Below are 56,882 nucleotides of genomic sequence, written 5' to 3' on the forward strand. Positions count from 1 at the left end.
AACAACGGGTGTACAGCGGACAGCCCCGGGACGCGGATCCCGGGGCTGTCACGGTGGGTGCGGAACTCAGAACTCTTCGCCGACGAGCACCGCTTCCCGCGGCACGGTGTGCGGGTCGGCCTTCTTCTCCCGCAGCGAGAGCAGCGCACCGGCGACGACGCACAGGATGGCCGAGACGACGAACGGCGCCTGCGGCGAGCCGAACCACTCGGCGACGTGCCCGACGAGCGTCGCGGCCACGGCGCCACCGAGCCACCGGCAGAAGTTGTAGCCCGCGCTGGCGACCGGGCGCGGCGCGTCGCTGATCGACATCGCGGTGCCGGTGAACAGCGTGTTCAGCAGGCCGGACACCAGCCCGGAGACGATGATCCCGGCGACCAGCACCGGCTTGCTCGGCACCGCGAGCACCAGCATCAGCACGGCGTAGCCGAAGACGGCGGCCGCGGCCGCGTGCCGCTCGCCGAGCTTGGCGGCCAGCCGCGGCGCGAGGGCGACGCCGGCGACCGCGACGCACAGGCCCCAGCCGCAGAAGATCAGCCCGACGGCGATGGCGCTCCAACCGAGGACGAACGGCGACCAGGCCAGCACCGCGAAGAACGCGGCGGTGTAGAGCGCCGAGGCGACGGAGGTGCGCAGCAGACCGGTGTGCTTGAGCGCGCGGAGCGGGTCGAGCAGCTTGATCGGCTCGCGCTTCTCGTGCTTGTCGCTCTTGAGGAACACCGCGCACAGCACGAGCGCGCCCGCCATCAGGATCGCGGTGCCGAGGAACGGGCCGCGCCACGAGATGCTGCCGAGCAGCGCGCCCAGCAGCGGGCCGACCGACAGGCCGACGCCGAGCGCGGCTTCGTAGAGCAGGATCGCGCCGGACTGGCCGCCGGTCGCGGCGCCGACGATCACCGAAAGCGCCGTCGCGATGAAGAACGCGTTGCCGAGGCCCCAGACCGCGCGCAGCCCGACGAGCTGCTCGATCGACCCGGCGGCCGCGCACAGGGCGGTGGCCGCGACGATCAGCGTCAGCCCGACCAGCACCGTGCGCTTGGCGCCGAACTTGGCGCTCGCCGTGCCGGTGACCAGCATCGCGATGACCTGGACGCCGAGGTAGGACGAGAAGAGCAGGGTGACCTGGGACGGCGTCGCGTCCAGGCCCTTGGCGATGGACAGCAGGATCGGGTCGACCAGCCCGATCCCCATGAAGGCGATGACCGCGGCGAACGCGGTGATCCACACCTGCTTGGGCTGGCCCTTGACGGCGTCCAGCAGGCTCGAGTGGTGTTCAGCGCTCATCGCTGATCAGTTCCTCCTTCTTGGTGTCGACAAGCAACTTCGCGAGGGCCGGGAGGGCGGCTTCGATCGCGGCGCGGTCGGTGTCGTCCATGGCGATGAGCCGCTCGCGGAGGAACTCCTCCCGGGCGGCCACCGTCTCGGCGTAGAAGCGGCGGCCCTCGTCGGTGACGTCCACGAGCACGGCCCGGCCGTCGGCGGGGTCCGGCATGCGGGTGGCGAGGCCGAGCCGTTCGAGGCGGCCGACGACGTCGGTCATCGACGGCAGCTTGACCTGCTCGAACTCGGCGAGCGCGCTCATCCGCCGCGGGCCGCCGTTGACCAGCTCGCTCAGCACCGACCCCTGGGTGAGGGTCAGCGACAGCTGCGGGGTCTGGCGGCGCACCTGGTGGTACAGCCGGAAGACCAGCGGCCGCAGCCGGTGGGCGAGGTCGGCGATCGGGGAAGTCACTTAGCCAGGCTAACAAAAATTAGTAAGGGTGGCTAAGTAACTCCTCTCACAAGCTACGCTCGGAGGTATGGACGCGGTGATCTTCGACCTCGACGGCGTACTGGTGGACTCCGAGCGGATCTGGGACGAGGTGCGCCGCGCGGTCGTCGCCGAGCACGGCGGCACCTGGCGCGAGGAGGCGACGCGCGCCCAGCAGGGGATGAGCACCCCGGAATGGGCCCGCTACCTGGTGGAGGAGCTCGGCGCGCGGACGACGCCGGCCGAGATCGCGACGATCGTCGTCAAGCGGATGGCCGCCCGGTACGCCGCGGAGCCGCCGCTGATCCCCGGCGCGGTGGACGTCGTGCGGCAGGTGTCGGCCCGGTGGCCGGTGGCGATCGCCAGCTCGTCGCCGGTGCTGCTGATCAAGGGCTTCCTCGACGTGACCGGCCTGCCGGTCGGCGCGGCGGTGTCGTCCGAGCAGGTCGGCGCCGGCAAACCGGCACCGGACGTCTACCTGCGGGCGGCCGAGCTGCTCGGCGTCGCGCCGGAGGACTGCGCCGCCGTGGAGGACACGACGAACGGCCTGCGGTCCGCGCTGGCGGCGAAGATGGCGGTGTACGCGGTGCCGAACCCGCACTTCCCGCCGGATCCCGAGGTGCTCGCGGAGGCGACGGCGGTGGTGCCGGAGATCACCGGCTTGCCGGGTGCGCTTGGACTGAGTTGACCTCGTACCGCACGGGCGGCGAGCCGGGCGGCACGTCGGCGAGGAACACCGGGCCGCGCTGGAGCGTGCCCACCATCTTGGCCAGGCTCAGGTTGCCCGCCTCGTCGTAGAGACGCAGCACCTGTGTCGTCCGGTCGGCGAGGAAGACCGCCTTGCCCGCCGGCAGCGGGCCCCCGTTCTTGCCGATGTACCCGGCGCTCACGGGGGAATCCGACACGGGGACGCAGGACGGCGACTCGATGCCGAAGTTCGACTCCGGCCCGCCGTGGGTCGCGCCCTTGGGCAGCGCTTCGAGGCAGAACATGCGCTGCCCGGCGGCGTCGGTGGCGTCGGAGGCGTACGAGGTCCAGGCGTCCGTTTGCCCCGCGAAGTCGACCAGCGCCTTCGGCTCACCGACGAAGTTCACGCCCGGCGGCGAGATCACCGGCTTCGGGAGCACCAGGTCCTGGCCCGGCCGCGACGCCGGGGCCGGCGGCGGCTGGACCGTGTTCACCTGGGTGGCGATCGCCACACTGGTCAGCACCACGAGCACCGCGGCGAGCGGGGCGACCCACACCGCGGCCCGGCGGCGGCGGGGCCGGTGCTGCCGCCGCAGCTGCTCGGCCCACGCCGCGTCGAGGTTGGGCGTGACCTTCTCCGCCTCCGCACGCAGTGCGTCGGCCAGCTTGCGTTCGAGGTCGGTCATCGCTCACCTCCCAGGTCGTCCCCCCAGTGCTTGCGCAGGTTCTCCATCGCGTGGTGGGTGGTCGCCTTGACGGTGCCGGGCGAGATGCCGAGCGTCTCCGCGATGGCCGCCGTGCTCAGGTCCAGCCAATACCTCAGCACGAGGACCTCGCGCTGTCGCCTCGACAGCTTCCCGACCACCTCGCGCAGCTGCTGGTGCTCCCAGTTGGCCACCGCCCTGACCTCGGCCGACAGCTCGTCCGGCGGCCGGTCCTGCGGGGCGCGCCGGACCACGCGCAGGTGCCGCGTCCGCGAACGCGACAGGTTCACCACGGTCGTGCGCAGGTAGCCGGCCACCCGGGCGTGGTCGGTCAGGGTGTCCCAGCGCTGGTGGAGCTTGACGAAGGCCTCCTGGGCGACGTTCTCCGCGTCGTCCGCGCCGAGCAGGTGCGCCAGCCGGGTCATCTGCCCGAAGTACTCGCGGAACAGGTCGTGGAAGGTCGGCGCGCCCAGATCCCCCGGCGCGCTTTCGCCCACGCTCGCACTCACACCCCGCCAACGCGCACCCCGCCCCACCGGTTTAGTGCACCACACGAAAAGCCGTGAAGGCCTCCTTACCGGCGCTTATGACCGGCAAGGAGGCCTTCACGGCTTTTGCGAGCGGAGTGAGTCAGCGCTCGACCTCGCCGCGGATGAACTTCTCCACGGCGTCGCGCGCGGTCGCGTCGTCGTACTGCTCCGGCGGCGACTTCATGAAGTAGGAGGAGGCCGACAGGATCGGGCCGCCGATGCCGCGGTCCTTGGCGATCTTCGCCGCGCGCACCGCGTCGATGATGATGCCCGCCGAGTTCGGCGAGTCCCACACCTCGAGCTTGTACTCCAGGTTCAGCGGCACGTCGCCGAAGGCGCGGCCCTCGAGCCGGACGTAGGCCCACTTGCGGTCGTCGAGCCACTGCACGTAGTCGGACGGGCCGATGTGGACGTTGCCCTTGCCGAGGTCGCGGTCGACCTGCGAGGTGACCGACTGCGTCTTCGAGATCTTCTTCGACTCGAGCCGCTCGAGCTCCTTCATGTTCAGGAAGTCCATGTTCCCGCCCACGTTGAGCTGCATCGTCCGGTCGAGCTGGACGCCGCGGTCCTCGAACAGCTTCGCCAGCACGCGGTGCGTGATGGTGGCGCCGACCTGGGACTTGATGTCGTCGCCGACGATCGGGACGCCGGCGTCTTCGAACTTCTTCGCCCACTCGGGGTCGGAGGCGATGAACACGGGCAGCGCGTTGACGAACGCCACACCGGCGTCGATCGCGGCCTGGGCGTAGAACTTGTCCGCCACCTCGGAGCCCACCGGCAGGTACGACACGAGCACGTCGACCTCGGCCTCGCGCAGCGCCGCGACGACGTCGACCGGGGCCTCGTCGGACTCCTCGATCGTCTCGCGGTAGAAGCGGCCGAGCCCGTCGTGGGTGTGGCCGCGCTGGACGGTGACGCCGAGCGGCGGCACGTCGGCGATCTTGATCGTGTTGTTCTCCGAGGCGAAGATCGCCTCGGACAGGTCGCGGCTGACCTTCTTGGCGTCCACGTCGAACGCGGCGGCGAACTCGATGTCGCGGACGTGGTAGCCGCCGAAGTCGACGTGCATCAGACCGGGGACGCGGGTGGCCGGGTCCGCGTCGCGGTAGTACTGGACACCCTGGACCAGCGACGCCGCGCAGTTGCCGACGCCCACGATGGCCACCCGTACGCGGCGGTTCTCGCCCATGGGGGTTTCTCCTTCAATCCGTGTCTGTTCAGTAGGTCTGGTGCCGCGACGCTGCGGCCCGCGCCGAACGGCTCAGGTCTCCGGACCCTGCCGTTCGGCTTGTTCGTGCGCGATCAGCTCGTTGAGCCAGCGCACCTCCCGCTCGCTGGTCTCCAGCCCGAGCCGGTGCAGCTCGCGGGTGTAGCGATCGATCTTCTCCTCGGCCCGCGACAGCGCCGCCCGCAAACCCTCGCGGCGCTCCTCGACCCGGCGGCGGCGGCCCTCGAGGATCCGCATCCGCACGTCGGCCGGGGTACGCGAGAAGAAGGCCAGGTGAACACCGAAGCCTTCGTCGTCCCAGGTCTGCGGCCCGGCGTCGCCGAGCAGCTCACCGAAGCGCTCCTTGCCCTCCGCGGTGAGCTTGTAGACCCGCCGTCCGCGCCGCGACCACGCCCGGTCGTCGGCCTCGTCCAGCTCCTCGACCAGGTACCCGGCCCGCAGCAGCTTCCGCAGGGTCGGGTACAGCGAGCCGTACGAGAACGTCCGGAGCGTGCCGAGCGTCTCGTGCAGCCGCTTGCGCAGCACGTACCCGTGCATGGGCGCTTCGTGCAGGAGACCCAGGATCGCGAACTCCAGCACACCGCACCCCCTTCCGGGAACAAACCGTGACGACGCGCGTTGCTCCGAACGGGTCGCCTCGATCCAACCTACTCAGCCACTATATCGCGCCGATACATCGAAGTGGCGAAGCTAACGAGCGCCCTCACTCTGGAGTGGGCGAAATTCACCGGAGAGTTATCGAACGTCCGGCGTGTCCGCCCCGGTCCGGCAGGCGCTCGCGCTAGGGGGCGTGGACGACACAGCAAGAGCCCGTACTCTGTCCTGGTGATTAACCAGCGGCAGGTCGTGGACTACGCGCTGCAGCGCCGTGCGCTGCTGGCCGAAGTCCGCTCCGGGCGCGTCGGCAGCTACGAAGCCTGCGACGCGAGCCCGTACCTGCTGCGGGCGGCGAAGTTCCACGGCCGGGCCGGTGACCAGCCCTGCCCGATCTGCCGCCAGGAACCGCTGACCCTGGTGTCCTGGGTCTACGGTGACGAACTCAAGCACGTCGCGGGTTCGGCGAGGACGCCCGAAGAGCTGGCCCGGATGGCCGGCATGTTCGCCGAGTTCACCGTGTACGACGTCGAAGTGTGCCGCGCGTGCCACTGGAACCACCTGGTCCGGTCGTACGTCCTCGGCACAGGGGAGCCGGCCGGCCCACGAAGGACCGCAGGCCGGTGAGCTGGAACACAACCGCTGAAGAGCGCAGAACGGCGCACCACCGGGCGCCGGTCTGGGAGGCCCATTCGTGAACGACGACCGCAACCGCTCCTGGCCCGGCCAGGAGCCAGATGCACCTCGCCGTGCCCAGTCAGGCCCGTGGCCGGGGGAAGACCCCGGACCGGCGTGGCCCGGCGAAGAAGCCCCCCGCCGACCTCAGCGCAACACCCCGCCCCGCGGCAACCCGCGCGGCGGCGGTGGCGCGCCCGAGTGGCCGTCCGGCGACGAAGGCGGCCCGCAGTGGCCGGGTGAGGAGCCGCCCCGGCGGCCGCAGCGGCCCCGCGGCCAGCAGGGCATGCCGCCCCGGCGGGCCGTCCCGCCGCCCGGCCAGCGTCCCCAGCAGGCCCCGCCCGCTTCGCCCCCGGAGGGCTTCCGCCAGCCGCGCGGCGGCCGGCCGGTGCCGCCCCCCGGCCGTGAACCGGACCTCATCACCCACCACGCCCACAACGGCACCGACGACTTCCTCCGCGACCCGTACGACGACGGCTACGACGACGCCGCCTTCAACGAGTTCGCCGACGACGTCGAGCCCCAGGCGGAGCTCGACGAAAACGGCAAGCGGGTCCTGACGCCGGCGCAGCGGAAGAAGCGCCGCTGGAAGATCGTCCGCCGGGTGGCCTACGCCTGCGTCGGCCTGTTCTTCGTGGTCCCCGCGATCGCGTTCGTCATCACGTACTTCCTGGTCGACGTGCCGACGCCGGAGAGCATCAAGTCGCTGCAGAACCAGCCGATCACCTACTACGACGCCGGTGGCCAGGTGATGGGCCGCGAGCTCCCGCCGGGCGGCGACCGCCAGCTGCTCAAGCCGGGCGAGGTCCCCGAGGTCGTCAAGCACGCCGTGTACTCGGCCGAGGACGCGACGTTCGAGACCAACTCGGGCTTCGACGTCACCGGCATCCTGCGCGCGGTCTGGAACCAGGTTTCCGGTGGCCAGGGCGGTGGTTCGACCATCTCCCAGCAGTACATCAAGCAGGCCACGCAGAACGACGCCCCGACACTGACCCGCAAGTGGACCGAGCTGGCGAAGTCGTTCAAGATGAACAACCAGCAGTCCAAGGAAGAGATCATCACTTCCTACCTGAACATCGTCTACTTCGGCCGCGGCGCGAACGGCATCCAGGCGGCCGCGAAGGCGTACTTCAACAAGGACGCCAAGGACCTCAACGCGTCCGAAGCCGCGCTGCTGGCCGGCCTGATCCAGGGTCCGGGCCGCTCGGAAAACCAGCCGTACGCCCAGAAACGCTGGACGTACGTGATGGACCAGATGGTCGCGAACAAGTGGCTGCGCGCGGACGAGCGCGCCGCCGCCCAGTTCCCGACACCGATCGCGAAGAACGCGAACAAGGAGGAAAACTCCGGGAAGATGACCTACCAGCTCCAGCAGCGGGTCAAGGACGAGCTGGCGGCGAAGGGGTACGACGAGAACAAGCTGTTCTCCACCGGAGCGAAGATCTACACCACGATCGACCCGGCGGCGCAGGCCGCGGCGGAGCAGGCCGCCCAGGAGGGCATGAAGGGCCAGACCGACGAAAACCTGCTCAACGCCCTGGTCGCGGTCAACCCGAAGACGGGCGGCGTGATCGCCTACTACGGCGGTCCGGAGCTGGTGAAGGACGCGAACGGCAAGGACCAGATCGGCCAGGACCGGGCGAACCAGGCGCGGAACCCGGGTTCGTCGGTGAAGGCGTTCGACCTCACGGCGTTCCTCAAGATGGGCAAGGGCCTCGGCGAGACCTTCGACGGCTCCAACAACCGGGTGCTCGGCGGCCGCACGGTCCGGAACGCGGGTGACAGCGCCAGCTGCGGCAAGGACTGCACCGTCGCCAAGGCGATGGAGATCTCGGCGAACACCGTGTTCTACGACATGGTCCTGAACGTGACGAAGCCGTCGCGGGTCGCGGAAGCGGCCAAGGAAGCCGGGGTCAAGGTGGCGCCGGACGGCAAGAGCGTCCTCTACACCGACGACAACAACATCTCGCTCGGCGGTGGTGGCACGGCCGTGACGCCGGAGGACATGGCGGCCGCGTACGCGTCGTTCGCCAGCGGCGGCACCTACCACGAACAGCACTTCGTCGCGAAGCTGACGAACAAGCAGGACGAAGTCGAGTTCGACGAGAACAACATCAAGACCAACCCGGCGTTCGACGACGACGCGGCCAAGAGCCAGCAGATCGCCGGCAACGTCACCGAGGCGCTGATCCCGGTCATCGACCACTCGAAGCTGAAGTGCCCGACCGGCCACGAGTGCGCCGGCAAGACCGGTACGCAGCAGTACACCGCCAAGGACGACGACCCCGCGTCGTACAAGGACCGCAACGCGCAGACCTGGATGGTCGGCTACACGCCGTCGGTGTCGGCCGCGGTCTGGGTCGGCGGCGACGGCAACAAGCCGCTGCACGACCCGAAGAACAAGCCGATCTTCGGTGCCACGATCGCCGGTCCGACGTGGCAGAACTTCATGAACCTCTACCTCAAGGGCAAGCCGGCGGAGAAGTTCGACAAGGTCGCGCCGATCGGCAAGGACGTCAACGACGTGACCACGACGCCGACGAAGACGTCGGAGGCACCGAGCACGACCACGACACCGCCGAGCACCACCGAAACCCCGCCCAGCACCGAGTCGTCGGAGTCCGAAACGACCACGCCCCGGACCCGGCCGACCCGGCCCGGACCGGGCGAAACCCCGACGTTCCCGCTGGGCAACACCTCGGGTGGTGGTGGCGGGGTCGCTGCGCCACCGGGCGCCGGCCCGGGCTAGCCCGCAGGGCCCTCCGCGATCGCGCGGAGGGCCCTGAGTCGTTTTCGGGGTGATCATCCGGCAACCCGCCGGGGTCACAAGCGTCCTTTCCTAGAGGGCGTGGCGATCGTCGCTGCCCGCGAACCTGGAGGACTGCCCCGTGCCCGACGATCGATCCCGCTCCTGGCCGCCGGGCCAGGGTCCTGATCCGCGCCGTCGTGGGCCGTCCGCACCGCAGGGCCCGTACGGCCAGGGACCGCGGCGCCCGGTGCCCCCGCCGCCCGGCCGCCCGCAGCAGCCGCCACGCGGGTACCGGCCCGAGCCGCCGCCGATGAGCGGCGGGCCCGAGCTGATGACGCACCACGCGTACGACGAGCCGTCCGGCTACGACGACGTCGAGCCCGAAGGCGACGGCAAGCCGGTCCTCACCCCGGCGCAGAAGAAGAAGCGCCGCTGGAAGATCATCCGGCGGGTCGCGTACGGGTTCTTCGGGTTGTTCTTCGTGGTGCCCGCGATCGCGTTCGTCATCACGTACTTCCTGGTCGACGTGCCCTCGCCGACCGAGGTCGCGCAGAACCAGAGCCAGGCGGTGACCTACCTCTACGCCGACGGCTCGCCGATGGGCAAGGACGTCCCGCGCGGCGGCAACCGGGTGCTGCTGACCCCCGACCAGATCCCGGACGTCATGAAGCACGCGGCGATCGCGACCGAAGACGACTCGTTCGAGACCAACTCCGGCTTCGACGTCGGCGGCCTGCTGCGCGCGGTCTACAACCAGGCCACCGGCGGCACCGGCGGTGGTTCGACGATTTCGCAGCAGTACATCAAGAAGGCCACCGACAACGACGCCCCGACGTTGACGCGCAAGTGGACCGAGCTGGCCAAGTCCTTCAAGATGAACCAGACGTACGAGAAGAAGGACATCATCACCGCGTACCTGAACATCATCTACTTCGGGCGCGGGGCGTACGGCGTGGGCGCGGCGTCGCAGGCCTTCTTCCACAAGGAAGCCAAGGACCTGACCTTCTCGGAAGCCGCGTTGCTCGCGGGCCTGATCCAGCAGCCGGGCCGCTCGGAGAACCCCAAGGTCGCGAACGACCGCTGGAACACCGCGCTCGACCGGATGGTGAAGAACAACTACATCAGCGCGGCCGACCGCGCGGCGGCGCAGTTCCCGACGCCGATCCCGCTGGAGGACAGCAAGCAGCAGGCCGGCGCGCCGCCCGCGTTCGTCGTGCAGCAGGTGAAGGAAGAGCTGGCCGCGCACGACATCCCGGAAGACCGGTACTACGCCGGCGGTTTCGTGGTCCAGACGACGATCGACCCGAAGGCGCAGCAGGCCGCCGAGCAGGCCGCGACCGACGCGCTGAAGAACCAGGTCGACGACAACCTGCTCAACGCGCTCGTCGCCGTCGACCCGAAGACCGGCGGCGTGCTCGCCTACTACGGCGGCAAGCCGATCGTGCAGGTCAACGGCCAGGACCAGGCCGGGCGCGACTGGGCGGACACCCCGCAGAACCCGGGTTCGTCGATGAAGCCGTTCGACCTCACGGCGCTGCTCAAGATGGGCAAGGGCCTCGACACCACCTACGACGGCTCCAACAACCGCGTCTTCGACGGCCGCGTCGTCCGCAACGCCGGCCCGGGCAGCACCTGCTCCCAGCAGTGCACGGTGGCGGAAGCGATGATGCGGTCGGCGAACACCGTGTTCTACGACATGGTCCTGCACGACACCAAGCAGGGCCCGGTCAAGGAAGCCGCGAAGGAAGCCGGCGTCAAGGTCAAGGAGGACGGCGGCCAGTCGATCATCTCCACCAAGGACAACAACATCTCCCTCGGCGGCGGCGAAACCCAGATCACCCCGCTGGACATGGCCGCGGCGTACGCGACCTTCGCGGCCAACGGCCAGCAGCGCGACCGCCACTTCGTGCAGAAGGTGACCAACGCGCAGAACGAAGTCGCGTGGGAAGCCCCGACCGACGCCAAGGCCGTGTTCGACAGCGACGCGGACAAGAGCCGGCAGATCGCCGGCAACGTCACCGAAGCGCTGAAGCCGGTCATCGGGTTCTCGAAGCTGAAGTGCCCCAACGGCCACGAGTGCGCCGGCAAGACCGGGACGCAGCAGCACACGAAGACCGCGGGCGAGCCGGCGTGGGCGGCGAACGCGAACTCGCAGACGTGGATGGTCGGGTACACGCCGTCGGTCTCGGTGGCGGCCTGGGTCGGCGGCGACGGCAACAAGCCGCTGCACGGCAAGAACAACTCGCCGATCTACGGCTCCACGATCGCCGGCCCGATGTGGCAGAAGTTCCTGTCGCTGTACCTGACGGGCAAGCCGGGCGAGCGCTTCGACAAGGTCGAGCGCATCGGCGGCGAGGTCGCGCCCCCGCCGTCGTCCGAGGTGGCGACGACGACGGACGCGACCCCGACCGACGAGAACACCGACGGCGACCAGGGCGACAACGGCAACGGCCACGGGCACGACGGCGACCCGTCGTCGTCGAAGGAGAGCACGCCGAAGCACCCGAAGCCGTCGACGACCCCGAAGGAGACGCCGACCGGCACGCCGGACCCGGAGGAGTAGCCGGCTGAACCACGGTGGGCGGCGGTACGTGTGCCTCCCGAGAGGACTGCGTCCGCAGCCCACCGTGGAGGACGGCCCGTGAACCACGACCGGCAGCCCGAACCCCGACGTCGTCGCGCCCGGCGGCCCGTGCCGCGTGCCGGGCTGCTGGGCAGCGAGCCCGAGCTGATCACCCACCACGCGCACAACGGGACCGAGCCGGACGACCCGCCCACCGTGCCGATCATCCGGCCGCGCCCGGGTCGGCCGCCGCGCCGGCCGCGCCCGCTCACCGCGCAGGACCTGCGGCGACGGCGGTGGAAGCGGGTCCGGCGGATCGCCTACGTGGCGGCCGGGCTGTTCTTCTTCGTCCCCGGGATCGCGTTCGCGATCACCTACTTCGCCGTCGACGTCCCTTCGCCGGAGACGATCGCGCAGGCGCAGGGCCAGGCCGTCACCTACCTGTTCAGCGACGGCACCGAAATGGGCAAGGACGTCCCCACCGGCGGCAACCGGCAGATCCTCGCGCCGAACCAGATCCCGGACGTCGTCAAGAAGGCCGTGATCGCCACCGAGGACGCGTCGTTCGAGACGAACTCCGGCTTCGACGTCGGCGGCATCCTGCGCGCGGCCTACAACCAGGTCACCGGTGGTTCCGGCGGCGGCTCGACGATTTCGCAGCAGTACATCAAGAACGCGTCCGGCGACGACGACCCGACGTTGACGCGCAAGTGGGTCGAGCTCGCGAAGTCGTTCAAGATGAACCAGACCTACGAGAAGGCGGACATCATAACCGCCTACCTCAACATCATCTACTTCGGCCGCGGCGCGTACGGGATCCAGGCCGCCGCGCAGGCGTACTTCGGCAAGGACGCCGGCCAGCTCGACTACTCGCAGGCCGCGCTGCTCGCCGGGCTGATCCAGCAGCCGGGCCGCTCGGAGAACACGGCCGTCGCGACGAGCCGGTGGACCACGGCGCTGGACCGGATGCTCAAGAACGGCTACCTGACGCCGGCCCAGCGCGCCGCCGCGAAGTTCCCGACGCCGATCCCGCTGCGCGAGAGCAAGCAGGCCGGCGCGCTCAACCCGTTCCTCAAGAAGCAGGTCAAGGCCGAGCTGGCGGCGCAGGGGATCGACGAGAAGCAGTACTACTCGGGCGGTTTCCAGGTCTTCACCACGATCGACCCGCAGGCGCAGCAGTCCGCCGAGCAGGCCGTGGCCGAAGGGATGGCGGACCAGACCGACGACCGGATCCTGAACGCGCTGGTGGCCGTCGACCCGAAGACCGGCGGCGTGCTCGCGTACTACGGCGGCGACGCGATCGTGAAGGGCCCGAACGGCGAAGACCTCGCCGGGCGCGACTGGGCCGACGAGGCGCACAACCCCGGGTCGTCGATGAAGCCGTTCGACCTGGCGGCGTTCCTCAAGCTCGGCCGCGGCCTCGACGCGCGGTTCGACGGCACGTCCCCGCGCACGTTCCCCGGCGTCGACCTGCCGATCCGCAACGCCGGCGACAGCAGCAGCTGCTCGACGGAGTGCACCGTCTCCGAGGCGATGCAGCGGTCCACGAACACGGTGTTCTACGACATGGTCCTCAACGTCACGAAGCCGTCCGGCGTGGCGGAAGCCGCGCGCGAAGCGGGTATCCGGACGAAGGACAACGGCGGCCGCAGCGAGCTGTTCACCGGCGACAACAACATCTCCATCGGCGGAGGCGGCACGCAGGTCACGCCGGCCGACATGGCCTCGGCGTACGCGACCTTCGCCGCGGGCGGCGTCCAGCGCGACCGGCACTTCGTGCAGAAGGTGACGAACGCGAACGGCGAAACCGCGTACGAGGCGAAGCTCCGTTCGGTCGACGCGTTCGCCGACAACGACACGCAGAAGAGCGCGCAGATCGCCGGGAACGTCACGGCCGCGCTCGCGCCGGTGATCCCGTTCTCCCGGCTGAGCTGCCCGAACGGCCACGAGTGCGCGGGCAAGACGGGGACCCAGCAGCACACGCCGCAGAACGACGAACCCGCGTCGGCGGCGAACGCGAACTCCCAGACGTGGATGGTCGGCTACACGCCTTCGGTGTCGGCCGCGGTCTGGGTGGGCAGCGACGGCGACAAGGCCCTGCGCGGCCCGGGTGGCGCCCCGCTGTTCGGCTCGACGCTCGCCGGGCCGATCTGGGACCGGTTCATGCAGCTCTACCTGACCGGTCGGCCGGGGGAGCGCTTCGACCGCGTCGCGGCGATCAGCTCGCCGCAGGACCGGGTGCAGGTCCAGCAGCCACCGCCGCAGCAACAGCAGCGGGACCAGCGGGATTCGGTCCGGTTCGGCGACGGCAACCGGCAGCAGGACGACCAGCTCGACCGGATCCGTGAATTCCAGCAGCGGCTGCAGGAGCTGCAGGACCAGCAGCGCGGCCGGAGGAGGCCGTGACCTCGGAGCTGGGGGTCACCGAGGTCACGGCCGGTCAGAGGGCGATCGTCACGCCTTCGACGCCGGAGCGGCGCGCGGCTTCGATCACGCGCAGGGCCGCGACCGACGACTCGGGGTCGACCGGGAACTCGCCTTCACCGCGCAGCGCGTCGCGCACCTGCGCGTAGAACTGCTCGTAGCGGCCGGTTTCGGTGGGGACGGTCTTGACGTCGTTGCCGACGCCGATCTTGCCCGCGTCCGAGGCCGGCTCGACGCCCCACGCGTCGTCGCCCGGGCGCATGCCCGCCTTGATCTGCGGTTCCTGCACGTCGAGGCCGTACTTGGTGAAGGTCGCCTGGTCGCCGAGCACCCGGAACCGCGGGTTCTGCGTGCCGGCGAGCGCGGACGCCCACAGGTGCGAACGGACGCCGTTGGCGTGCTTCAACGCGACGAAGACGTCGTCGTCGACCTGGACACCGGCGCGGCGGCGGTCGGTCTCCGCGTAGACCTGCGCGACCGGGCCGAACAGCTGCAGCGCCTGGTCGACGATGTGCGCGCCGAGGTCGTAGAGCAGGCCGCCGGCCTCGGCCGGGTCGCCGAACTCGCGCCAGTTGTCCTTGGGCTTGGGCACCCAGCGGTCGTAGCGGGACTCGAAGCGGAAGACCTCGCCGAGCTTCCCGGACTCGAGGACCTTCCGGACGGTCAGGAAGTCGGAGTCGAGCCGCCGGTTCTGGAACACGGTCAGGCCGACGCCCGCCGCCTTCGCCGCGGCCACGACCCGCTCGGCCTCGGCCGCGGTCGGCGCGAACGGCTTGTCGACGACCACCGGCAGGCCGGCATCGATCGCCCGCAGCGCGAGCGGCACGTGCGTGCGGTTCGGCGTGCTGACCACGACGAGGTCCAGCTCGTCGGCGTGCTCGAAGAACGCATCGGCGTCCGGCACGACCTCCGCGCCGGGGTGGTCGGTGCGCGCCTGGGCGGCGTTGGACGAGGTCGTGATCACCGCGGGGGTGAGCCCGGGTGTCGCCGCCACCAGCGGGGCGTGGAAGACGCGGCCGCCGATGCCGTACCCGAGAACACCCACGCGCAAGTCACTCATGCCGCCATTAAACAACACTGTTGCGTAATTGGCCAGACGTGCGAAGATCCTGACCATGGCGGACACCGGCGTCAACCTGCGCAGCGTGCGGGAGCACAACCGCGCCCTGCTGCTCACGCACATCCTGCGCGCCGGCGGCCTCAGCCGCGTCGAACTCGCCGAACGCACCGGGCTGACCCAGCAGGCCGTCTCCAAGATCGTGCCCGAACTCCTCGACGCCGGCTTGCTGGACGAACAGCGCCAGCCGTCCGCCGGCGTCGGCAAGCCGCGGACGTTGCTGACCATCCGCCCCGGCGCCAGGCACGCGCTCGGCGCGCGCCTCGACCGCGACGAGTTCCGCGTGCTGCGCACCAACCTCATCGGCGAGGTCGAGGAGACCGCGGGTGGGCCGCTTCCGCCCGGGTTCACGCCCGAGCAGGCGGTCGAGGCCATCGGGGCGGCCGCGCTCGAGCTCGCCGACGGCTTCGACGTGCTCGGCCTCGGCCTGGGCGCGGTCGGCCCGCTCGACCACCTCGCCGGCCTGGTCCGCGACGCGACGAACATGCCCGGCTGGCACGACGTCCCCCTGCGCGACCTGCTGGAGAAGCGCACCGGGCTGCCGGTGACGCTCGACAAGAACACCAACGCCGCCGCGTTCGCCCGGCTGTGGCCGCACGGCGAGCCGACGGCGACCGCGGTGGTGCTCGTCGGCACCGGCATCGGCGTCGGCCTGCTGATCGACGGGCGGCTCTACCGCGGCCCGCGGACCAACGCGGGTGAGTTCGGGCACACCACGATCGCCTACGACGGGCCCCGCTGCGCCTGCGGGCGGCGCGGCTGCGTCGAGATCATGGCCAAGGGCGCGCCGGACACCCGGGCCGCTGCCGGCTTCCTCGGCATCGGGCTCGCCGACCTGGTCCAGGTGCTCGACCTGGAGCGGATCGTGCTGGCCGGGCGGGCCGTGCGGGACGAACCGGACGTGCACCGCGACGCCGTTTCGGCCCGGCTCGAGGAACTGCTGCCGCTGCCGCACTGGCAGCGGATCGAGGTCGTCGAAGACACCTCCGGCGAGGAGCTCGTCACCCGCGGCGCCGCCGCCGAGGTCCTGGCCTCGTACTACGCGAATCCGGCATGATCACCGGCTTCACCGCCGCACCCGGCGATCACCGATACGATCCGCCTCGTGCCAGAGGAGACCACGCGCGAGCCGGACCCCGGCCCCGTGACGCTGACCCGGGCGGACCGGGTCGTCCCGAGCTGGAACGAGCCACTCGCGGCGGCGGTCACCAGACCCGTCGGCGGCCCGCTCGGTGAGCACGCGGCGATCGGCAGGCACTGGTTCTGGTCACCCCAGCGCGTCGGGCTGCTGCTCGCCACGCTCGCGCTGATGCTCTGCTGGTTCGGCAAGGGCTCCTGCATCCAGCAGTACCAGGACTCCAGCGGCGCCACCCAGCTCGACTGGCGCGCGGGCCGCCCGTTCGTCGCGATGTGCTACTCCGACATCGTGCCGCTCTACAGCTCCGAGCGGCTCGACCGGCCGGGCACCTTCCCGTACTACACGTCGTGGAAGGAGAACTCCCAGACGGCGGAGAACGGCACCCGGTACATGGAGTACCCGGTGTTCACCGGCCTCTTCCAGTGGGCGAACGCCAAGCTCGCGGCGGGCTGGTACCACGTCGCCGAAGCCGGCTGGCTGCCCGGCGGCCTGCCGGTGGCCATCTACTTCGACATCACGGCGTTCTTCCTGGCGCTCGCCTGGCTCGTCACCGTCTGGGCCACCGGGCGGACCGTGAAACGCCGGCCGTGGGACATGGTGCTGGTGGCGATCTCGCCGCTGGTGCTGGTGCACGCGTTCACCAACTTCGACGCGATCGCGACCGCGTTCACCGCGACCGGCCTGCTGGCCTGGGCGCGCAAGCGGCCGCTGCTCGCCGGGCTCCTGCTCGGCCTGGGCGCGACGGCGAAGCTCTACCCGCTGTTCCTGCTCGGCGTGCTGTTCTTCCTGTGCCTGCGCGCCGGGAAGCTGACGCCGTTCTGGAAGACCGCGGCCGCCACCGTCGTGACGTGGCTGGCGGTGAACGCGCCGTTCATCCTCACCGCCACCCGCGGCTGGTGGGAGTTCTTCCGGATGAACACCCTGCGGCCGATGGACCCGGACTCGCTGTACAACGTCCTGTCGTACACGACGGGCTGGGCCGGCTTCGACGGCGTGCTGCAGAAGAACCAGACGCCGACGTACCTGAACCTGACGGTGGCCGTGCTGTTCCTCGCCTGCTGCGCGGGGATCGCGTACCTCGCGCTCGCCGCGCCGCGACGGCCGCGTGTCGGCCAGCTGGCGTTCCTGGTCGTGGCCGCGTTCCTGCTGACGAACAAGGTGTGGAGCCCGCAGTACTCGCTGTGGCTGGTGCCGCTGGCGGTGCTGGCGATCCCGCGCTGGCGGCTGCTGCTCGGCTGGATGCTCATCGACGCGCTGGTCTGGGTGCCGCGGATGTTCTACTACCTCGGCGTCGACCACAAGGGCCTGCCCGAAGGCTGGTTCCTCGGCACGGTCGTGGTGCGCGACCTGGCCGTGGTGGCGTTGTGCGTGCTGGTGGTGCGGGAGATCTACCGCCCGTCGACCGACCTGGTCCGGCTCGACGGCGACGACGACCCGGCCGGCGGCTTCCTCGACGGCGCCCGCGACGTGATCATCCCGAACGCCACGAGGCGCCGCCGGAAGGCCGTGGCCGTCTAACCGAGCTTTTCCCGCAGGTAGGCGATGTCGGTGGCCTGGCCTTCGGCCGGGGTCTCGACGACGACCGGGGCACCCGCCGCGCGGGCCACCTCGACCAGCACCTCGGGGTCGATCGTGCCTTCGCCCTCGACGACGTTGGCGTGCCGGTCGCGGGTGGAGCCGAACTCGTCGCGCGAGTTGTTGAGGTGCACCAGGTCGATCCGGCCGGTGATGGCCTTGACCTTTTCGACGGCGGTTTCGAGGTCCCAGCCCGCGGCGAACGCGTGGCAGGTGTCCAGGCAGAAGCCGGCGCCGAACTCGCCGACCTTGTCCCAGAGCCGGGCGATGACGTCGAGGTCGCGGGTCATCGCGTTCTCGCCGCCCGCCGTGTTCTCGATGAGGATCGGGACCTTGAAGCCGCCCTTCTCCTGCTCGCGCTCGAAGAGCTTGCGCCAGTTGTCGAGGCCGGTCTCGGCGTCGTCGTTCGCGCCGACGTGCCCGCCGTGCACGATCAGGCCCTTCGCGCCAATCGCTGCCGCACCGTCCGCGTGCTGCGTGACGTTCTTACGGGATGGGATCCGGATCCGGTTGTTCAGCGAAGCCACGTTGATGAGGTAAGGAGAGTGGATGAACACCTCGACGGGGTCGGCCGCGATGGCCTCGCCGTGGGGGTGCGGCTTCGGGGCCTTCCAGCCCTGCGGATCCGAGAGGAAGAACTGGACGACGTCGGCTTTGCGCTCGGCGACCGCGGTCAACGGGTCGTCGTCACGGACATGGGCGCCAATCAGCATGCCGAGCACGCTACTCCGGCTTCTCCTTTCCCCTGCGGGACCGGTTGGTGACGCTTGTGGAGTACCGTGAGCGCGTTCCGTGATCCAGATTGGTCCGACTGCCGGAGGGCATCGATGGGGAAGCAGTTCGCACGGATCACCGCACTGGGGTTCACTTTCGCCGCTTCGGCCGCCTTGGCACTGCCGGGCACGGCGAGCGCCGATCCGAGCCCGACCCTCGGTGGCGACTGCGCGTCAACGCTGCAGAAGGACGGCGGGTCGACCGGTCTCGTCCTCGACGCCGGTGCCCCGCTGAACGCCCCGAACCAGCTGAGCGTCGGGCTGGACTCGACCTCGCGGAACACGAACGGCACGGCGCCGCTGCTCACGCTGCCGGTCGGCGACACCGTCCGCGCGCTCGGCGTCGGCGACGTGCCGGTGGTCGGCGACGCGGCGGCGAAGGGCGTCTGCCCGGCCGCGCAGGGCACGGTCAACACGGTCGGGAACATCACCCAGGGCGTCGCGGGCGAGCTGCCCCCGCTGCCGCTCCCGCCGGCCCCGAACCCGCCCCAGCCCGCGCCGCCGTCCCCGGTGCCGCCGGGGCCGAACCCGCCGCCGGGCGACAGCACCGGCCCGGTGACCACCGGCCCGGGCAACGCGGGCCTGCCGGGCGACGCGATCTCCGGCATCTTCACCAACGCCGCGCTGCTGCCGGGCACCCTGGTGCAGGCACCGGTGGTCGCCCAGGTCATCCCGGGCCAGCAGGTTCCGACCGTCGACGCCCAGAAGTCCGGCACCGCGGAGGCCCTGCCGGGCGTCACCCCGCCGGCGAAACTGCCGATGCTGCTGGCGGTGCTGGCGCTCGCGATCGTGGCCGCGGCCCTCGTCCGGGCCTGGATCCGCCGCAAGCCGGCCTGATCTTGACGCAGGGTGACGCCCGCTTCCACTCGAATGCCGGACATTTCTGAGCGAGCGGGCGTTACTCGGCTGCCCTAACGTCGTTGTCCTGGGAAAGAGGCCACGACACCAGGGGCGGCGCGCATGCAGGAGCGGACACGGAGGGCAACGGCGGTCGGTGCGACGGCGTTCGTGCTCGCGGGTTCGGCCGTCCTCGGCCTGCCCGGCACGGCGTCGGCCGAGACCAAGACGGTGCCCTGCGGCAGCACGGTGACCGCCAAGCCCGGTGACCACATCCAAGGCACGCTGCTCGGCATTCCCACCATCGACCTGGGCATCGTCGGCCAGGCGACCACCGTGCTCACGAGCGCCGTCGGCGGCCTGCTCAACACGGTCTGCAAGGTCACCGTCAACGTGGTGAACACCGTGGTCTCGCCGGTGCCGGTGGTCGGCGCACCGGCCGCGAGCGCGCTCAACCAGACCGCCGACGGGCTCAACTCCGCCGGAACGAGCGGCCTCAACTCGATCAACGGTGGCGGCAAGCAGTCGTCCCCGCAGCCCGGCACCGGCGGCAACCAGCAGCAACCGCCGTCCGGCGGGACCGGCGGCAACCAGCAGGGCGGCACGCAGCAGGGCGGCGGCATCCCGGAAGCCAACAGCCCGCTGCTCCCCGGCTTCTCCGGCGGCGGCGCCAGCCCGGCGTTCGGCGGCTTCCCGTTCAGCATCGGCACCGGCTACGCCCCGATGCGCGACTACAGCGGCATCCCGTTCGCGACGGCCGGCCTGTTCACGCCGTCGCCCGCGATCCGGTACGGCAGCCAGATCCCGGGTTACGCCCCGCAGTACGGCCTCACCGGCCCGGACGGCACCGCGGCGGACGGCAGTTCCGGCGTCCAGACGGCGGGCCGCGCCGAAGCGCTACCGTCCGCATCGGACGGTTTCACGAACGGGTCGAATCTGCCGCTGCTCATTGCGGTACTGGCACTCTCCGGAGTCAGCGCGGGCCTCGTCCGCACCTGGGTGCTCCGCCGAATGGCCGCTGCGAATTGACCCGACTGCCGAGTATCTTTCACGTATCTCCTTCGTTGATCCTGGTGTTGCCTGGAACGACGCCCCCGTAATTCTTTCTGGAGGACAGTGCTCGTGCGGAAGATCCCCACCTGGCAGACGACCCGCCGCGCACTGACCGTCACCGCCGTCGCCGCCTTCGTGACCGGGGGAGCGTTCCTCTCCGCGGGCCCGGCTTCGGCCGCGACGACGCTCGCGGGCACCTGCTCGGGCGCGGTGAACGGCAGCATGGGCGACACCGTCGCCGTGCAGGGCACGTCGGTGAAGGAGCTCGTCCGCAAGGGCGCGCAGGACCAGGTCAACGCACTGACGTTCGCAACCGTCTGGCCGAACTCGCTCGCCGACACCATCGCGGGCAAAGGCGCGCTCAACGTGGGCACCGTGCCGAACTCCGCGGGCGGGACCATCGCCGGGGACGCGATCGGCACCGTCGTGGCGAACGCGCTGAAGGGCGCCGCCGGGCTCGGCCTGCTGCCCGACACCCAGACCAAGGTGCTCAACTCGATCAAGAGCCGGGTCGCCCAGGGCTGCGGGCTGACCACCGTCGCCACCAACTACGCCCCGCCGTCCACGCCGGGCGCGGGCGGCACCGGCACCCAGCCGGGCGGCGGCACCGGGACCGTCCCCGGCGGCACCTCGGGCAACCTCTCCAACCTGAACCCCGGCACCACCGGTGGCACGGGTGGCAGCGCCCCGATGCGCGACTACAGCGGCATCCCGACCGCGACCGCCGGCACGGCCGTCGCCCCGGGCGTGCGCTACCCGGCGAACGGCACCCTGCCGGGTGACGCTTCCGCGCCGCAGGCGGGGCAGGGCGACCAGAGCGGGCAGGGCGCGGACATCCGCGACGCCGGCAACGCGCAGTCGCTCGCCTCGAACGGCGCTTCGAACGACGTGCAGCTGCCGATGCTGCTGGCCGTGATCGTGCTGGCCGGGGTGACCGCCGGTCTAGTCCGGACCTGGGTCCTGCGGCGCGCGAGCTGACCCCGCCGTCCGGTCCTGCCGGTACCCCCAGGTAGCCTTACCTGGACAAACCCTCCTGCCACGGACAGTCCGTGGCCGCGAGCCCATAGGAGGTGAGTGGTTGTGTCACGCCATTACGAGGTAATGGTCATCCTGGACCCCACGCTCGACGAGCGCACGGTCGCCCCCACCCTCGACACGTTCCTCAACGTGATCCGCACTTCGGGCGGAAGCGTCGAGAAGGTCGACGTCTGGGGCCGTCGTCGCCTCTCGTACGAGATCAAGAAGCACGCGGAGGGCATCTACGCCCTGCTCGACCTGAACTCGTCCTCGGACGCGGTGAAGGAGCTGGACCGCCAGCTGTCGCTGCAGGAGACCGTGCTCCGCACCAAGGTCATGCGCCGCGAGGTCAAGCGCGCCGCGGCCAAGCCCGCTGCCGCCAAGGCCTGAGCCCGAGGGGAACCCCGATGGCTGGAGACACCGTCATCACGGTGGTCGGCAACCTGACGTCCGACCCGGAACTGCGCTTCACCCCGTCCGGTGCGGCGGTCGCGAACTTCACCGTCGCGTCCACCCCGCGCACCCTCGACCGGCAGTCCGGCGAGTGGAAGGACGGCGAGGCGCTGTTCCTGCGCTGCAACATCTGGCGGCAGGCGGCGGAGAACGTCGCCGAGTCGCTGACGCGCGGCGCCCGCGTCGTCGTGCAGGGCCGCCTCAAGCAGCGGTCGTTCGAGACGAAGGAAGGCGAGAAGCGCACCGTCGTCGAGCTCGAGGTCGACGAAATCGGCCCCTCGCTGCGCTACGCCACGGCCAAGGTCAACAAGGTCAGCCGCGGTGGCGGCGGCGGTGGTGACTTCGGCGGCGGCGGAGGCGGTGGCAACCGCGGTGGCGGCGGCGCGCCGGCCGACGACCCGTGGGGTTCCGCGCCTGCCGCGAGCAGCGGTGGCGGCGGCTTCTCGGACGAGCCCCCCTTCTGATCTCGTACACATCCACAAGATTTGAATTTCCAGGAGTAGACAGTGGCCAAGCCACCCATCCGCAAGCCCAAGAAGAAGGTCTGCGTGTTCTGCAAGGCCGAGAAGAAGGGCCGCCCGGAACTGATCGACTACAAGGACACCAACCTGCTGCGGAAGTACATCTCCGACCGCGGCAAGATCCGTGCCCGTCGCGTCACCGGCAACTGCAGCCAGCACCAGCGTGACATCGCCATCGCGGTCAAGAACTCCCGCGAGATGGCGCTGCTGCCCTACACCTCGACCGCGCGCTAAGGGAGGGCACCGACATGGCGAAGATCATCCTCACCACGGACGTGGCCAACCTGGGCGGCCCCGGCGACATCGTCGAGGTCAAGGACGGCTACGCGCGCAACTACCTGCTCCCGCGGGGCTACGCGATCGTGGCCTCCAAGGGCGCGGAGAAGAACGTCCGCACGATCCAGCGCGCGCAGGAGAGCCGTCGCATCCGCGACCTCGACCACGCCAAGGAGATCAAGGCGACGCTGGAGGGCCTCGGCGCCATCCAGCTCACCGGCAAGGCGGCCGAGGGCTCGAAGAAGCTCTTCGGTTCGATCACCGCCGGCGAGATCGTCGACGCGATCAAGGCGGCCGGTGGCCCGCTGCTCGACAAGCGCGTCATCGAGCTCCGCGACCACATCAAGACCGTGGGCAAGCACTCGGTCGGCGCCCGGCTTCACCCGGACGTGAAGGTCGACGTGCGGCTCGAGGTCAAGGCCGTCGCGCAGTAAGGCAGTACGTCGTGGAAGGCGGGTCGTCCCTGGTGGGCGGCCCGCCTTCACGCGTTTCGGGGGAACCCCGGACAGGCGGGCGGCGTCGGAGGAGAATGGGCGGGGACGCGAAGGGGATGGATCCGGATGGCCAATGAAGTCAACATGTCAGCACCGGCCGGCGGTGGTGGCTTCACGTTCGACGCCGACAAGATCGACGCCGTCATCAAGAAGTGGCAGGATCTGCGGGCCGACCTGAAGCGCGACTACGACGACGCCAACCTCATGGCGAACGTGAAGGCACCCGGCAAGGAGTTCGCGAGCGAGGACTGGGAGAAGCTCGCGAACCCGTCCGGCAAGGCCTTCCTCGAGCAGAACCGCAAGATGCAGGAATACGTCACGAACTACATCGACGCGCTGACCGCGGCGAAGAAGAAGATCACCACCAAGGAGTCGGAGACGCAGGCCGACATGGCGAAGACGGGGAACCAGGCCACGTGAACCGACGACTGCTCGCCGTTCCGGCACTGGCCTTCGCCGTGCTCGCCGTCGCCGGGTGCGGCGGCAAGACCAGGGGCAGCGCCAACCCGGCGCCGTCGACCGCCGGATCCAGCAGCGAGACGCGCTCCGTCGCCGACACCGCGCCGCGGGTGCCGAGCCCGCTGAACACCGGCGCGATCACCTCGGACGCCTGCGCGACGCTGTCCGCGTCGGCGCGCTCCGACCTCGGCTTCGGCGAAGGCGAGCCGCGGACCACGGGCAACGGCCCGAGCTGCACGTTCACCGAGTCGGCCGATCCGGGCAACCAGATCGACGTGACCACGGTGACCGCGAACAAGAACGGGCTCCAGGACGTCTACGACACCAAGGCCAACGACGCGTACTGGGGCGAGACGCAGGCCGCCGGCTACCCGGGCGTCTACGCCGCCGCGGTCGACGACCGCAAGAACGGCAAGTGCGGCCTGTTCGTCGCGGCGACCGACGAGCTCGCGGTCAACATCCTGGTGCAGTACGACAACGGCACCGGCGCTTCGGACCCCTGCTCGGTCGCGATGAAGTTCGGCGAAGCGATGATCCACACCCTGGGAGGCTGAGATGCTGGAACTGGTGCTGCTGGGCGGCTTCGCCGCCTACAACATGGCCACCACGCACTCCGACGACCACACCTCGACGCAGGGCGATCGGAAGATCGACTGCTACGACATCTGGGAAAAGATCACCCACGGTCCCGGCGCGGGCTCGATCGCGAACGGGCAGTCGGCGGCGAGCCGGCTCAAGGGCGCCTACGCCGAGCGGCTCAGCACGATCGACGACCTGGCCAAGGAGATGGACGCGGCCTGGACCGGCGGCGGTTCCGAGGCGGCGCAGAACGCCGGCGCGCACCCGCTGCGGGTGTGGATGGAGGACTCCGGCACCAAGCTGACCGAGTCCGACAAGTACCTCGGCGAGCAGCACAACGCCTTCACCACCGTGCACACGCAGGTCCAGGAGGTCCCGAAGGACCCGCCGAAGAACAACCTGCTCAACGCGATGACGCCGTGGACGACCGACACCGACCGGGCGATCCGCGACTACAACACCAAGGGCCAGGCCAACGTCGACGCCTTCAACACCTACTACAAGGCGAGCAACGACAACGGCCAGAAGATGCCGACGTACTCCGCGCTGAAGGGGCAGCAGGAGAACGTCAACGTCGACGACGGCAAGAACGGCAAGAAGAAGCCGGGCGACGACGGCAACGGGAACGGCGACGGGAACGGGAACGGCAACGGCACCGGTTCGGTGCCCGGCGTGAACATGCCCGGCTCGGGCAGCGTGCCCTCCTTCGGCGGCCAGCCGACGACGCCCGGCGGCAAGTTCGACCCGTCCCAGATCCCCGGCGGCAACTACACCCCGCCGAAGTTCGACCCCTCGCAGGTCCCCGGCGGGAAGTACGACCCGTCGCAGATCCCGGGTGGCAGCTACACCCCGCCGAACTTCGGCGACGGCACCCACTCGTCCGGCTTCACGCCGCCGAAGATCCCCGGTGCCGGCGGTTTCGGTCCCGGTGGTTCGGGTGGCGCGGGCGACTTCTCGATCCCCGGCGGCGGGGGCTTCGGCCCCGGCGGCTCGGGCGGGGTCGGCGACCCCTCGGGCTTCGGGCCGGGCGGCGCGGGCTTCGGGCCCGGCGGCTCGACCGGCGCGGCCATCCCGGGTGGCGCGGGTGCGGGCCGGGGCGGCATGGGGGCCGGCGCCGCCGGTGGCGCGATGGGCGCGGGCGGCGCGGGCGCGGGCCGGACCGGGGCCACCGGGATGGGTGGCATGGGCGGCATGGGCCACGGCGCCAAGGGCCAGGGCGGCGGCGACGAGGAACGCACGTCGAAGTACCTCCTCGGCGACGACCCGAACGACATCTTCGGAACCGACGAACTCACCGCGCCGCCGGTCATCGGCGAGTAGCGCACGCGGGAGCGCCGGGCGCGTGCCAAGATGAGCGCGCCCGGCTCCTTCGGGTTCACCAACAGTCTTCAATGGGGGAAGAGCGGTGCTGGACAGGCAAGTCACCATCTCGACCGGCACCCTGGTCAACCTGATCCGGCGCCGGGGCGGCGAGCCGCACACGGTGCTGGTGGAGACGCCGACCTGGTACAGCGACGAGGCCCAGCGCGCCGAGGACGAGCGGGTCAACGCCGAGCTCGCCAAGGCCGGGCTGTTCGGCCCGCGCGGCATGCACCCCGGCTTCGTCGCGACGGTCGAGGCGATCGCGCGGCCGCAGCTGGAGTACTACGGCTGGATCGACGGCGGCTTCCAGGGCAAGCCGGTCAGCTACCGGCTGCTCGGCGGCAGCGCCGGCGGTGAGGCGTTCGTGCTGGCCAAGCACGAGGAGCTGGACGTCGTCGTGCTCGGGTCGTCGCGGCCCGGCGAGCTGCTCGACGACTTCCTCGGCCAGATCCCGAAGCTGGCCCCCGGCCGCGGCACGCCGCTGGCGGTGCCGAAGAGCCAGATCGAAGGCACCGCCCGGGGCGACGAGGGCGAGTTCGCGGTGCTCCGCAACGACCGGCCGGCCGAGGGTTCGCAGGAGGCCGACGAGCTCCGCCGGATCCTCGCGTTGCGCCGAATGGGCAGCGGCAGCCTCTACGTCGCGGCCCGCAACCGGACCGGCGCGCGCCACCGGATCGAACGCCCGGTGAACTACATCGATACGTCGGAAGGCCGGTGGCTGACCGAAGAGATTCCGGGGCGTGGGGAGAACCGGATCGCCTTCACCCCGGCCGACCAGCGCGTTCTCGCTGACCGGTTACGCAGCGCACAGGGCCGGCTCACCGCGGCCTGAGGCCGGCGCCGTTCAGTCCACCGGGTGACCGCTCTACCCTCCGTGATATTCATCCACAGGCCGTGGGGGTCAATGGGTCCGGGCTGGTCCACGACACGCCGAAGAACGGACTTCGCGCGACACGCCGGACGAGTTTTCCGGCAGTTCTCCACAGCTTGTACACAGCCCTTGACCTGCGAGTTCGGCGAAGCCGATCACGCTTGTCCCCAACTTGTCCACAGCTCTCGCGGCACCTGTGACTGGTTACCCCCGTTCATCCCCAGGTTGTCCACAGAAGGGTCCCCACCCGGAATTGCCATCGGCCGGTCGGGGGATCTAGCGTGCCGCCTCGGGCCTGTACTCACCGTGGCGCTCCGCGTGTCTGCGCCAGCCGGACGACGTCGTCGTCGATCATCTCCGGTGACGAGGTCCGGGTGATGGGGAAGCACGGCACGAGCCGCGTGCTTCGAGAGCGAAGATCCGGCATAATCGAACGGGTGTTCGACACGATGAGGAGGTGTCCGGGGCGGTGGCGCTGACCGACGACCGTGGTCCGATGTACGCGGAGTCCGACCCGGGGCCGAGCGAGCCGCCACCCGAGGGCGGCGGCGGCGGGGGCGGCGGGTTCGACCGCCAGCCACCGCAGGACATCGCGGCCGAGCAGTCCGTGCTCGGCGGCATGCTGCTGTCCAAGGACGCGGTCGCCGACGTCATCGAGGCCCTCGGGCCCGACGACTTCTACCGGCCCGCGCACCAGGCGATCTACGACTGCATCCTCGACCTCTACGGCCGCGGCGAGCCGGCCGACCCGATCACGGTGTCGGCCGAGCTGGAGCGGCGCGGCGAGCTGGGCCGCGTCGGTGGCGCGCCCTACCTGCACACGCTGATCGCGACGGTGCCGACGGCGGCGAACGCCGGGTACTACGCGGAGATCGTCTCGGAGAAGGCGGTGCTGCGCCGGCTGGTCGAGGCGGGCACCCGGATCGTGCAGTACGGCTACGGCGCGGCCGCGGCCGACGGCGCGAACATCGACGAGGTGGTCGACCGCGCGCAGGCCGCGATCTACGACGTCACCGAGCGCCGGACCAGCGAGGACTACGTCGCGCTGGAAGAGCTGCTGCAGCCGACGATGGACGAGATCGACGCCATCGCCTCGCGCGGCGGCCAGTCCCAGGGCATCCCGACCGGGTTCACCGACTTCGACGAGCTGACCAACGGCCTGCACCCGGGTCAGATGATCATCGTCGCCGCCCGTCCCGGTGTCGGCAAGTCGACACTGGGCCTGGACTTCGCGCGCTCGGCGTCGATCCGGCACGGCATGACCAGCGTCATCTTCTCCCTGGAAATGAGCCGGACCGAGATCGTCATGCGCATGCTCTCGGCCGAGGCGAAGATCCGCCTCGCCGACATGCGCGGCGGCAAGATGTCCGACGACGACTGGACGCGGCTGGCCCGCCGGATGAGCGAGGTCTCCGAGGCACCGCTGTTCGTCGACGACTCGCCGAACATGACGATGATGGAGATCCGGGCCAAGGCGCGGCGGCTGAAGCAGCGCAACGACCTGAAGCTCGTCGTCCTCGACTACCTCCAGCTGATGACGTCCGGCAAGCGCGTCGAGTCGCGGCAGCAGGAAGTCTCGGAGTTCTCGCGGCAGATGAAGCTGCTGGCGAAGGAGATCGAGGTCCCGGTGATCGCGATCAGCCAGCTGAACCGTGGTCCGGAACAGCGCACGGACAAGCGCCCGATGCTGTCCGACCTGCGTGAGTCCGGCTCACTGGAGCAGGACGCCGACCTCGTCATCCTGGTCAACCGCCCGGACGCCTGGGAGCGCGACGACCCGCGGGCCGGCGAGGCGGACCTGATCATCGCGAAGCACCGTGCCGGCCCGACGGCGACGATCACCGTCGCGCACCAGCTGCACTACAGCCGTTTCGTGGACCTCTCGCACGACTAGCCGAGAGCGCCGTACCCGCGGACGAACGCGGTGAGCAGCCGGCCGAAGGTGTCGCGGTCCTCGTCCGGCCAGTCCGCCATGACCTCCGCGAACACCGAGCGGCGGAAGGCGTGCAGCTCGTCGAGGTGCGCCTGGCCGGCCTCGGTCGGCACGAGCACCGCGCGCCGTCCGTCGCGCTGATCGGCTTCACGGCGGAGCAGCCCCTGTTCGACCGCGCGCGCCACCAGGCGGCTCGCGCGGGGCTGGTCGACGCCCATCGCCGCGCTCAAGGCCGTCACCGTGCTGGGCTCGCCGCGGTCGGCGAGCTCCTCGACGACGTCGAGCAGTTCGTGCACCGGGTCGTGCGCGCCACGGCCCCTGGCCTTGCCGATCCGGCTCAGGGCCCGCCGCTGCTGGCTGCGGCGGATCGCGATCATGGCGCGCTCGACGTCGGCCACCGCGTCCGTCATGGTTGCTCCACCTCCAAACTACATGTACTTTTACATGCAGTTGTTCACCGACATATCGGAGTTCCCATGAAACCCCTCGGCTGGTGGCTGCGCCACCTCCACGAGCTCCTCGAGTCCTCCATGGCCCGGGTCCTCGAAGCGGAATCGCTGACCCGGCGGCACTGGCAGGTACTCAACACGATCGCCCTCGGCGCCCGCACGCCGGAGGAGGTCGACGCGGCCATGGCGCCGTTCGTCACCGCCGAGGGCTCGATGGCCCCGAAGGTGGCCGACCTGCGCACCCGCGGCTGGGTCGCCGAAGACGGCGCCTTGACCGCCGACGGCGTCGCGGCCCATGCCCGCGTCGAAGCGCGCGTCCAGGAGTTCCGCGCGAAGTCCATGGCGGGCATCGGCGACGACGACTACCGGACGACGATCCGCACGCTGGAGCGGTGCGCGGCCAACCTCGCCTGAGGAATATCCCGGGTCCGTCCGGCGTCGGGTATCCTAGTAGTTGAACTTTCAAATACTTGGAGCGCTCGATGACCCGCACCCCGGTCCTCTACCTCAGCCACGGCGCCCCGCCGCTCGCCGACGACGCCACCTGGACCCGCCAGCTCGCCGGCTGGTCGGCCGACCTGCCGAAGCCCCGCGCGATCCTCGTCGTGTCGGCGCACTGGGAGGAGGCGCCGCTGACCCTCGGCGCGACGACGACCGTGCCGCTCGTGTACGACTTCTGGGGCTTCCCCGAGCGCTACTACCAGGTGAAGTACGCGGCTCCTGGCGCGCCGGAGCTGGCCGCGAAGGTGCGTAAGCTGCTTCGCTCGACGGAGACGCCGGTGCACGACGCGCCGGAGCGGGGTCTCGACCACGGCGCCTACGTGCCGCTCGTCGAGATGTACCCGGACGCCGACATCCCGGTGCTGCAGGTCTCGATGCCGTCGCTGGACCCGCGGGAGCTGTTCGAACTCGGCCGCAAGCTCGCGCCGCTGCGCGACGAAGGCGTGCTGATCGTCGGCAGCGGCTTCTTCACCCACAACCTCAGCGGCATGGCCCGCGCCACCGACGGCACCCCGCCGGCGTGGTCGGCCGAGTTCGACCACTGGGGCGACGAGGTCCTGCGCAGCGGAGACGTCGACACGCTGCTCGACTTCCGGCACAAGGCACCGGCGGCGACGCTCGCGCACCCGCGGATCGAGCACTTCGCGCCGCTGTTCGTCTCCCTCGGCGCCAGCTCCGACGAAGGCTCCGGCCGAACCGTGATCGACGGGTTCTGGCACGGCCTGGCGAAGCGCTCCCTGCAGTTCTCCTGACGTTCCCCGGACACGAACGAACCCCAGGGGCCGGGTGGGCTCCTGGGGTTCGTCCTCTCCAGGGAAGGAGAGCCTTTTCGAGAACCGCGATCGCGGGTGGGAGGCGTTCCGTGCGAGGTCACCCTCGCGGCGCGGTGGAACGCCTGCCCGTGACGGCGGGGTACGGGGGCCGGGCGGGCTCTGGCTGAACCCGCCCGGCGTCCGGAACTACTTGCGCTTGACCAGACCCAGCAGCTTCGCGAGGAAGCCGGTCGAGTCCAGGCCCGACATGGCCGGGACCTGCGCGGCCGGGGCCGCGCTGTCCAGCACCGGCAGCTTGGCGTTCACCGGCAGGGCCGGAGTGGCCGGCAGCGCGGTCGGCAGCGCCGGGGTGGCCGGCAGGGCCGGGGTCACCGGCAGCGCGACCGGCAGGGCCGGGACCGCGGGCAGGCCGGCGGTCGGCAGGTCGGCACGCTCGGTGCCACCCAGCGCCGGCAGCGACGGCAGCAGGCCGCCGTTCAGGGCCGGGATGTGCACCGGCAGGCCACCGGTCGGCAGGTCGGCGCGCTGGGCGCCGTGCCCGGCCAGGGAACCACCCAGGCCCGAGAGCCCGTTCAGACCCGGCAGGCCACCCGCGGTCGGCAGGTGGGGCAGCCCGGCCATCGGGGACACCGGCACGTCGGCGCGCTGCGCCGGCACGGCGGTGGGCAGTGCGGGCAGGCCCGCGGTGGGCAGCCCCGCCGTCGGCAGGCCGCTGGCGAGCCCGGTCAGCGAGGGCAGCTCGCCGGCACCCAGCTCCGAACCCTCGACCGGGTTCGCGATCGCGTCGGCCGCGTCCGTGGCCTCGCCGTTGATGCTGGTCATGTCGGTCGCGTCGGCGGTGGCCACGCCGAGCAGCTCCAGGGGCACCCCGAAGATCTGCACCGGCGCCACGATGTCGTGGTAGAAGTTGTAGCCCGACAGGCTGGACCCGTCGCCCTCGGTGGTCGGCTCGCCGCCGTTCTCCGTGGTCAGCGTGTTGTCGCCGACGGCGTGCGCGACGCCGCCCACGGCCACCGAGTCGCCGAACAGCTGCGCGATCGCCGTGGCCGGGATGTCGAGGATGTTGCCGGAGATGGCGCCCTCGACACCGGAGGTGGTGTCGTCGCCCGCGTTCTCGACCGAGGTCATGCTGACGCCGGTGCCGGTCGCGACACCCGCGGCGCTGACCGCGTCACCGAAGACCTGCACCACCGGCAGCGCGTCCGCGCCGACGATGTTGCCGGCCACCGCGCCACCGTCACCGTTGGTGGTGGCGTCGCCGCCGGCCACCGAGCTGGTGTCGTTGGTGCCCAGGCCGTGGCCCAGGGCCGCACCCGCGACGCCGTCGCTGAAGACCTGCGCGACACCGGCGACCGGCGCCTTCACGATGTTGCCGGTGAGGGCACCGTCCTGCCCGTCGGTGAGGGCGTCGCCGCCCGCCGAGGAGTCGGTGATGTTGTCGTTCTCACCGGTGCCGATGCCCGCGAGGGCGGCGCCGCTGCCGGCGGCCAGCACCGGGAGCGAGACCGGGGCCTCGACGATGTTGCCGGCGCCGGCGCCCGCGGGGCCGTCCGCCGTGACGTCGCCGCCCGCGTTGGACGTCGTGTCGGTCGAGCCCTTGCCGTGGCCCTGGCCGACGAACGCGCCGCCGATGTTGGCGACCTGCACCGGCAGCGAAGCTGGCACGGTGCCCAGGTTGGAGCTCAGGAAGCCGTTGTCGTCGTGGGTGGAGCCACCGCCGCCACCGGAGACGACCTTGGTCTCCTCGGCCGAGCCGGAGCCCTGGCCGATGAACGAGCCGCCCACGCCGAAGACCTCGGCGGGCACGGCGACCGGCACCTGGACGACGTTGCCCGAGCCGGACGAGTCGTTGCCCTGCGTGCCGTCGTACGCCCCGGCGGTGACCGTCTTGTCCTCGGTCGCCGTGCCGGTCGCGTTGCCGATGTGGCTGCCGCCGATGCCGAAGACCTCGGGCGCGCCCGCGGTCTGGGTGTTGACGATGTTGCCGCCCAGCACGGAGTCGTTGCCCCGGGTGTAGCTGCCGTTGCCCGCGTTGGCGTCGGTGGTGTTGTCGTGCGCGGCGTTGGCCTGGCCGATGTAGGTGCCACCGATGCCGAAGGCCTCGACCGGCAGCGCGACCGACGGGTTCAGGACGTTGCCCGAGCCGCTCGCGTTGTCGCCGGCGGTCTTGACGAAGCCGCCCGAGTCGACCGTGCTGGAGGAGCTGCCGGTCTCGGGGATGCCCGCGGAGGCGTTGCCGATCCACGAACCCGCGACACCCGCGACGTTCGCGATCGGGGACAGCGAGGCCGCCCCGCCGTTGCCGGACAGGAACGAGTCGTTGCCGCTCGTCTCGAGGTAGGTCGGGATGCCGAGGCTGCCCTCGCGCGTGTCCCCGGCCGTCGCGTCGGCGGAGGTGTTGCAGCCGTCGGAGTTCGACAGCGAGCCCCACACGGCGCCCGAGTTGCAGTTGAACTTGACCGGCAGGGCGATCGGCGCGCCGACCACGTTGCCCGATCCGGCGCTGTTGTCGCCGGAGCTGAACAGCGAGCCGCCGGAGGTGGCGACCGTGTCGGCCGAGTAGCCGTGGCTCTGGCCGTTGCCGAGCAGGTACGACGCGGCGTTGCCGGTCACCTGCACCGGGGTGGCGAACTGGCCGGCCACCACGTTGCCGGAGAGGGCCGAGCCGTCGCCGTTGGTGTCGACGTTCCCGGTCTCGGTGGTGCTCTGGCTGGCCGACCCGCCGGTCACGCGGCCGGTGCCGCCGGCGACGCCGCCGCCGTTCCCGGCGATCTGGACGGGGAGCGCCCAGTCGAGGGCGACCGCGTTGCCCGCGAGGCTCGAGTCCTCACCGGTGGTCGCGATGTCCTGGTTGTGCTCCCAGGTCTGGGTGTGGTCGCCGCCCTCGACGGTCGCGTCGCCGAGCACCCCGACCGCGTTGTCCACGATCTGGATCGGGACGACGACGTCGCCGGTGACCTTGTTGCCCTTGAGGTTGTTGTGGCTCGGGGTGAAGGCGCCCGCGCCGTCGGCCTTGGTGACACCGCCGAGGGTGCTCTGGCTGATCGGGCTCGCTTCGTCGAGCTGCTTCGCCGCTTCGTTCGCCGCGTTCGTGACCGGCTTGGCGCTCAGCTCCGTCTGCCCGGCGGGCAGGTCCAGCTGGCCGAAGGGGGTCCCGACCGCGTTGTTGGCCTCCTGGATGGGGACCGTCACGTTGAGGTCGAGCGGGGACGCCGGGGCGTCCGGGTTGACGTTCTCGTCGGCCGAGGCGATGCCGGTACCCAGCATCAGCAACCCACCCGTGACAAGTGCGGTCTGGAGTCCGCGCTTTGCCCACGTCTGCATGGGGTTTTTCTCCTTTATTTCGGGTTCCCTTGCGGGTTCATGGCGATGCGTCGCAGCGCATCGAGGGGGAAGGAACTTCTTGCGGGCGCGACAAAGCGCACCGCCGTGTCACGGGTTTTTCGCGGACGCGGACGCCGTCAGCCGAAGACGGACTCGGGCGCGTCAGCTACCCGTGATGGGAGGTGTTCAGTCAGGAGTGACACCGGGCTGCTCGCCCGGGGTGCGCATCGCGGTGCGCAGGCCGACGCGGCTCATGGCCGCGACGGCGGAGTCGACGGCTTCGGTCGTCCAGAAGGGGACGCCGAAGTTGAGGCCGTCGAGGTGACCACCGGGGGCGGTGCTGCCACCCGGGGCGGTGGGGACGGACGGCGCAACCGGGAGCTGCGCCGGGGTCAGCGGCGACGGCAGGTCACGGTGGGAATCGCGGGACTCGCCCGCCGCACCCGTGACGTCGTCGTGCTGAAGACCCGTCGGCGTCGCGAATCGCGACGCGGCGGGGAGTTCGACGGTCGTGACGGCGACCGGTTCCGTGGCCTGGGCGACGGCGGTGGTCACCGGCTCCTGCTCGACCGGGGCGATCCCCGGGAGCGGGACCAGGTCACCGTGGCCGGCCGGGTCGAGCAGCTGCAGCACGTCGTGCGCCGGCTCGGGGGTGAAGGTCTGCTCGAGGACCTCGCGGGTGTCCTGCGGCTCGCGGACGATGTGCTCGACCGCGCCGAGGGTGCGCTGCGCCGGGCTCACGACGGCTTCGTCGGCGAGGTCCGAAACCGAGTCGCTGACGCGGTCGGAGACCTCGTGCCCGAGGACGCGGGCGCACGGCTCGCTCCACGCCGTGGCGTCCTGCGCGCAGCTCGTGGCGGAGACGTCCTTCGCCGCGTCCGTGGCACCGGTGTTCACGTCGCCGACGCTGCCGGTGGCGGCCTCGGTGATCGGGGCGGTGCCCACCTCGACGGTGTCCGCGGAAGCGGTCGCACCGGAGACGAGCCACGCGGCGGCGGTGCCGGCCACGGCCCCGCCGAGCACGAGCAGCGCACGCGACACGAAGCGGCGGGTGCGCTTGGCGCCCTGCCCCTCGTTCGTCGCGTGGTCGGCCACTGGTGCGTCTCCTGGTGCTCGGTGGAAGTCCGGCGAAGTGCCGTTGCGAGAGCGACCTAATCAAATCCGCGACGCGGCTCGCATCCTCGACACGACTTGATGCCCCCATCGTGTGAAGAACACAGCGTGCGATCGGGTGTCACGACGGGTGATCGCGGCTGGCCGGTCAGCGTGTCGGACTCGGCTCCCGGAAAGCGGCCGAATCGGACGGTGTTGCCAGTACGGTGAGCCGGTGAGCCACGCGCGACGCGAAGACCCGTTCCTGCCGGAGCACGAGGACATCACCGGGCTGATCCCCCGGGGCCTGCGCATCAGCGCGGCGCTGGCGTGGCGGTTCATCGTGGTGATCGCCGCGTTGTACGCCGTGGTCTGGGTGATCGGCTACCTCTCGGTGGTCGTCATCCCGCTGTCCATCGCCCTGCTGGTGTCCGCGCTCCTCGCGCCGGCGGTGCAGAAGCTGGTGGCGGTGCGGTTCCCGCGGGGGCTGGCGACAGCGATCGTGCTGATCGCCGGGCTGGCCGTGCTGGGCGGGCTGCTGACGTTCGTCATCACGCAGTTCTCCTCCGGCCTGCCGCAGCTGCAGCAGCAGGTGAACGCGAGCCTCGACCAGATCAAGAACTGGCTGCTCAACGGGCCGCCGCACCTGCGCCAGGAGCAGATCCAGGACTTCATCAACCAGGCGATCGGGTTCATCCAGAACAACCAGGCGTCCATCACGACGACCGCGCTGACCACGGCGAGCACGGTCGGCGAGATCCTCACCGGCTTCCTGCTGACGCTGTTCATCACGATCTTCTTCCTCAGCGGCGGCGACGGCATCTGGACGTTCCTCGTGCGCGCGGTGCCCGGCCGGGTCCGCGCCCGGGTCGACGTCGCCGGCCGCCGCGGGTTCGCGTCGCTGGTCAGCTACGTGCGGGCGACGGCGGCGGTCGCCGTGGTCGACGCCGTCGGCATCGGCATCGGCCTGTGGATCATGGGTGTCCCGCTGGTGATCCCGCTGGCGACGCTGGTGTTCATCGGCGCGTTCATCCCGATCATCGGCGCGGTCATCACCGGCGGCGTCGCGGTGCTGATCGCGCTGGTGACGAACGGCTTCATCGGCGCGGTGATCGTGTTGGGCATCGTGATCGGCGTGATGCAGCTGGAAAGCCACATCCTGCAGCCGCTGCTGCTCGGGCGGGCCGTGAAGCTGCACCCGCTGGCCGTGGTCCTAGCCATCACCGCCGGCCTGGTCGCGGGCGGGATCGCTGGCGCGCTGCTGGCCGTGCCGCTGCTCGCGGTGCTCAACGCCGGCGTCCGGTCGCTGCTGCACGAGACCAACCCGGACCCGGCCGACGTGGACGTCCTCAAGGACCAGGCGGCGCAGCCGAACGACGCCGAACCGGGATCGCCCCGCGCGGAAGTGCCGACCCGCGGCGAAGAAGACGAATGACCGTCGCGCGGACCCCCGATCCGATCACGCCCATGTGGCGGGGCGTGATCGCGTTCCGCTGGCTCACCTGGGCGTTCGCCTGCGGCACCGTGATCGTCCAGAGCGGGCACTACCAGCGCGAGTGGCTGGCGTGGTCGATCGTCGGCGTGATGGCGCTGTGGTCGGTCGTCAGCAGCTTCCTCTACCTGCGCGAGCGGACGCGGCCGCCGGCGCTGGTCGTCTTCGACCTGGTGTTCACGACGGCGTTGCTGCTGACCTCGCCGTGGGTGCTCAGCGACGCGCAGTTCGCCCTGAACGTCCCGCTCATCACCACGGTCTGGGCGGCCGTGCCGCCGGTCGCCGCGGGCGCCCGCTTCGGGGCGAGCGGTGGCGTGCTGGCCGGGCTGGTCGTCGGCGTGGCGACCGGGCTGGCGCGCGAGAAGTTCGACCTCGACGTCGCCCGCGACGGCGTCCTGCTCGCCGCCGCCGGCCTGCTGGTCGGTATGGCCGCGACCATGGGCCGCCGGTCCGCCGCGCGGCTGGAGCAGGCGCTGCGGAAGGAAGCGGCGACGGCCGAGCGGGAGCGGCTGGCCCGCTCGATCCACGACAGCGTGCTGCAGGTGCTCGCCCGGGTCCGCAAACGCGGCAACGAGGTCGGCGGTGAAGCGGCGGAGCTGGCGCGGCTGGCCGGCGAGCAGGAGATCGCGCTGCGGTCGCTGGTGACCACCGAGCCGCTGACGCCGAACGACGGCGGCACGGTGAGCCTGCGCGCGGCGCTGCAGCTGCTCGCGACGTCGTCGGTGCAGGTCTCGACGCCGGCGGACGACGTCGAGCTGCCCGCGCGCGTCACCGAGGAGCTCGTCGCGGTCACCCGCGAAGCGCTGGCGAACGTCGAGAAGCACGCCGGTCCCGGCGCGCACGCGTGGGTGCTGCTGGAAGACCTCGGCAGCGAAGTCGTGGTGAGCATCCGCGACGACGGACCGGGCATTCCGGACGGCGTTCTCGAGCGAGCGGCAGCGGAAGGGCACCTCGGCGTGGTGGAATCCATCCGGGGGCGGGTCCGCGATCTCGGGGGGAGCGCGACCCTCGACACCGCGCCCGGCCAGGGCACGGAGTGGGAGGTCAGGGTGCCGAGCACGAGGGGTGCGAAATGAGCGAGCCGCGGATTTCGGTCATGGTGGTCGACGACCACCCGATCTGGCGCGACGGGGTGGCCCGCGACCTGACCGAGCACGGCTTCGACGTCAAGGCGACCGCGCCGGACGCCGACGCGGCGCTGCGCATCGCGCGGACCGTCCGGCCGGACGTCGTGCTGATGGACCTCAACCTCGGCACCACCTCGGGCGTGGACGCCACCCGCGAGATCACCGCGGCGCTCCCGTCGACGAAGGTGCTGGTGCTCTCGGCGAGCGGGGAGCACAAGGACGTCCTGGAGGCGGTGAAGGCCGGCGCGTCCGGCTACCTGGTCAAGTCGGCGTCCGCCGCGGAGCTGGTGGACGCCGTGCACCGGACCGCGGCGGGCGACCCGGTGTTCACCGCCGGGCTGGCCGGGCTGGTCCTCGGGGAGTACCGGCGGATGGCCGACGCCGGCGACACCACGGGTGCCGAGCCGCCCCGGCTGACCGAGCGCGAAACCGACGTCCTGCGCCTGGTCGCGAAGGGGCTGACCGCCCGGCAGATCGCCGAGCGGCTGGTGCTGTCGCACCGGACGGTGGAGAACCACGTGCAGTCGACGCTGCGGAAGCTGCAGCTGCACAACCGCGTCGAGCTGGCCCGCTACGCGATCGAGCACGGCCTCGACGAGGAGTGACCCTCACGGCAGGACGGCGAGGCCCGACCAGTCGCTCGACGGCAGCGCGGCCGCGCCGAGGCGCCACCGCGGCTCGCCGGGGTGCCAGGCCCCGATGACGCCGTCCGCGAGCACGAGGTCGCCGTTCTCGGTCCAGTCGAGACCGCCGCCGCGGTTGAGGTGCTCGGTCACGTACGGCATGCCCGGGGCGTGTTCCCAGGTCAGCGCGTCGGTGCGGAGCAGCCAGACGTCCCGGACCTGCGTGTTCGTGCCGCGGTAGGCCGCGTTGGCGAAGTCGGCCGCGATCAGGCTGCCTTCGCGCGACGGGGCGACGGTCAGCCGGCCGCCGATCGCCGGTCTGCTGAGCTGCTTGCGGCCGTGGTCGCGCAGGTCGACGAGGGTGAGATCGGTCAGGCCGTCGAGCAGCATCCGGTCGCCGGCGACGGCGAGGATGCGCGGCGCCTGTTCGACCGTGCGGCCGGTCGCCGGGTCGATCAGCGCGTCGGTCGACTCGGCGGCGCCGGAGTTGATGGTGATCAGCAGGCCGTGCGCGGTCTCGGCGCGGACCTGGGTGCGGCAGCTGGCGGGCTGGCCCCGGTCGGGCTCGCCGTCGCCCAGCGGGACGTGCTGGAGCCGGCAGTCGTCCGGCGCGTCCTGCCGGATCAGCCACACGCCTTCGCCGGCGGCGTCCGGCGCGACCGACCAGGCGCGGCCGAGGTCCCGCGGTGGCGTCGACGGGCCGGTGTAGCCGAGGATTCCGGACGGCTCGGTGCCGTGGGTGACGGTGAGGACGGCGGTCTTCCCGACCCGGAGCACCGTCGCCTCGGCGTCACCGCCGGGGTAGCCGGGCGGGGTGGCGGCGGCCCCGCGGTCGGCGTCGAAGAGGGTGGGGCCGGCGGTGGGGAGCAGCGCCGTGACCCCGATCCCGCCGGTCGCGCGCATGCCGGTGAGGCCTTGCGGCAGCGGCGCGGCGGTAGTCGTCGGCGGAGGCGGTGGAGGGGTGTCTTCGCCGGTGCACCCGGACAGCAGAACCAGCGCCGCGCAGGCGGCGGCACCGCGGAATACGGGTCCGTTCAGGGTTTTCCCCCGATCTGCGAGGTGAAATCCGGTTCTACCATCGTGACCATGGGCGAGGAAGAGAACGCGGCGGCCGAGCGGGCCACCGAAACCAAGCCGTTGAGCGAGCGCGATCTGCGGGTCTCCGACGACGAGCGCGAACACGTCGTCGGCGTGCTCCAGAAGGCGATCGGCCGCGGCATGATCGACCTCGACGAGTTCACCGAGCGGACCGACCGCGCGCTGGCGTCGAGGACGCGCGGCGAGCTGAACGCGGTGCTGGCCGACCTCGCCGGCCTCTACCACCCGAGCGCGGCCGTCGCCGCCGCGCCGGCGTACGCGCCGCCGCCGGTGGGGTACGCGCCGGGCCGCCGGTTCGAGCTCAACGCGAAGTACTCCTCGCTGCACCGCGGCGGCCCGTGGGTGGTGCCGTCCGAGCTGGTCGTCCGCAACAAGTACGGGTCGACGAAGCTGGACTTCACCGAAGCCCAGGTCCAGTCGCCGGTGGTGCACATCGAGCTGGACGCCAAGTGGGGTTCGGTCGAGATCATCATCCCCGAGCACGCGGCGGTGGACCTCAACGCGATCAGCGACGTCAAGTTCGGCGCGATGGAGGACAAGACCCGCAGCAACGGCCGCATGGGCAACCCGCGCTACGTGCTGAGCGGCCGCGTCCACGGCGGCTCGCTGGTCATCCGGCACCCGCGGCGCGGGCTCTTCGGCTAGCCGGGGTCCCTCTGCCCCCGGCGTCAAGGAGGCCTCCCCGCCCAGGCATCGGGCGGGGAGGCCTTCGCTTTCAGGCGGTCCGCAGGTTCTTCGCGACGAACCCCACGAGCACGGCGAACGCGACGGCGGCGAGCCCGGCGACGACGTGCAGGCCACTGGCGAACCCGTACGACCGCGCGACGGCGCTGCCCAGCGTCCCGACGGTCGCCAGGCCGAGCGAGTAGCCGAACTCGTTGACGGTCTGCGCGAGCGCGGAAGCGGCCCCGGCCTTGCGCACGGGAACCGAGCCGACGACGAGATCGGTCCCCAGCGCGACCATCGGCCCGACCCCCAGCGACGTCACGGCGAACCCGAGCGCGGGCCACGCGGGCCCGCCGGCCGGCTCGACGAAGGCGAGGATCGCCATCCCGGCCGCGGCGAGCGCGACCCCACCGGCGATCAGCACCCGCTGCGGCACCCGCCGGGCGAGCACGGGCGCGGCGAGGAAGCTGACGGTCGAGGCGGCCATCCCCGGCAGCAACCCGAGCGCGGCCCCGACCGGCGAGAGCTGCTGCGCGACCTGGAAGAACTGCGCGACGAACAGCATCGTGGTCCCGCCGAGCACGCTGAACAGCAGCATCCCGCCGAGCGTGGTCCGAAACGCCTTCGCGGCGAAGAGGCTGAAGTCGACCAGTGGCTCGTCGAGCGTCCGCTGCCGCTTGACGAAGACGTACCCGACGATCCCGCCGATCACCAGGGCGACCACGGCGGTGAGGTGGACGCCGTCGCGAGCGAGCTCCTTGACGCCGTAGACGGCGGGCAGGATCGCGGCGAGCGAGAGCCCGACGCTCGGCAGGTCGAGCCGCCCGGCGGTTTCGTCGCGGTACTCGGGCAGCAGCTTCGGACCGATGAGCAGCAGCAGGACCATGGCGGGCACGCCGAGCAGGAAGACCGAGCCCCACCGGAAGTGTTCGAGCATGAAGCCCCCGACCACCGGCCCGACGATCGCCCCGACGGTGAAGCACCCGGCCCAGATCCCGATCGCCTCGGCTCGCTGCCGCGGGTTCGCGAACATGGCCCCGATCAGCGAGAGCGTGGAAGGAGCGAGCGTCGCCCCGGCAACCCCGAGCACGGCCCGCGCGGCGATGAGCATCCCGGCACTGGTGGAGAAGGCGGCGACGACGGAGGCGACCCCGAAGGCGGCGGCCCCGATCAGCAGCAGCTTCCGCCGCCCGATCCGGTCCCCGAGCGTCCCCATGGTGACCATGAACCCGGCGACCATGAAGCCGTAGATGTCCATGATCCAGAGCTGTTCGGTCCCATCGGCGTGCAGGCTGAGGGCGAGCTTCGGCAGCGCGAGAACGAGCACGAAGACGTCGAGCGAGACGAGCAGAGCCGGCAAGGCCAGCACGGCCAGCCCCACCCACTCCCGACGCCCGGCCCTGGCTCCGGCAACCGGAGCGGCGATGGTGGCGGTCATGTGCGGTCCTCTCGGCTCGACTGGGGTTCTTCACCTGTTCGTCGAGCGGGAGGAGCGGGGATCGACAACCCCGGGAGGGTTTCTTTTGCGTGAGACCGGGGTTGTCCACACCCCTCGAACAATGTGGACAACCCCGGGGCTTCAGGTTCGCACAGCCCGCCACGGTCGGTGATGACCGATAGACTGAAAGTGGGGGGGCGCCCCTCGGCCTGCCTACTCGAGCGACGCGCGTTCGGACGTCGGCGGGCGGGTCCACCTGCGCCCGCCGAGCCGCCCACGGCTCGCCCGCCAGGGGCGAGCCGCTACCGAGGCCGACTGCTCCGCGACCCGCGCCGCGGTTGCCGAGCCCGTCCCCAGTCAGGCCGCAACCGGGGCAGGCCTGCCGAACAGCCCCGCGCCGCTGCTGCGGTCGGCGTCGCCGAGCCCGTCCCCGGTCAGGGGCGAGCCGCCGCGCGGGCTGCCGCGGGGTCCGAGGTGGCCAGTGCGGCTTCCGCCAGCGCTTCGCACTCGGCGAGCGTCGTCGCGGCCAGGCCGGCGCCGACCGTGCGGATCGCCGGGGCGTTCATCGACAGGCTCGTCAGGCCCAAGCCGGCCAGGACGAGGGCCAGGCGCGGGTCCGCGGCCGCTTCGCCGCAGACGCCCGCCGGCTTGCCCGTGGCCTTGGCCGCGTCGCCGATCAGCTTCAGCAGGCGCAGCAGACCCGGCTGCCAGGGGTCGTTGAGCTTCGCGACCGCGCCGAGCTGGCGGTCCGCCGCGAAGGTGTACTGGGCCAGGTCATTCGTGCCGACCGAGACGAAGTCGACCGCCTCGAGGATCTCGCGGGCGCTCAGTGCCGCCGCCGGGATCTCGATCATCACGCCCGCCCGGGGGATGCCCGCCGCGCGGACGCGGTCGGCGAACCAGGCGGCTTCCTCGACCGTCGCGACCATCGGGGCCATCACCGAGACCTCGGCACCCGAGTCCTCCGCCGCGCCGGCGATCGCCTCGAGCTGGCGGTCGAGGACCTCGGGGCGGTCGAACGCCACGCGGAGCCCGCGGACGCCGAGCGCCGGGTTGGGTTCGGCTTCCGGGGAGAGGAAGGCCAGTGGCTTGTCGGCGCCCGCGTCCAGGGTGCGGACGATCACCGGCTTGCCGCGGAACGGGGCGAGCACCGCGGTGTACGCGGCGCGCTGGTCGGCGACCGACGGCTCGTCCGAGGCGTCCAGGTAGCAGAACTCGGTGCGGAACAGGCCGACGCCCTCGGCGCCCGCGTCCGCCGCGGCCTGCGCGTCGGCCGGGGAGCCGACGTTGCCGTAGACCTTCACGCGGTGGCCGTCGGCCGTCGCGCCCGTGCCGTTCCACTCGGCGAGCTGGGCGACCGTCGCCGTGACCACCGGTGCCGACGGGTCCACGACCTCGACCACGCCCGTGTCGCCGTCGACCGCAAGCGCTTGCGCGTCCAGGGCGAGGAGCCCGCGCACCGCGACGACGGCCGGGATGCCGAGTGCACGCGCCAGGATCGCGGTGTGGCTGGTCGGGCCACCTTCCTCGGTGACCAGGGCGAGGACCTTCGCCGGGTCGAGGCCCGCGGTGTCGGCCGGGGCGAGGTCGCGGGCGACCAGCACGGCCGGCGACGTCAGTTCGGGCACGCCCGGGGGCGCGATGCCGAGCAGCTCGGCGATCAGGCGGTCGCGCACGTCGCGGACGTCGCGGACGCGTTCCGCCATGTACCCGCCAGCCGCGGCCAGCGCTTCGGCGAAGCCCTCGGCGGCCTGGTGGACGGCGCGTGCGGCGGGCAGGTTCTGCGTCTTGACCAGCTGTTCCGCCTGCGCGGCGAGCGCCGGGTCGGCGGCCATCGCGGCGGTCGTGATCAGGATCGTCGCCGCTTCGCCGGTCGCGGTCTCGGCCTGTTTCTCCAGGCGGCCGGCGACGATCGCGGCGGCGGGGGCGATCCGGGCGGCCTCGGCGGCCGGATCGGCCGGGGCCGGGGTGGCGGCGGGCTCGCCGAGCGGCTCCGCGACGCGGACGACGGGACCACTGGCACGGCCGGGGCTGACGGCGACCCCGGGCAGAGAGTCAGACATGGTCTAGACCATAGCTCAGATACGTCTGGATATCTCGTGGTGGCGGGCACAAACCGCGCTGCTTGACCTGTTCGAGCACCGGCCCGACCTCCTCGCGCCACCACGCTTCGGCCAGTTCGCCGCGGCTGCGGACCGGCCGTCCGGCCAGCATACGGCGGAATCCCCAGGCCTCGGCCGAGTCGGCGAGCCGGAACCAGTCGGCGGGGTCGTCGAGCCACAGCCCGAGGCGGACGTCGTCGGGGAGGGGAACGCGCTCGAGGAACATCCGCTCGGCGGTCTTCGACGGCAGGTCGGCGAGCGTCAGGCAGCGCAGCGCGCACGCGACCGTGCTGATCCAGCGGACCCGCGCGCGGATGACCCGGGCGCCGCGGGCGCGCGCGATGGCGACGCGGTGGTGACCGTCCTCGACGAAGAACATGTCGGAGAGCCGCACGAGCCGCACCGGTGGCAAGTCGGCCGACGTCCGCGTCAGGTGCTCCCATCGGTCACGCAGCGCCCGGTTGCGTGGCCGGAACTCGCGGTCGAAGTCCCCGGCGCGGGCGACCGTGCCGACAACGCCCTCCAGCGGCACGTCGTAGACACCTTCGTCCAGTTCGGTCTGCTTGCCGAGCGCCTCGAGGGTTTCCGCGAGCGGCATGATCGCGAGGTGGTCCGGCCGCCTCGCCTCGGCGATCGCCCTCAACTGGGCGGCGTAGCCGCGCCACCAGGCCGAACCGAACGAATCGCCCATGTGACGGGCAACACGCGCGACGGCGCGATCATTCCGCCAGATCGGCGGCGGTCGGGTAGGACGGCTGTGCACCGCGCCGCGTCACGCTGAACGCGGCGACCCGCACCGCGCGCTCGGCCGCCGCGACCAGGCCCGCGCCGTCGGCGAGGGACGCGGCAAGCGCACCCGCGAAGGCGTCCCCGGCGCCGGTGGTGTCGACGGCCTCGACTTTCGGTGACGCGACCTCGGTGACCCCGCCGGCTTCGACGACGACGGCTCCGGCCGCTCCGAGCGTGACGACGGCGGCCCGCGGCCCGAGGCCGAGCAGCTTCCCGAAGTCGCCGCCGGGCCCGGTCAGCCACGCGGCTTCGTGCTCGTTGACCAGCAGGACGTCGAGCTTGGCCAGCGTCGCGGGCGAGAGCTTCGCCGCGGGCGACAGGTTCAGCAGCACCTTGACGCCGTGTTCGGCAGCGCGGGCGACGGCGTGCTCGACGGTCGGCAACGGCACCTCGAGCGAAAGGACGACGATTTCCACGCCGTCGAAAACGGCGTCGACGTCGCCGGGTTCCAGGCTCGAATTGGCGCCGGGGGAGACGAGGATCGAGTTCTCGCCGTCCGGGGTGACGGTGATGTAGGCGATCCCGGTCGGCCGGTCGCTGGTGCGCACGAGCCCGGTGTCGACGCCGGCGGCGCGGAGGGAGTCGAGCAGCAACCGACCGTAGGGGTCGTCGCCGACGGCACCGAGCAACGCGACGTCCGCGCCGAGCCGGCCGGCCGCGACCGCGGTGTTGGCGCCCTTGCCGCCCGGCGAGAGCACGGTGTCCCCGCCCAGCACGGTCTCCCCACCACCCGGCCGCCGATCCACCGCGACGACGAGGTCGGCATTGGCGGATCCCACAACGAGCACGTCGGAGTTCATCCCCGCACTGTGCCACGAAACCGGTCCGGGCCAGGTCAGGACCGGCGAGGAAGGGGAAAGTGAAGGTTTTTGTAACTTATCCGGGGCTGAGTGCGACAATCATGCGAGCAGCGGATACCCGTCACTCGATCGGGGGATGTCCGTCCCCCGGCCGTCACTTCGCGGACCGGTCCCGCTCTCCTGGTGCGTCATCACGCTCGACGTGGTGGTGACGTTGCCCCAACCGGCGCGAGCCGGGCAGGGCATCGGGTCGCCGGCGCCGATCACGTAGCCCCCCGAGTGATCGGCGTCGGCGGCGCCCCGCCCGACGGTCACCGTCACCTCGTCGAGTTCGGCGGTGAACTCAGCCCGCCCATGCGATGCGGCAACACCTCGCGGATGCGCGTGTCGAGTTCTTTCGCCGCCGTCGCGCTCAGCCTGGCCGGTAGCCGGTACCAGCCGTCGGTCTGCCGGAGTTCGTCCAGCTCCGGGCGGCGGAGCGGGAAGTCGTCGCCGGCCGGCCGGAACTCGAGGAGCCGCGTCGGTGTCCGCAGCTCGGCGATTTCCGGCCAGGAGACCACGATCTGGCGGTAGTAGGTCTTCCAGTGGAGGCCGGCGGCAGACAGCTCCAGCGTGATTCGGAACCGCCGGGAACGGCTCTGCTGCCAACCGATCTCCCGCCAGGTCATGCCGACGAAAACCGCGATGAACACGACGACACCGGCCGTGCGGAGCCCGTTGCGCGGCCCGAACTCGATCGCGACGCCGAGTCCCAGCTCGATCGCGAGCGCGAAGAACCGGAGCCACCAATGGGCCGCGCGGTCCCAGCCGTTCACGTGGATCTTGACGGAACCGGACGGTTGCAGCGGCGGCATCCACTCGGGCGCCGCGGCCGCGACCGGTGGTGGCGCGGGAACCCGCGCGCCGGCAACGCGTTCGGCCTGGACGCCGACGTGCTTCGCCAGTGCCTCGCGCACTCGCGGAACTTCTCGCTCGGACAACCCGATCCCGGCCACCTGGAAGTCACCGCCTCCGATGCGGACCAGGCTGTGGTGGGGGCTTGCGAAATCGTCCCGAGCCGGGCTGAGCACGACTTGATGGCGCTCGTGCTTCCGTCCGTTGCCGACGACCGACGCGGCGGCGAGTTCGTCCCACCGCAGAGCCCAGACGACGCCGCCGATCACCCGGGAGACGCCGGCCGCGTCGATGATCAGCTCGTTGCGGGCCGGCTGGCGCACCGACCGCCGGACCAGGTTCAGCCCGAGCAGCCCGAAGGCTCCGCCGAAAACCCAGCCCGCGACGCCTGGACTTCGCTGCGTCGAAGCCAGCGCCAGCCAAACGAACCCGCCGGCGACGAGGAGCAGCACCCCGGCCAAGATCCAGTGGCGCCCCTCCGTCCGCGAGACGACGACGCTTTCGTTCACGGGTTGACCAGCCGAAGCACGTTCTTGGCCGCCCCCGGGGAAACTTTCGCGGCCAGCAGGCGATCCTCCCCGCGACGGAGGATCGCGTGGACCGAGACGTAGCGGCGCGTGGCTTTCTTCGTCGAGAGTTCGACGGTCAGCCGGGCGAGGTCGGCGCGCCGCACCCGGACCGGATCGCCTTCCTCGGGCCGCCACGTGATCGTGTCGGCGGTGAGGGCGAACTCGCCGGCGTCACCGCGGAAGCGAGTCAGGTAGAGCAGCACCCAGATCACCAGGGCGACCGGCAGCGGGATGCCCGGCGGGATGTCGTAGAAGGCCGGCGCCACGAAGTCGGCGATGACGGCCAGCCAGGCCACCCACAGGACGAACAGCCGGCCGGCGGAGGCCCGATCGGCGCGGACGAGCGTGCGCGCCGAGTCCGCGCTCCAGCGTTTGACCAGCCGCTTCACCGGGTTCGGGATGCCGAAACCACCGCGCCGGACGTCCTTCGACGTCCACCGCACGAGGCCGGGGCGGTACAGCTTGATCGCCGCCGACGCCTTTTCCGCCTCTTCCAGGGCCATCGCCGACGACAGGATGAAGCCGTCTTCGGACTTGTGCCGGCAGTCGGGGTTCAGGTTCCGGATCGCTTCGTCGTCCACCAGCGAAACGGCGAGCGCGACGCGGCCGTTCGGCTGCCCTCGGCGGAAGTCGAACCGGCGGACGTCGTCCCAGGGCAGGACGAGCGTCGTCTTGTCCTCGAGCGGCTGCCGGAACCCGTCCGGGCCGAATTCGACCCTCGCCGTCACCAGCGCGCCGTTGCGGCGGAGGTACCGCCCCAAGATCGGCTTGGCGCAGAAGCACAGGACCGCCAACGCACCGAGAACGGGCGAGACCAGGTACATGACCGGGTCCCCGCTGCGCACCCATGCCAGGGCGCAGGCGGCGGCAGCCAGCACGACGCCGAAGAACGCCATGCACCCGACGGCCGTCCTCAGTTCGGACGGCGGGTTGTGGATCGGCAGCCGGACCTGCACCGCGTCGGTTTCCGGCTCGCCGGGAGTCGTCGACACCACCGCGGCTAGATGGACCCGGAGATGCGCTGGCCACCCTGCTGCTGGAAGACGGGTTCGGCGGCCGGCTTCTTCTCGTTGTAGTGGTTCTCGCGGTAGTTCTTGTCGGCCTCGTCGTAGGCGCCCGCGAGCTTCTTGCCGCCTTCCTTGCCTGCCTCTTCACCGAGCGCCTTGGGCAGTTCCTTGAGGCCGTCCTTGAAGACGCCCGGCGCCGCGTGTGCCGCGTCCCGCAGGGCGGCGAGCAGCTTCTGACCGACTGTCCGGAAAAGCCCGCTGAGGTGGTTGAACTGGCTGATGCCCTTCTGGAAGGCCCGCATGAGCTTCTGCAGCCACTCCGACATCCGCGTGCCGCAGCTGACGATCTCGGCCGTGCCTTCACCGGCCAGGCCCGCCGGTGCGGCAGGCCCCGGGTACCGCATGAGGATGCTGATCAGCTTGCCGATGCACTCGGTGAGCAGGTCGCGCAGCACGCTGCGCACGACGTTCAGGATGCTCTTGCAGACGTCGATCAGCACGGAGACGGCCTTCGCACCGCCCGCGACCCCGGAGTACATGTCGCCGAGTTCGGCGACGAACGCGCGATACGCGTCCGCGCCTTCCCCTTGCCACTCCGCGCTGTCGGCCTTCACCGTTTCGAGGAGGTCTTTGGCGATGGCGTCGATCTCGTCGCTGATGCCGCTCCACGTCTCCTGCATGACGTCGAGCTGCTCCTGGTTCCCGGTGACCCAGTCCAGCGGGGCGCGCAGGAACTCGACGTGCTCGATCAGCCAGCCGAGTCCCATGCTGGCCAGGCCGGCGATCGGGTCGCGGAGGAAGTCCATCACGCCCATGGCGCCGAAGCCGAGGTTGAGCAGGCCTTCGGTCCAGTCGCCGTCGGCCGCCTTCGTCGCCGCGTCCCAGAAGTCCTGCGCCATCCCGGCGCCTTCGAGGGCCGAAGACCCCTCGTCGACCTTCTTCTTGGCTTCCGTCACCAATGCGTTCTCAGTCAAGGTGAATGCCTTCCAGGCTCGCCTTGACGTCCTGCTCGCGCCAGTCGACGTGCTGGGACCAGGTGCGGACGCGGTCGATCTGCTCCTGGGCCACGTTCTTCGCGTGACCGATGGAGTCGCTCCCCAGGGTCTGGGCGACGGCGCACAGCGCGCCGAGGCCGCAGGCCTGTCCGACGAGGCCGAACGCCATCGGGTCGACGACCTGGGCCGCGGCGTCCAGCGTCTTCGAGAACCGGTCGACCAACGGTTCGAGCTTCTTCGCGTGGGACAGCAACTGCTCCGGCTTGATCCGGATGTCCGCCTGCGGGTTGTTCACGATGTTCCCCTCCCCTGATGCCCTGGTCAGCGCAGGTAGTCGCCGTCGCTGAAGTAGTCGTCGTCGCTGCCGGCCTCGGGTGCGGGACGCGGCGGCGCCGGTTTCGGCTTCGGCTTCGGTGCCGGCGGTGGCTCTTCCTCGGCGATGAAGCGCGCCCCGTCGTTCGCGGGCGCCGGGTGGCCACCGTCCACGAAGCCCGGTGGCTCCGGCTCCGGGAATTCCCGGTGGAGCTGGTCGACCAGCTCGTTCATGGTCTCGGTGCCCGCGATCGACGGCATCCCGGCCTGCACGGCACCGGCCAGCCTGCTCTGCGCGCGCTGGACGGTCCGCAGGATCTCGTCGGCGAGGTTCGCCTTCTCCCGCACGGTGTGCCCGATTTCCAGCCCGACGAGGTTGCCGAGGTGGTTGACCTTGACCGCGATCTGGCCGTCCGGGCTGCGCTCGGCCACGGAGACCGCCGCCATCTCGGCCTGCATGCGCTCGCCCCGCTGCTTGGCCTCGGCGATCTTCGCGTCGAAGCTCGCCAGCAGTTGCTCAGGATTCGACACGCGAACCTCCCCGTTCACGTCGGTAACCGTATGGCGACCGAGTGTGGCACACGGGTCCGACAGATTCGGCGGACTTCCGGTTTTCCCCACCCACTCGGGACGGTCACCCTGGTGTTCGCGCTGGTCAGCGGCTCGTAGCGTGATCTGCCATGACCATCTCCGACTGGAAACGAACGATCTACGCGCTCCTGGCGCTCCCCGCGTACCTGGCCGGTCCGAAAGCGCGGGGGCGGCTCGCGCGGCGGTGGCTCGGCGCCGAACCCGGGCTGGGTGGCTTCGGCGCCGCCGTCGCGGCGTTCCCGGTCGGCTTGCTGGTCTGGTACCTCGTCGGGCGGATCGCGACCTTCGGGTTCTTCTGGACCGAGGCCGGGGCCGCCGGGTCGTGGGGTGGACCGTCGCTGCTCGGGGCGTGGGTCGTGCACTTCTTCTGCGCGCAGGGCATGGCCGTCGTGTGCATGTGGCTGCTGCGGCCGCTGACCCGGTGGCAGGTGCGGACGCCTGACCTGGTCGATTCGCCGCACAGCCGGTAACGGGTGCGGTATTGTCCGTGACGCAAGAGGGGAGATCGAACGCGAGGGGAGCGCGGTTCGGTGGGGTTGTTCGGCGACATGCTCGACGCTGCCAAGCACGTCGGGTCGGAGATCGCGCACGCGGTCCAGTCGGGTGGTGAGCGGCTCGGCAACGTCCTTACCGGCGCGGGCGTCGGCCTGCTCGCGGGCGGTGTGCCCGGCGCGATCGCGGGGGCGTACGTCGGCTCGCAGACCGGCACCGGCGCGGCGAACCCGCAGGCCTCGGGGCTGTCACCCGGGCAGCTGGTCCAGGCCGTGATGAACGGTCCCGGCACCGAGTCGCTGCAGAAGGTGCACCAGGCCGGCGTCGACCAGTCGGCTTATCAGCGGCAGCTCGAGCAGGGCACGCGCGAGCTGACGTCCGGCCTCGAATCCGCGTGGACGGGCGGCGCGTCGGACGCGGCACGGGAACGGCTCCAGCCGCTGACGGCGTCGGCGACCTCGGCGTCCACGACGCTGGACCGCAACTCGACGCTGGCCCAGGCGCAGATCGACCAGTTCCACCAGATGAAGAACTCGCTGCACCCGGACGTCACCGACCAGCCGCCGACGCGCAGTGCCTGGGACGTCGCGACGCCGTGGGACACCGACACCGAAGACAAGATCAACCAGTACAACCAGAAGGCCCAGGAGAACGTCGAGCGGTACAACGCGTACTCGCAGCAGTCCAGCTCGAACACCGCGGCCCGGACGATCGACTACGGCCAGCTCCGCGAGTACACCGGCGGCGACTTCACGGTGCAGGACCCGAAGAAGCCCGTCGAGCCGCCGCCCCAGAAGCGGACGCCGGGCGGTGGGGACGACGACCGGACGATCGGGGCGCAGGTCCAGCCGCCGCCCGCGGTGCACCCGCCCGTCGTCCAGCCGCCGCCTCCTCCGGGACACGTCACGCCCCCCGGGCAGGTCACGCCACCGGGAGCGCACACGCCGGGCGTGGACGACAGCGTTCGCGCGCAGGGTTACGTGCCGCCGTCGGCGCAATATCCGCCGGGCTACCAGCCACCAGGTACGGGACCGAGCACCGGCTTTGGTCCCGGTTCGGGTCCTGGCGGTGGGTTCGGTCCCGGCTTCGGCCCCGTTGGCGGCGGTTTCGGGCCGGGCTCGTCGTCCGGCTCGTCGTCCGGCTCGAGCGCCGGCACCGGAGCCCGCGGCCCGGGAGCGGCGACCGGTGCCGGTGCCCTGGGCGAAGGGCGTCCCGGCGCGGCCGGCGGGGTCCGCGGCGGCGCGGCGGGCAAGCCGGGCTCGCCGGGGATGGGCGGCATGGGCCACGGCGCCAAGGGCGGCAACGGGGAGGAGGACGCGGAGCACCAGCGCGCGTCCTACCTGGTGGAGGCCGATCCGGAGAGCGTCTTCGGCGGCTCTGACGAGCGGACGGTGCCCCCGGTGATCGGGCTGTGATCTTCCTGCCCAAGGCCGCCCTGCTCACCGCGTGGGAGTGGGAACGGCACGGCCCGCCGCCCGCGGTCCTCGGCGCCGACAACCTCTGGCTCGGCGACGAGACCCGCAAGCGGCTCGACGAGCAGGTCCTCGACGTCCTGGCCTCGCTCCGCCTCGCGGCGGGCGGCACGCTTACGCGCGAGTTCCGCGACGTCCTGCGCGTGTTGGCGAAGGGCGCGCACCAGTTCACGGCGTGGCTCGGCGACATCGAAGCGGACGAGTCGGGCGCGGTGCTCGTCTCCGTCGACGGCCCGGACGCGCTCCGGCTGATCCGGAAGGACGACACCGTCCGGATCGACGTCGTGGAACCGTCGCGGCCGGCGGAGTCGCTGGTGGACGTGCTGCCGCCGGTGCCGCCGGCGCGGATTTCGGCGGTGTCGATCCCGGAGGCGCGGTTCTCGGGCCGGGCGGTGGAGGAGTCGTACGACCTCGACGACCCGACCTCGGATCACGGCGGCGACCCGTTGCCGTGGGCGCGCCGGCTGATGGCGGCGCGGCGGACGGGGTTGCACCAGTGCTACGCCGTGAACCGGGGTTCTCGGAGTGCGCCGATCACGGCGGTGGATGTCGCTGGGACCGGGCGGGTGCTGACTTACGTGTATCCGGGGCGGGAGCGGATGGTCAGCTTCCAGCCGGGGACCCGGGGTGCGCTGACCGAGGTGCTGTACGCGACCCTGAACGGGTTGGGGGGAGGACGATGACGGGCTCGTTTTTCAGCGGGATCGGTTTCTGGGCGACGGACCTGCCGAGCGCGGGGGCGGCGCCTGCCGGTGGGCAGGGGTTCGCGATGAGCTCGGACGAGATGCGGGCCATGCTCAAGAAGGCCGAAGACCAGCGCACTGCCCTCGGACAGCAGATGCGGGCCGCCGAATTCACGTTCAAGGCAGTGCCTCCAGCCGAGGAGCCGGTCAGCCAGGCAGCCGTGAACGGGCCGAACGGGGTGAACGAGGCCGGCGAGTACTACCACGGACACCTGCAGTACCAGTTCAACTACTACTCCGAACTGATCCGGCGGTTGCGACAGGCACTTGGCATCACCGAAGCCGCGGATCAGCAAGCAGCGGATTCGACCAAGACGATCAAGGGGTCGCTCGAATGAGGCATCGAATTCTCGTGTTCGCGGCCGTCGTCGCCGCCGGAGCGACGCTACTTACCTCTTGTACCGGTAAGGAAGCCTTGTCCGGCACGCCGACGCCCGCGCCTGCAAGCACTCCGGAGCTGCCGAACGGCGGAGCTCCGAAGGTCGACAACCCGTTGCCGGCCAAGGTGCTGGACGGCAGTCCTTGCGATTCCGCACTGACCGCGGATCAGGTGAAGGGTTACCTCGGGGAGACGGACCCAGCCGATGCGAAGGACACGGAGCTGGGTCCTTCGTGCGACTGGAGCAGCAGTTCGGGAAGTGCCGCCGGCATCCTCGTCGGCTACGAGACGAAAACCGGCCAGGGAATCAGTCTCACCTACAAGAACGTGAAGCCGAAGGCAAGGCGGTGGGTCGACAACCTGGATCCGGTGCAGGGCTACCCGACCGTGGGCTACGTCGGTGTCGGGACCACCGACAACCGGACGTGCGTGGTTGTCGTCGGTGTCGCGGACGACCTCGCCTACTCCGTCTCGTTGAGCATCGGCGACTCGGCCGTCCAAGCCGGCAAGGACGCCTGCCAGCTCGGGCGCGGTGTGGCCGACACCGTGCTCACCAACCTCAAGGCGCGGGCCTGAGCTGCATCTTTTCGTTACGACGGAGATCGCGTTAATGCAAGACTTGTCGTAGTAAGCACCTAGACTGTTCGGATGAGCCACCCCACGCGGAGGGGTCGCGCGCGTGCGGCTACCGAACAGGACATCCGGCGGACCGCCCGGAAGCTGCTCGTCGAGCAGGGGCCGGAGGCGGTTACGCTGCGCGCCATCGCGCGGGAGCTGGGGATCACCGCGCCCGCGCTCTACCGGTACTACGAGTCGCGGGATGACCTCGTCGAGAACCTGCGGCTGGACGTCTGCGCAGATCTGGCGGACGACCTCGCCGAGGAGATCGCCGAGCTGCCGGATGACGGGATGCTGCAGCTGTTCGCCATCTGCAAGGGGTTCCGGCGGTGGGCGCTCACCCACACGAAGGAATTCACCCTCGTCTTCGCCTCGCCGACCGGGGGCGTGGGCTCGACCGCCGGGAGTGCGCTGAGCCGGGTCGACGAGCCGTTCGGGCGGATCTTCCTGGCTGCCGCGGGGCGGGTGCTCGCGCGGCACGACATCGTCCTCCCTTCGGCCAGCGGGGTGCCCGACGAGCTGCGGGACGACCTCAAGACGTTCCAGGAATCGCTGGTCACCGTGCTCGTCGAGTCCGACCAGGGCGTGCCGGTGGAGAAGATCGACCTCGGCGTGACGTACCTGATGATCCAGTTCTGGGCCCGGCTCTACGGGCACGTCACGCTCGAGGTCTTCGGCAACTACCCGATCCCGATGTCCAAGCCGGACGTCCTGTTCGAGGCGATGCTCGCGGACCTCGCCCGGGAGATCGGGCTCTACTCCGGTTAGGCCGCGTGGCCGCCGTCCACCGACAGCACCGCCGCCGTCACGTACTCGGCGCCGGGTGAGGCCAGGTAAGCGACCGCCGCCGCCACTTCGGACGGCGAGCCGTAGCGGTCGAACGCCGTCATCGCCGCTTGGTCCGCCGCATAGGGGCCGTCGGCCGGGTTCATGTCCGTGTCCGTCGGGCCCGGGTGGACCAGGTTGACCGTGATGCCGCGCGGCCCCAGTTCGCGCGCCAGCGCCTTGGTCAGGCCGACCATCGCCGCCTTGCTCGTCGCGTACAGCGCCATGCCCGGGCCGGGTACGCGGTCCGTGACGCAGCTGCCGATCGTGATCACGCGGCCGCCGTCGCTCAGCACGTCGGCCGCCGCCTGGGTTGCCGCGAACACGCCGCGGACGTTCACCGCCAGCACGCGGTCGACATCCTCCAGCGACGTCTCGGCGAACGCGCCCACGAAGCCGACGCCCGCGTTGTTGACCAGCACGTCCAGCCGGCCGAACTCCGCCACCACGGCCGAAACGGCGGCCGAAAGCGCCGCGGCGTCCGCCGAATCCGCCTGGATCGCCAGCGCGCGGCGGCCGAGGCTCTTGATCTTGTCGACCACCTCGGCCGCCAGCGTGCCGTTGTGCTGGTACGTCAGCGCGACGTCCGCGCCGTCCTCGGCGAGCCGCAGGGCCGTAGCCGCCCCGATGCCGCGGCTGCCGCCCGTCACCAGTGCCACCTTGCCGTCGAGGGTCATTCCCGGTTCTCCTTCGATCGAGCCGTTTTCGTTGACAGCTCAATCAAATCGGGAACGCCGAAGAACTACCGGCGGCTTTCCGACAGCGCGCTAGAGGACGATGTTGACCAGCCGCCCCGGCACCACGATCACCTTGCGCGGCGAGCCGTCGCCGACCATCGCCGCGACCTTCTCGTCCGCCAGCGCCGCCGCCTGGACGTCGTCGGAAGACGCCGAAGCCGCGACCGTCACGCGGGAGCGAACCTTGCCGTTGACCTGGATCGGGTACTCGACGGAGTCCTCGACCAGGTACTTCTCGTCCACCACCGGGAACGGCCCCTGCACCAGCGAGTCCGCGTGGCCCAGCCGGTGCCACAGCTCCTCCGCCAGGTGCGGGGCCAGCGGCGCCAGCATCAGCACCAGCGGCTCGGCCAGCTCACGCGGCGTCGACGCGGCCGCGCCGTACACCTTGGTGACGTGGTTGTTCAGCTCGATCAGCTTCGCGCCGGCCGTGTTGAACCGCATCTCCGCGTAGTCCTCGCGGACACCCGCAATAGTGCGGTGCAGTGCCTTGCGGTCCGCCTCCGAAGCGTCCTCATTGGACACTCGCAGCTCGCCGGTCGTCTCGTCGACGACCAGGCGCCACAGCCGCTGCAGGAACCGGTGCGCGCCGACGACGTCCTTGGTCGCCCACGGGCGCGACATGGCCAGCGGGCCCATCGCCATCTCGTAGAACCGGAACGTGTCGGCGCCGTAGTTCTCGGCCATCTCGTCCGGCGTGACGACGTTCTTCAGGCTCTTGCCCATCTTGCCGTACTCCTGGGTGACTTCCTCACCGTTGTAGAAGTACTTGCCGTCGCGCTCCTCGACCTGCTCGGCCGGGACGTAGACACCGCGCGAGTCGGTGTACGCGTACGCCTCGATGTAGCCCTGGTTGAACAGCTTCCGGTACGGCTCCTTGGACGTCACGTGCCCCAGGTCGAACAGCACCTTGTGCCAGAACCGCGAGTACAGCAGGTGCAGCACCGCGTGCTCGACACCACCGACGTACAGGTCGACGCCGCCGGTGTCGTCCGCGCCGTACTCGCCGGGCCGCGGGCCCATCCAGTACTGCTCGTTCTCCGGCGCGCAGAACGTCTCGGCGTTGGTCGGGTCCAGGTAACGCAGCTGGTACCAGCAGGAACCCGCCCAGTTCGGCATCGTGTTGATGTCGCGGCGGTACTTCTTGACGCCGTCGCCCAGGTCCAGCTCGACCTCGACCCAGTCCGTCGCGCGTGCCAGCGGCGACGACGGCGTCGAGTCGCGGTCCTCCGGGTCGAACGTCACCGGCGAGTAGTCGGCGACCTCCGGCAGCTCGATCGGCAGCATCGACTCCGGAACGGCGTGCACCTCGCCGTTTTCGTCGTAGACCACCGGGAACGGCTCGCCCCAGTAGCGCTGGCGCGAGAACAGCCAGTCGCGCAGCTTGTACTGGACGGTCCCGGTGCCGGCGCCCTTCTCGGCCAGCCAGTCGATGATCGTCTTCTTGGCCTCGGCGACGTCCATGCCGTCCAGGAAGCCGGAGTTGATCGCCGGGCCGTCACCGGTGAACGCCTTGCCGTCGAAGCCTTCCGACGGCTGCACGGTCCGGATGATCTCCAGGCCGAACTTCTCGGCGAACTCCCAGTCGCGGACGTCCTGGCCGGGCACGGCCATGATCGCGCCGGTGCCGTAGCCCATCAGCACGTAGTCGGCGACGAAGATCGGGATCTGCTTGTCGTTGACCGGGTTCGTCGCGTACGCGCCGGTGAAGACGCCGGTCTTCTCCTTGTTCTCCTGCCGGTCCAGCTCGGACTTGCGCGACGCGGCGACGCGGTACTCCTTGATGGCGTCGGCGGGCGTCGCGGCACCGCCGGTCCACCGGGAGTCGACGTCCTCGGGCCACGACGCCGCGGTCAGCTTGTCGACCAGCGGGTGTTCCGGCGCCAGCACCATGTAGGTGGCGCCGAACAGCGTGTCCGGGCGGGTCGTGAAGACCTCGATCGCGTCCTCGCCGGACTTGAACGTGACGCGGGCGCCGTGCGAGCGGCCGATCCAGTTCCGCTGCATGGACTTGACCTTCTCCGGCCAGTCCAGCAGGTCCAGGTCGTCGACCAGGCGATCGGCGTACGCGGTGATCCGCATCATCCACTGCCGCAGGTTGCGGCGGAAGACCGGGAAGTTGCCGCGCTCGCTGCGGCCCTCGGCGGTGACCTCTTCGTTCGACAGCACCGTGCCCAGGCCCGGGCACCAGTTGACCGGCGCTTCGGAGATGTACACCAGCCGGTGGTCGTCGATCACCTTCTTCCGCTCGGACGCGCTCAGCGCCGCCCAGTCACGGCCGTCCGGCGTCGGCCGCGAGCCGTCCGCGAACGCGGCTTCCAGCTCGGCGATCGGCCGCGCTTTGCCCGCCTCCGTGTCGTACCAGCTGTTGAAGATCCGCAGGAAGATCCACTGCGTCCAGCGGTAGTACTCGGGGTCGATCGTGGAGATGCGACGGCGTTCGTCGTGGCCCAGGCCCAGGCGCCGGATCTGGCGCAGGTAGGTCCGGATGTTCTCCTCGGTCGTCTTGCGCGGGTGCTGCCCGGTCTGGACCGCGTACTGCTCGGCCGGCAGGCCGAACGCGTCGAAGCCCATCGTGTGCAGCACGTTGCGCCCGATCATCCGGTGGTAGC

General features: G+C 71.1%; 54 protein-coding genes (1 of these 54 running past the window's edge). 31 read left to right on the plus strand and 23 right to left on the minus strand.

Annotated features, from left to right (window positions below; all coding sequences use genetic code 11):
• Positions 1 to 66: 66 nt before the first annotated feature.
• Together EIY87_RS17475 and EIY87_RS17480 are read right to left on the minus strand one after the other, a co-directional pair.
• Positions 67 to 1,284, minus strand: coding sequence for an MFS transporter (locus EIY87_RS17475; protein WP_125309209.1), 1,218 nt, complete (start codon positions 1,282 to 1,284; stop codon positions 67 to 69).
• Positions 1,274 to 1,732, minus strand: a complete 459-nt coding sequence (locus EIY87_RS17480) for a MarR family winged helix-turn-helix transcriptional regulator (protein WP_125309211.1) — start codon at positions 1,730 to 1,732, stop codon at positions 1,274 to 1,276. Before EIY87_RS17480 ends, EIY87_RS17475 begins: the two co-directional genes overlap by 11 nt.
• A 67-nt stretch (positions 1,733 to 1,799) precedes the next feature.
• Here EIY87_RS17480 and EIY87_RS17485 point away from each other — a divergent pair, with 67 nt between their 5' ends.
• Positions 1,800 to 2,438, plus strand: a complete 639-nt coding sequence (locus EIY87_RS17485; protein ID WP_125309213.1) for an HAD family hydrolase — start codon at positions 1,800 to 1,802, stop codon at positions 2,436 to 2,438.
• Here the strand turns inward: EIY87_RS17485 and EIY87_RS17490 are convergent.
• From EIY87_RS17490 to EIY87_RS17505, 4 genes are all read right to left on the minus strand, one after another.
• Positions 2,404 to 3,123 carry a hypothetical protein gene (locus EIY87_RS17490; RefSeq protein WP_125309215.1) on the minus strand — a complete coding sequence of 240 codons (720 nt, stop codon included), beginning with the start codon at positions 3,121 to 3,123 and terminating at the stop codon, positions 2,404 to 2,406. The genes EIY87_RS17485 and EIY87_RS17490 overlap by 35 nt on opposite strands.
• The gene (locus EIY87_RS17495) at positions 3,120 to 3,638 is read right to left on the minus strand and encodes an RNA polymerase sigma factor (RefSeq protein ID WP_125309217.1); all 519 of its coding nucleotides are present in this window, start codon (positions 3,636 to 3,638) and stop codon (positions 3,120 to 3,122) included. The genes EIY87_RS17490 and EIY87_RS17495 overlap by 4 nt, the downstream gene beginning before the upstream one ends.
• Before the next feature lie 133 nt (positions 3,639 to 3,771).
• Complete coding sequence (locus EIY87_RS17500) at positions 3,772 to 4,860, minus strand: inositol-3-phosphate synthase (RefSeq protein WP_125309219.1); 1,089 nt, start codon at positions 4,858 to 4,860, stop codon at positions 3,772 to 3,774.
• 72 nt (positions 4,861 to 4,932) lie between these two features.
• A complete protein-coding gene (locus tag EIY87_RS17505) occupies positions 4,933 to 5,478 on the minus strand; it encodes a PadR family transcriptional regulator (protein WP_086856499.1) in 546 nt (181 codons plus the stop codon).
• Positions 5,479 to 5,724: 246 nt separating this feature from the next.
• On the opposite strand from EIY87_RS17505, the gene EIY87_RS17510 reads away from it, so the two are divergent.
• From EIY87_RS17510 to EIY87_RS17530, 4 genes are all read left to right on the plus strand, one after another.
• Positions 5,725 to 6,120 carry a DUF5318 domain-containing protein gene (locus EIY87_RS17510; RefSeq protein WP_125309221.1) on the plus strand — a complete coding sequence of 132 codons (396 nt, stop codon included), beginning with the start codon at positions 5,725 to 5,727 and terminating at the stop codon, positions 6,118 to 6,120.
• A gap of 67 nt (positions 6,121 to 6,187) precedes the next feature.
• On the plus strand, positions 6,188 to 8,917 hold the full coding sequence (locus EIY87_RS17515) for a transglycosylase domain-containing protein (RefSeq protein WP_125309223.1): 2,730 nt from the start codon (positions 6,188 to 6,190) through the stop codon (positions 8,915 to 8,917).
• 310 nt (positions 8,918 to 9,227) lie between these two features.
• Entirely contained in the window at positions 9,228 to 11,480 is a 2,253-nt protein-coding gene (locus tag EIY87_RS17525; RefSeq protein ID WP_125309906.1) for a transglycosylase domain-containing protein, read from the plus strand.
• A gap of 78 nt (positions 11,481 to 11,558) precedes the next feature.
• Positions 11,559 to 13,886 (plus strand): transglycosylase domain-containing protein, encoded by a 2,328-nt coding sequence (locus EIY87_RS17530; RefSeq protein ID WP_225439911.1) that lies wholly within the window; start codon positions 11,559 to 11,561, stop codon positions 13,884 to 13,886.
• Between the two features lie 34 nt (positions 13,887 to 13,920).
• Here EIY87_RS17530 and EIY87_RS17535 read toward each other — a convergent pair whose 3' ends face one another.
• Complete coding sequence (locus tag EIY87_RS17535) at positions 13,921 to 14,964, minus strand: Gfo/Idh/MocA family oxidoreductase (RefSeq protein WP_125309225.1); 1,044 nt, start codon at positions 14,962 to 14,964, stop codon at positions 13,921 to 13,923.
• A 55-nt stretch (positions 14,965 to 15,019) separates the two neighbouring features.
• On the opposite strand from EIY87_RS17535, the gene EIY87_RS17540 reads away from it, so the two are divergent.
• Entirely contained in the window at positions 15,020 to 16,078 is a 1,059-nt protein-coding gene (locus EIY87_RS17540) for an ROK family transcriptional regulator (protein ID WP_125309910.1), read from the plus strand.
• Between the two features lie 48 nt (positions 16,079 to 16,126).
• Positions 16,127 to 17,677, plus strand: coding sequence for a glycosyltransferase family 87 protein (locus EIY87_RS17545; RefSeq protein WP_125309227.1), 1,551 nt, complete (start codon positions 16,127 to 16,129; stop codon positions 17,675 to 17,677).
• On the opposite strand, the gene EIY87_RS17550 is transcribed toward EIY87_RS17545, so the two are convergent.
• Positions 17,674 to 18,447, minus strand: a complete 774-nt coding sequence (locus tag EIY87_RS17550; RefSeq protein WP_191984133.1) for a deoxyribonuclease IV — start codon at positions 18,445 to 18,447, stop codon at positions 17,674 to 17,676. The two genes, EIY87_RS17545 and EIY87_RS17550, sit on opposite strands and share 4 nt — an antisense overlap.
• A 114-nt stretch (positions 18,448 to 18,561) precedes the next feature.
• Here EIY87_RS17550 and EIY87_RS17555 point away from each other — a divergent pair, with 114 nt between their 5' ends.
• The 12 genes from EIY87_RS17555 (at position 18,562) to dnaB (ending at position 28,323) form a co-directional block, all read left to right on the plus strand.
• Positions 18,562 to 19,344, plus strand: a complete 783-nt coding sequence (locus EIY87_RS17555) for a hypothetical protein (protein ID WP_125309231.1) — start codon at positions 18,562 to 18,564, stop codon at positions 19,342 to 19,344.
• A 123-nt stretch (positions 19,345 to 19,467) separates the two neighbouring features.
• A complete protein-coding gene (locus EIY87_RS17560; protein ID WP_191984134.1) occupies positions 19,468 to 20,373 on the plus strand; it encodes a hypothetical protein in 906 nt (301 codons plus the stop codon).
• A gap of 87 nt (positions 20,374 to 20,460) precedes the next feature.
• On the plus strand, positions 20,461 to 21,375 hold the full coding sequence (locus EIY87_RS17565; protein ID WP_125309233.1) for a hypothetical protein: 915 nt from the start codon (positions 20,461 to 20,463) through the stop codon (positions 21,373 to 21,375).
• A 102-nt stretch (positions 21,376 to 21,477) separates the two neighbouring features.
• Complete coding sequence (gene rpsF, locus EIY87_RS17570) at positions 21,478 to 21,804, plus strand: 30S ribosomal protein S6 (protein ID WP_176742059.1); 327 nt, start codon at positions 21,478 to 21,480, stop codon at positions 21,802 to 21,804.
• A gap of 17 nt (positions 21,805 to 21,821) precedes the next feature.
• Positions 21,822 to 22,331, plus strand: coding sequence for a single-stranded DNA-binding protein (locus tag EIY87_RS17575; RefSeq protein WP_125309235.1), 510 nt, complete (start codon positions 21,822 to 21,824; stop codon positions 22,329 to 22,331).
• 42 nt (positions 22,332 to 22,373) lie between these two features.
• Positions 22,374 to 22,622 (plus strand): 30S ribosomal protein S18, encoded by a 249-nt coding sequence (rpsR, locus tag EIY87_RS17580; RefSeq protein WP_003098744.1) that lies wholly within the window; start codon positions 22,374 to 22,376, stop codon positions 22,620 to 22,622.
• A gap of 14 nt (positions 22,623 to 22,636) precedes the next feature.
• Positions 22,637 to 23,098, plus strand: a complete 462-nt coding sequence (rplI, locus tag EIY87_RS17585) for a 50S ribosomal protein L9 (RefSeq protein WP_003098743.1) — start codon at positions 22,637 to 22,639, stop codon at positions 23,096 to 23,098.
• A 126-nt stretch (positions 23,099 to 23,224) separates the two neighbouring features.
• Entirely contained in the window at positions 23,225 to 23,578 is a 354-nt protein-coding gene (locus tag EIY87_RS17590; protein ID WP_125309237.1) for a hypothetical protein, read from the plus strand.
• Positions 23,575 to 24,171: a DUF3558 domain-containing protein gene (locus tag EIY87_RS17595; protein ID WP_125309239.1), complete on the plus strand. Its 597-nt coding sequence runs from the start codon at positions 23,575 to 23,577 to the stop codon at positions 24,169 to 24,171. The genes EIY87_RS17590 and EIY87_RS17595 overlap by 4 nt, the downstream gene beginning before the upstream one ends.
• Position 24,172: 1 nt before the next feature.
• Entirely contained in the window at positions 24,173 to 25,516 is a 1,344-nt protein-coding gene (locus tag EIY87_RS17600) for a hypothetical protein (protein WP_125309241.1), read from the plus strand.
• Between the two features lie 85 nt (positions 25,517 to 25,601).
• Positions 25,602 to 26,390 carry an ESX secretion-associated protein EspG gene (locus tag EIY87_RS17605; protein ID WP_125309243.1) on the plus strand — a complete coding sequence of 263 codons (789 nt, stop codon included), beginning with the start codon at positions 25,602 to 25,604 and terminating at the stop codon, positions 26,388 to 26,390.
• Between the two features lie 508 nt (positions 26,391 to 26,898).
• Positions 26,899 to 28,323 carry a replicative DNA helicase gene (gene dnaB, locus EIY87_RS17610; protein WP_125309914.1) on the plus strand — a complete coding sequence of 475 codons (1,425 nt, stop codon included), beginning with the start codon at positions 26,899 to 26,901 and terminating at the stop codon, positions 28,321 to 28,323.
• On the opposite strand, the gene EIY87_RS17615 is transcribed toward dnaB, so the two are convergent.
• Positions 28,320 to 28,772, minus strand: coding sequence for a MarR family winged helix-turn-helix transcriptional regulator (locus EIY87_RS17615; RefSeq protein ID WP_125309245.1), 453 nt, complete (start codon positions 28,770 to 28,772; stop codon positions 28,320 to 28,322). The two genes, dnaB and EIY87_RS17615, sit on opposite strands and share 4 nt — an antisense overlap.
• A 66-nt stretch (positions 28,773 to 28,838) precedes the next feature.
• Here EIY87_RS17615 and EIY87_RS17620 point away from each other — a divergent pair, with 66 nt between their 5' ends.
• Together EIY87_RS17620 and EIY87_RS17625 are read left to right on the plus strand one after the other, a co-directional pair.
• Complete coding sequence (locus tag EIY87_RS17620) at positions 28,839 to 29,225, plus strand: helix-turn-helix domain-containing protein (protein WP_125309247.1); 387 nt, start codon at positions 28,839 to 28,841, stop codon at positions 29,223 to 29,225.
• Positions 29,226 to 29,293: 68 nt separating this feature from the next.
• Positions 29,294 to 30,064 (plus strand): dioxygenase family protein, encoded by a 771-nt coding sequence (locus EIY87_RS17625; protein WP_125309249.1) that lies wholly within the window; start codon positions 29,294 to 29,296, stop codon positions 30,062 to 30,064.
• A gap of 207 nt (positions 30,065 to 30,271) precedes the next feature.
• On the opposite strand, the gene EIY87_RS17630 is transcribed toward EIY87_RS17625, so the two are convergent.
• Entirely contained in the window at positions 30,272 to 33,409 is a 3,138-nt protein-coding gene (locus EIY87_RS17630) for a beta strand repeat-containing protein (RefSeq protein WP_225439913.1), read from the minus strand.
• 186 nt (positions 33,410 to 33,595) lie between these two features.
• Complete coding sequence (locus tag EIY87_RS17635) at positions 33,596 to 34,504, minus strand: hypothetical protein (protein WP_125309251.1); 909 nt, start codon at positions 34,502 to 34,504, stop codon at positions 33,596 to 33,598.
• A gap of 232 nt (positions 34,505 to 34,736) precedes the next feature.
• Between EIY87_RS17635 and EIY87_RS17640 the strand changes: the two genes are divergently transcribed.
• From EIY87_RS17640 to EIY87_RS17650, 3 genes are read left to right on the plus strand one after another with little or no spacing between them, the layout of a single operon-like run.
• Positions 34,737 to 35,936 (plus strand): AI-2E family transporter, encoded by a 1,200-nt coding sequence (locus tag EIY87_RS17640; RefSeq protein WP_125309253.1) that lies wholly within the window; start codon positions 34,737 to 34,739, stop codon positions 35,934 to 35,936.
• Entirely contained in the window at positions 35,933 to 37,069 is a 1,137-nt protein-coding gene (gene macS / locus EIY87_RS17645; protein ID WP_125309255.1) for a MacS family sensor histidine kinase, read from the plus strand. The genes EIY87_RS17640 and macS overlap by 4 nt, the downstream gene beginning before the upstream one ends.
• Positions 37,066 to 37,725 carry a response regulator gene (locus EIY87_RS17650; protein WP_125309257.1) on the plus strand — a complete coding sequence of 220 codons (660 nt, stop codon included), beginning with the start codon at positions 37,066 to 37,068 and terminating at the stop codon, positions 37,723 to 37,725. The genes macS and EIY87_RS17650 overlap by 4 nt, the downstream gene beginning before the upstream one ends.
• A 3-nt stretch (positions 37,726 to 37,728) precedes the next feature.
• Here the strand turns inward: EIY87_RS17650 and EIY87_RS17655 are convergent, their stop codons facing one another.
• Positions 37,729 to 38,646 carry a hypothetical protein gene (locus EIY87_RS17655; protein WP_225439914.1) on the minus strand — a complete coding sequence of 306 codons (918 nt, stop codon included), beginning with the start codon at positions 38,644 to 38,646 and terminating at the stop codon, positions 37,729 to 37,731.
• A 183-nt stretch (positions 38,647 to 38,829) separates the two neighbouring features.
• Here EIY87_RS17655 and EIY87_RS17660 point away from each other — a divergent pair, with 183 nt between their 5' ends.
• A complete protein-coding gene (locus EIY87_RS17660) occupies positions 38,830 to 39,486 on the plus strand; it encodes a DUF1707 SHOCT-like domain-containing protein (protein WP_125309259.1) in 657 nt (218 codons plus the stop codon).
• Between the two features lie 70 nt (positions 39,487 to 39,556).
• Here the strand turns inward: EIY87_RS17660 and EIY87_RS17665 are convergent, their stop codons facing one another.
• The 9 genes from EIY87_RS17665 to EIY87_RS17705 form a co-directional block, all read right to left on the minus strand.
• The gene (locus EIY87_RS17665) at positions 39,557 to 40,945 is read right to left on the minus strand and encodes an MFS transporter (protein WP_125309261.1); all 1,389 of its coding nucleotides are present in this window, start codon (positions 40,943 to 40,945) and stop codon (positions 39,557 to 39,559) included.
• Between the two features lie 434 nt (positions 40,946 to 41,379).
• Positions 41,380 to 43,008 (minus strand): phosphoenolpyruvate--protein phosphotransferase, encoded by a 1,629-nt coding sequence (gene ptsP / locus EIY87_RS17670; protein WP_125309263.1) that lies wholly within the window; start codon positions 43,006 to 43,008, stop codon positions 41,380 to 41,382.
• A complete protein-coding gene (locus EIY87_RS17675) occupies positions 43,001 to 43,810 on the minus strand; it encodes a hypothetical protein (protein ID WP_225439915.1) in 810 nt (269 codons plus the stop codon). The genes ptsP and EIY87_RS17675 overlap by 8 nt, the downstream gene beginning before the upstream one ends.
• Complete coding sequence (locus tag EIY87_RS17680; protein WP_125309265.1) at positions 43,767 to 44,636, minus strand: ribokinase; 870 nt, start codon at positions 44,634 to 44,636, stop codon at positions 43,767 to 43,769. The genes EIY87_RS17675 and EIY87_RS17680 overlap by 44 nt, the downstream gene beginning before the upstream one ends.
• A 317-nt stretch (positions 44,637 to 44,953) precedes the next feature.
• Positions 44,954 to 46,039: a hypothetical protein gene (locus EIY87_RS17685; RefSeq protein WP_125309267.1), complete on the minus strand. Its 1,086-nt coding sequence runs from the start codon at positions 46,037 to 46,039 to the stop codon at positions 44,954 to 44,956.
• Positions 46,036 to 47,091 (minus strand): hypothetical protein, encoded by a 1,056-nt coding sequence (locus EIY87_RS17690; protein WP_125309269.1) that lies wholly within the window; start codon positions 47,089 to 47,091, stop codon positions 46,036 to 46,038. The genes EIY87_RS17685 and EIY87_RS17690 overlap by 4 nt, the downstream gene beginning before the upstream one ends.
• A gap of 8 nt (positions 47,092 to 47,099) precedes the next feature.
• Positions 47,100 to 48,062: a WXG100 family type VII secretion target gene (locus EIY87_RS17695; protein WP_125309271.1), complete on the minus strand. Its 963-nt coding sequence runs from the start codon at positions 48,060 to 48,062 to the stop codon at positions 47,100 to 47,102.
• 10 nt (positions 48,063 to 48,072) lie between these two features.
• Positions 48,073 to 48,396, minus strand: a complete 324-nt coding sequence (locus tag EIY87_RS17700; protein WP_125309273.1) for a hypothetical protein — start codon at positions 48,394 to 48,396, stop codon at positions 48,073 to 48,075.
• A gap of 26 nt (positions 48,397 to 48,422) precedes the next feature.
• Positions 48,423 to 48,944: a YbaB/EbfC family nucleoid-associated protein gene (locus EIY87_RS17705; RefSeq protein WP_125309275.1), complete on the minus strand. Its 522-nt coding sequence runs from the start codon at positions 48,942 to 48,944 to the stop codon at positions 48,423 to 48,425.
• Between the two features lie 149 nt (positions 48,945 to 49,093).
• Between EIY87_RS17705 and EIY87_RS17710 the strand changes: the two genes are divergently transcribed.
• From EIY87_RS17710 to EIY87_RS17735, 6 genes are all read left to right on the plus strand, one after another.
• Positions 49,094 to 49,474 (plus strand): hypothetical protein, encoded by a 381-nt coding sequence (locus EIY87_RS17710; protein WP_125309277.1) that lies wholly within the window; start codon positions 49,094 to 49,096, stop codon positions 49,472 to 49,474.
• A 60-nt stretch (positions 49,475 to 49,534) separates the two neighbouring features.
• Positions 49,535 to 50,911, plus strand: coding sequence for a hypothetical protein (locus EIY87_RS17715; RefSeq protein ID WP_125309279.1), 1,377 nt, complete (start codon positions 49,535 to 49,537; stop codon positions 50,909 to 50,911).
• On the plus strand, positions 50,908 to 51,651 hold the full coding sequence (locus EIY87_RS17720; protein ID WP_125309281.1) for an ESX secretion-associated protein EspG: 744 nt from the start codon (positions 50,908 to 50,910) through the stop codon (positions 51,649 to 51,651). The genes EIY87_RS17715 and EIY87_RS17720 overlap by 4 nt, the downstream gene beginning before the upstream one ends.
• Positions 51,648 to 52,049: a hypothetical protein gene (locus EIY87_RS17725; protein WP_125309283.1), complete on the plus strand. Its 402-nt coding sequence runs from the start codon at positions 51,648 to 51,650 to the stop codon at positions 52,047 to 52,049. The genes EIY87_RS17720 and EIY87_RS17725 overlap by 4 nt, the downstream gene beginning before the upstream one ends.
• 14 nt (positions 52,050 to 52,063) lie before the next feature.
• Positions 52,064 to 52,666, plus strand: coding sequence for a DUF3558 domain-containing protein (locus tag EIY87_RS17730; protein ID WP_225439916.1), 603 nt, complete (start codon positions 52,064 to 52,066; stop codon positions 52,664 to 52,666).
• A gap of 72 nt (positions 52,667 to 52,738) precedes the next feature.
• Positions 52,739 to 53,476 carry a TetR/AcrR family transcriptional regulator gene (locus EIY87_RS17735; RefSeq protein WP_125309287.1) on the plus strand — a complete coding sequence of 246 codons (738 nt, stop codon included), beginning with the start codon at positions 52,739 to 52,741 and terminating at the stop codon, positions 53,474 to 53,476.
• Here EIY87_RS17735 and EIY87_RS17740 read toward each other — a convergent pair.
• Both EIY87_RS17740 and leuS read right to left on the minus strand, forming a co-directional pair.
• Positions 53,473 to 54,210 carry an SDR family oxidoreductase gene (locus EIY87_RS17740; protein WP_125309289.1) on the minus strand — a complete coding sequence of 246 codons (738 nt, stop codon included), beginning with the start codon at positions 54,208 to 54,210 and terminating at the stop codon, positions 53,473 to 53,475. The genes EIY87_RS17735 and EIY87_RS17740 overlap by 4 nt on opposite strands.
• Positions 54,211 to 54,300: 90 nt before the next feature.
• Positions 54,301 to 56,882 carry the 3' portion of a leucine--tRNA ligase gene (gene leuS, locus EIY87_RS17745; RefSeq protein ID WP_125309291.1) on the minus strand. Its footprint extends 259 nt past the window's final position, so only the last 2,582 of its 2,841 coding nucleotides appear in the window; its start codon lies off the right edge, out of view; the stop codon is at positions 54,301 to 54,303.

The sequence above is a fragment of the Amycolatopsis eburnea genome (genome assembly GCF_003937945.1).
GTDB lineage: Bacteria > Actinomycetota > Actinomycetes > Mycobacteriales > Pseudonocardiaceae > Amycolatopsis > Amycolatopsis eburnea.

Excerpts from the sequence above, each read along its gene's own strand:
- EIY87_RS17615 (WP_125309245.1), bottom strand. The coding sequence starts at position 28,772 with ATGACGGACGCGGTGGCCGACGTCGAGCGCGCCATGATCGCGATCCGC.
- EIY87_RS17600 (WP_125309241.1), top strand. The coding sequence starts at position 24,173 with ATGCTGGAACTGGTGCTGCTGGGCGGCTTCGCCGCCTACAACATGGCC.
- EIY87_RS17490 (WP_125309215.1), bottom strand. The coding sequence starts at position 3,123 with ATGACCGACCTCGAACGCAAGCTGGCCGACGCACTGCGTGCGGAGGCG.
- EIY87_RS17550 (WP_191984133.1), bottom strand. The coding sequence starts at position 18,447 with ATGCTGATTGGCGCCCATGTCCGTGACGACGACCCGTTGACCGCGGTC.
- ptsP (WP_125309263.1), bottom strand. The coding sequence starts at position 43,008 with ATGTCTGACTCTCTGCCCGGGGTCGCCGTCAGCCCCGGCCGTGCCAGT.
- EIY87_RS17475 (WP_125309209.1), bottom strand. The coding sequence starts at position 1,284 with ATGAGCGCTGAACACCACTCGAGCCTGCTGGACGCCGTCAAGGGCCAG.
- rplI (WP_003098743.1), top strand. The coding sequence starts at position 22,637 with ATGGCGAAGATCATCCTCACCACGGACGTGGCCAACCTGGGCGGCCCC.
- EIY87_RS17590 (WP_125309237.1), top strand. The coding sequence starts at position 23,225 with ATGGCCAATGAAGTCAACATGTCAGCACCGGCCGGCGGTGGTGGCTTC.
- EIY87_RS17710 (WP_125309277.1), top strand. The coding sequence starts at position 49,094 with ATGACCATCTCCGACTGGAAACGAACGATCTACGCGCTCCTGGCGCTC.
- EIY87_RS17535 (WP_125309225.1), bottom strand. The coding sequence starts at position 14,964 with ATGAGTGACTTGCGCGTGGGTGTTCTCGGGTACGGCATCGGCGGCCGC.
- EIY87_RS17655 (WP_225439914.1), bottom strand. The coding sequence starts at position 38,646 with ATGCGCGCGACCGGCGGGATCGGGGTCACGGCGCTGCTCCCCACCGCC.
- EIY87_RS17485 (WP_125309213.1), top strand. The coding sequence starts at position 1,800 with ATGGACGCGGTGATCTTCGACCTCGACGGCGTACTGGTGGACTCCGAG.
- EIY87_RS17625 (WP_125309249.1), top strand. The coding sequence starts at position 29,294 with ATGACCCGCACCCCGGTCCTCTACCTCAGCCACGGCGCCCCGCCGCTC.
- EIY87_RS17740 (WP_125309289.1), bottom strand. The coding sequence starts at position 54,210 with ATGACCCTCGACGGCAAGGTGGCACTGGTGACGGGCGGCAGCCGCGGC.
- EIY87_RS17660 (WP_125309259.1), top strand. The coding sequence starts at position 38,830 with ATGGGCGAGGAAGAGAACGCGGCGGCCGAGCGGGCCACCGAAACCAAG.
- EIY87_RS17725 (WP_125309283.1), top strand. The coding sequence starts at position 51,648 with ATGACGGGCTCGTTTTTCAGCGGGATCGGTTTCTGGGCGACGGACCTG.
- EIY87_RS17500 (WP_125309219.1), bottom strand. The coding sequence starts at position 4,860 with ATGGGCGAGAACCGCCGCGTACGGGTGGCCATCGTGGGCGTCGGCAAC.
- EIY87_RS17735 (WP_125309287.1), top strand. The coding sequence starts at position 52,739 with ATGAGCCACCCCACGCGGAGGGGTCGCGCGCGTGCGGCTACCGAACAG.
- EIY87_RS17555 (WP_125309231.1), top strand. The coding sequence starts at position 18,562 with ATGGGGAAGCAGTTCGCACGGATCACCGCACTGGGGTTCACTTTCGCC.
- EIY87_RS17575 (WP_125309235.1), top strand. The coding sequence starts at position 21,822 with ATGGCTGGAGACACCGTCATCACGGTGGTCGGCAACCTGACGTCCGAC.
- EIY87_RS17560 (WP_191984134.1), top strand. The coding sequence starts at position 19,468 with ATGCAGGAGCGGACACGGAGGGCAACGGCGGTCGGTGCGACGGCGTTC.
- EIY87_RS17620 (WP_125309247.1), top strand. The coding sequence starts at position 28,839 with ATGAAACCCCTCGGCTGGTGGCTGCGCCACCTCCACGAGCTCCTCGAG.
- EIY87_RS17540 (WP_125309910.1), top strand. The coding sequence starts at position 15,020 with ATGGCGGACACCGGCGTCAACCTGCGCAGCGTGCGGGAGCACAACCGC.
- EIY87_RS17650 (WP_125309257.1), top strand. The coding sequence starts at position 37,066 with ATGAGCGAGCCGCGGATTTCGGTCATGGTGGTCGACGACCACCCGATC.
- EIY87_RS17525 (WP_125309906.1), top strand. The coding sequence starts at position 9,228 with ATGAGCGGCGGGCCCGAGCTGATGACGCACCACGCGTACGACGAGCCG.
- macS (WP_125309255.1), top strand. The coding sequence starts at position 35,933 with ATGACCGTCGCGCGGACCCCCGATCCGATCACGCCCATGTGGCGGGGC.
- EIY87_RS17630 (WP_225439913.1), bottom strand. The coding sequence starts at position 33,409 with ATGCAGACGTGGGCAAAGCGCGGACTCCAGACCGCACTTGTCACGGGT.
- EIY87_RS17680 (WP_125309265.1), bottom strand. The coding sequence starts at position 44,636 with ATGAACTCCGACGTGCTCGTTGTGGGATCCGCCAATGCCGACCTCGTC.
- EIY87_RS17665 (WP_125309261.1), bottom strand. The coding sequence starts at position 40,945 with ATGACCGCCACCATCGCCGCTCCGGTTGCCGGAGCCAGGGCCGGGCGT.